Here is a 56,558-nt window from a genome sequence, read left to right as displayed (position 1 = left end):
ATCCTGGCCACAGGCGGCCAACAGGCCGGCGCAGAGCAAGACGCTCATTGTCTTGTGCATCATCTGGTCCTCATATTGTCATGCTTGAATGGATCTCACCCGGCATCACGGCGGGCAAAACGCAGCCATCCGCCGCCTGAGTGCGGTCAAAGCGACCCGAAGAGGGTAGCAGGACGGCCTACGACACCGATATGACTTCGGCACCGTGGATTGGTTTCATCGCGGGTTCAGGGGCGGGCGGGAGGACCAGCTAGTGCAGCCAGTCGTCGATAAACCGCTCGAGGTCGTCGTAGGTGTAATTTTCAAACCAGATATAGCGGAGCCCGATCCGGAAGCGCTCGCCATCATCGTCCCGGCAGGCCACCACCCGACAGCGGGCATCCACATTGGAATAGCGGCCATCCTTCAGAGGCAATTGCATCTGCACCCGCAATTCCTCGCCCCCAAGCTCCCCCCGCAGGACACTGTCAGGCAGGAGCTGCCGGGCGGTTTCATTGTTGCAAAGCAACTGCAGACCGGTCAGGGAAATATCCAGGGCAAGGGCCGGGTGGGCATGATCCCGCCCGTCCAGCACCTTGACCGGGTGCTGGGTGTCGATGCGCCCGAATACCCGGCGATCGTCGCCGCCGTCGGTATCTTCGCTACTGCTGATCTTGCCCATTGCTGCCTCCCATCCCTAATTCGGCCGTGACCCCCCGCCACGAAAACCGCCGCCGGCCGTGCTTCAAATGGCACAGCTCGACAGCCCCTTTTTTTCCAGATACCGCTGATGATACTCCTCCGCGCGGTAAAAGGTCGATGCCGGACTGATCTCGGTCACGATGGGGCGCTGGAAACGCCCGGATGCTTGCAGGGCCTGCTTCGCAGATTCTGCCGCCTGCCGCTGAGCCTCATCGTGATAGAAAATCGCCGATCGATACTGACTGCCTACATCCGGGCCCTGACGATTGAGGCTGGTGGGGTCATGCATCTCCCAGAACACCTCAAGCAGGGCCTGATAAGACACCTTCTCTGAATCATAGACCATCTGGACCACTTCAGCGTGCCCCGTCTCGCCGGAGCAAACGTCTTCGTAGCTGGGATTCTCGAAATCCCCACCCAGATAGCCGACCTGGGTGTCCAGCACCCCGTCAATCTCGCGGAAGCGGGCTTCCACGCCCCAGAAACAGCCGGCACCAAACGTTGCTTTATTCTCGCTCATGGGGAGATTGTCTCCATCCAAGGGCCCCAAAATCAAGGCTGCGGCAGAAAAACCCCGGCCTGGGGAGAGGCCGGATTTGCAGGCCGCGGCACCAATGCGCTTTACTTTCGCCTTTCGACCCGCAAGGGCCCGCAAAATTCCCCAGGGAGAAGTATCCGTGACGCAAGCGTCAGCCCAACCCCGTGCCTGGCTCCATGCCCTCGGCCCCGGTCTGCTGATGGCCGGCGCCGCCGTGGGCGTATCGCATCTGGTGCAGGCAACCCGGGCGGGGGCCGAATACGGCCTGCTGCTCCTGGGCCTGGTCCTTATCACCTGCCTGCTGAAATATCCCTTCCTGGAATTTGGTCCCCGCTATACCGCGGCGACGGGTGAAAGCCTGCTTGCCGCCTATCGCCGCCAGGGCCGCTGGGCTTTGTCCCTCTATGTCCTGATCACTGTGGGTACGATGTTCGTGATTCTGGCCAGCGTGACCCTGGTGACCGCCGGTCTGGCCAGCCGCCTGTTTGCACCCGAACTGGATACTGTGCTGATCTCCGCAATCATCCTGGCGGTATGCGGCCTGGTCCTGCTGCTGGGGCGTTTCCGGGGCCTGGACCTGAGCATGAAACTGATCATGTCCGTGCTGGCTGTCCTGACGCTGGCCGCAGTCAGTCTCGCCCTGCTCAATCCCGGCGAATGGACCGCGGAAACCGCAGCACCGCCGTTGTCCAGCCTCTGGACCGGCGCCGGCATTGCCTTCCTGCTGGCGTTGATGGGATGGATGCCCATCCCTCTGGATGTGGCCGCCTGGCACTCTCTATGGGCCATGGAGCGTAGCCGCAGCACCGGTCAGCGGGTCAGCGTCCGCCACGCCCTGCTGGATTTCAAGATCGGTTATGCCGGCGCCACCCTGCTGGCCGCCTGTTTCCTGGTGCTCGGCGCCCTGGTCATGTTCGGCAGCGGTGAGCGCTTCTCGGACAGTGCCGTGGCCTTCTCCAGCCAGTTCGCCCAACTCTACGGCCAGCTGCTGGGAGACTGGAGTGTGCCGGTGATTCTATTCACGGCTCTGGTGGTAATGTTCAGCACGACCCTGGCGGTCAGCGATGCCTATCCCCGCGTGCTCACCGCCCTGGCGGGTTTTCTGTTGCCGGGCCGGGAGATGAGCCCCGACAGCGGGCCAAGGGTGTATGTTGCCGCTTTTCTGCTGGTCGCCGCCGGCGCCCTGGTGATTATTCGCTACTTTGGTGGCGCCTTCACCACCCTGGTGGATTTCGCCACCACCGTCTCCTTTCTCTCGGCCCCCATTCTCGCCTGGCTCAACCTGCGAGCAGTGACCGGCCCCTGGATGCCGACAGCAGAGCGCCCCGGCCCCGTCCTCCGGGGACTGAGCTGGCTGGGTCTGGCATTCCTGGTGGGTTTTTCGCTGGCCTGGATCGGCTGGCGGCTGAGCGGCTAGCGGCGACTGCGGTCCCGCAGGCGATCCTCATCCAGCAGGCGCATCACACGGGCGAAGGGATTTAGCAGGGAAATGCCGTGCAGACCGAGGCCGAACAGCCAGAACAGCAGCAGCCAGTTGATCCAGGTCTGAGACTCGCCCGCCAGCCACTGGAACAGCAGCAACAGACCGGCGGAGGGCACAAAGATCAGCAGGTGGATCAGAAAATCACGCAGGGCCCGGGCCCGAACTTCCGCCTGCTTGTAGGGATTGTCTTCCACCGCACCCTGTCCTCATATCTCGGGCCACGCTGAGAATCGGTCCCCGGCAGACTGCCGGGGACCCGCACCGGCCGGGCTGATCAGCCGCCGCTCTCAATCAGAGACAGGGCCTCGTCCAAGAGGGCGATGGCCGTGTCGTGATCGCCCTCTTCGTGATGGCGCATGCCCTCGTCCCGCAACGACTCGATTTCCGTCACGGTTTCATCGGAAAGGCCCATCTCCTCCGCCATTTCGAGGGATTCGTTGATCATATCCTCGTAAGCCGGGCAGGTATGAGCCCAGGCCAGTGCCGGCAAAGCCATGAGGACCATGAGGATCAGCATTCGCTTGATCATGGACTACCTCCTTCTTCATCCACGTGGACCCCCTCCACCGGTAACAGCTTCTCACTTCCGCCGTCCGCACTCAAATGCCGACCGAATCACGGCTCGCTTGATGCAGATCAATCTGGTTTCCCTGAACCACGAATAGTATCTTGGGAAAGAGAATTCGAATATGAACCGGACCTCGCTGCTGGGGCAGTGATGGCCCGGGAAACAATGCCGAAGGAGAACCCAGCCATGAAGACCAGTCGCATACTCGCCATCCTCGACCCGTCCCTGGACAAGAACCGGGCGGCACAGCGAGCCCTGGCCATGGCCCGCGACCACGGTGCCAGCCTCACCCTGGCGGTGTTCGAGGACCACCAGACGATTGTGGAATCCGGCTTGATGGGGGATGCCCTGACCCGTCAGGCCATCGATATCTGGGAGCAGGAGACGGCCCAGTGGCTGAACAACCTGGCTGACTCCCTGGGGGAAGATGGCATTGAGATCGAGACCCGTGTGAAGACCGGTCGACCATTGGCGGACAAGGTCCTGGAGACAGTGGCGGAGGGCGACTACGACCTGGTGGTCAAGGACTGCGACGCCGGCTCCCGTCTGTCGCGCGCCTTTTTCACCCCTTTGGACTGGCACCTGTTGCGCCGCTGCCCGGTCCCCCTGATGCTGGTCAAGTCCACCAGCAAGGACAAGCCCGGACGTATCGCCGCTGCGGTGGACCCCTTCCATGAGCGCGGCAAGCCGGCGGAACTGGATGAACGCATTCTGACCACCGCCCAATCCCTGGCCAAGCACTATGAGGCGCGGCTGGATGTCATTCACGCCTGCCAGACCCAGCCCCTGGGGGCCAACTCACCTATTGAAGGTCCTGCGCTGCAATTCGAGAAGGTCCGTGAGGAAATCGCCACTCACCACCGCAATGCCCTGCGGCAACTCACTGACCGCTTCGACGTTGACCCCAGCCACGCCCATTTCATCGATGCCACCGCGCGCCGTGCGATTCCCGATTTCACCCGGGAACAGGGCGTGGATCTGCTGGTGATGGGCACGGTCACCCGTAAGGGCCTGACCCGCCTGATCATGGGCAGTACCGCCGAGGCCATTCTCGGCAACCTGGAATGCGACGTCCTGGCGATCAAGCCGGAGGGCTTTGCCGCCGCGACGAAGTAGGCAGGCCGCCTTCTGCAAGCAAGGGCCGCCGCCACGGCCCTTGCTTTTTTTGTAACGACACCCGCCCTGACCGGGTCTATCCGCCAACGTCCTGGCGGAGAAACCTCGTGACCCCGGTTCAACAGATAGATCCAATTGACTGCAATCACTCGAGAGTACAGAAGCTGCTTGCCCGGCTCGCCCGTGGCGATGACTGCAGGACCCGCGTGGTCAAGCTGAACTGCCCCGAAGGCCTCCCCCTGTTCATCAAGGCCATGCCCATCTGTCGCCTGCGCGACCGAATCAAGCACCGGCTCCGACCACCCCATCATGCTCGGGAGATGGCCCAGAGGCTGCAGGCAGCCGGACTCGACTCGGCGAGTACCGAGTCCTGTGGCATTCTGCGGGCAAGATCTCAGCCACGCCCCCTCGCCTATGTGGTCACCCGTGATGTGGGCGGCGTACGACTGGACCAATGGCTGAAGCAGGTGGGCACGGAAATGCCGCGTTTGAGGTTATTGCTGCATTCCATGGGAAGGGTCTTCGGGCGCCTGCACAAGGCCGGGATTCATCACCAGGACCCGCGCTGCCACAATTTTTTTGTTCACTTCAACCACTATGACCAGACAGAGCCACGGCTCTCGCTGATTGACCTCGAGGGGCTTTATCCCCTGCCGATCATCCCCCGGGCAATGCTGGGCAATCGATTACGGAGTTTCTGGCAGGACATGGACTTCCGCCTGGGGAGTCCCAATTGGCTGCAAATGCCGTCAGCCAGGCGGGCCCTGATTGACGGCCTCGCTGGCCAGGTCCCGGACCTGGGGGCCTGGGCGCAAGAGCAGCCCAGCCTATTCACCCCAAGCCCGAGGCTGAACTAGCGATCCTTGCCAAACACCTTGGGCGCGGCCAATCTTTCACCCACCGTGGCCAGGACCTGATGACAGGAGGCCTCCACCTTGAAACGGAGGAGGTCATCGGCGCGGGTGCGGCCCTGATTGACGGCGACCACGGGCAGGCCTGCCAGGGCCGCTTCCCGGGCGAATCGGAAGCCGGACCATACGGCCAGCGATGAGCCGACTATCAGCAGGGCATCACAATCACCGAGCAAGGCACGAACCCGCTCCACCCGCTGTGCAGGGACGTTCTCGCCGAAGAAGACCACATCCGGCTTGAGAATGCCGCTGCACTCGGGGCAATCAATAAAGTTGAACCCCCGGTGCGCGGCCTCATCCAGTTCCGCATCACCATCCGGGTTGATGCCCTCAACCCGGGCCTGCCAGCCTGGATTACAGGCATTCAGCTCAGATTGCAGTGCATCCCGACCCAGTTTCAGACCGCAGTGCTGGCAGAGGACGCGAGACAGGGTCCCGTGCAGCTCCACCACGTCCGAGGAACCCGCACGCTGATGCAGGCCATCCACGTTCTGGGTCACCAGGCCGCCCAGCAGTCCGGCCGATTGCAGCTCGGCCAGGGCCCGGTGGGCGGGGTTAGGGCGGGCGGCCTGCATGCGCGGCCAGCCCAGATAACTCCTGGCCCAATAGCGACGACGGGTGGACTCGCTGGACATGAAGGCCTGGTACTGGATGGGTTGCCGCCGGGTCCAGCGGCCATGGGCGTCGCGATAGGCGGGAATGCCGGAATCCGTGCTGCACCCGGCCCCACTCAGCACCAGAGTGCGGGGGTGAGCTTCCAGAAAGCGGACCAGGGTCATCACATCGCCCCTATCCACTCTGGCCGCTGGCCAGGATCGAAACTCGGGGATGCGCGGGTTGATGACACTGGCCATGAAGTTTCAGTCCTCGGTCAGGCTGACATAGGCCCGGTAACGATCACGAATATGGCGGACGTAGTGGTAGGGTTCGCGCCCCCGAACATAACCATGCCGGGCCTGCTGGTGATAGCGAGGCTCGGATAACAGCAGCATGGCCTCCTCCACGTTACCGAACCAGCGATCCGGATCCCAGCCCTTGCTGGCCGCCAACCGGCGGGCATCACGAACGTGGCCGATGCCGGCATTATAGGCCGCCAGGCTGAACCAGGTGCGTTCGTCCACGGGCAGGCGATCCGGGAAGCGATCACGCAACCAGTCCATATAGCGGGTACCGGCGTGAACGCTTACCTCGGGATCATCCAGGGGCGACATGCCCAGTTCCCGCCCGGTTCGCGGCATGACCTGCATCAAACCCCTGGCACCGACCCAGGATACCGCCTCGGGATCAAAACGGGATTCCTGATACATCTGGGACAGAATCAGGCGCCAGTCAAAGTCATAGCGCTCAGCGTATTCCCGGACCAGCTCATCCCAGGGCGACAGTTCACCCCCATCCATGGGCCCGATCCGCCCGGCTCGGTGAGCCCGAATCCGGCTGTCATCCTCGAAATAGCGACGATAGAAAATGTTGTAGTGCAAGCCCCGATACTCGGCATCCCAGAAACCATTGATCGCCGCCAACAGCCGGGGGGTGTCCTCGCGAACCGCCCAGCCATGGGCCACTGGCTCGCCCAGTGCCAATACCCCATGAACATCATCACGGGTCGTCATCTTGGATTGCAGGATGTGACTGTCGGCAACGGTCAGGTCGAATTCTCCGGTCGCCACCCGGGCAATGATTTCCTCGGTCTCCATATTGGCCGGGACAGTGGCCAATTCCAGTTCGATACCCTCCTCGACAAGGGCCTGAGCCGTCCCCCAATAGCTGCTGGCGCGGCGCAAATGAAGGGTACGTCCGGCCAGGTCCTCGGGCGAATCCAGAGGTGCCTCGCCCTTGCGAGCGACGACCGTTTCGGTGGCGTAATGGTAGGGGCGGGAAAAACGGATGCCTCTGGCCTCACGCTCATCCGTGCGGGTCAGGAAGGCGGCGATCATGTCGCCACGACCTTCCTTCAACATGGGAATCATGTCCTCGTGATCACGGGCCACGACCATCTGCAGGCGAACACCAAGGGCATCGGCAAAGCGTTTTGCCAATTCGTATTCAAAACCGACCAATTCTCCCCGATAGAGGTAGTAGCTGGCCGCATTGTTGCGCGTGATCACCCTGAGCACGCGACGCTCACGGATGCCCGCCAGATCATCCCGGTGGGCCTCGATCTCCGACCGGGTCAGGCGTTCACGGGTGAGGAAGCGGTTGAGGCTGCGCTCGAGCTCCGGATTGTCCGGACGCACCGCCCAGGCCAGCGGCCGCGAGTCGCCCAGGGGGAACTGGCGGCGCAGCTCCGTCCGATAGTTTTCAACAACGTCCAGCACGTTGCTGTCCTGGATGGCGAAATCAAACGCCCCCTCTGCCAGTTCATCCAATACATCGTCACTGCTGTGGGTGGCAGGCAGGGGGATCAACTCAATACCTTCACGGTCCGCAAGACGTGATTGGGCCACTTCCCAGAAAGCCGTGTCCCGCATCACCCCCACTCGATGCCCGAACAGGGCCTCCACCGAATCCGCTTGCGGGCCATCGGCCCGACCCACCACCAACTCCCGTGTCTGGTCCAGACCGACCGTGAAATTCACCTGATCACGGCGATCAGCGGTGGCAGTCATGTTGGCGGCGATCAGATCACCGCGGCCGTCCAGGAGTGCAGGGATCAAATCACCATAATCATCCAGGGGCACAATCACGGGCTCCAGGCCGCGAGACCGGGCGTAGCGCTCGGCCATCTGGCGTTCCAGATCAAAGGGATATCCGTCCCTGGGGAGATAATCCTCGGCTCGTCGATGGACCAGGATGCGCAATTGGCCGCGACTCTCCAGGGCAGGGAGATCGCCGGTCTCCACATAGCCACCGCCATTGCCTGTGGGCGTGGGCGCCTCGTCCGAGCGCTCGCAGCCAACCACAAGCAAGCCCATGGCGAATACGACTAACCCTCTCAACATGCCATCCCCTCCCTGTGTCTCTCCCTTGTATAGTGGCAGCTAAATATTTTCTGGCAAGGATGATCAGCATGGCCCAGCCCAGGACCCTCACTTCCCCCTCGCCGGCGATGGCGGGTGCCCTGCTGGTAGCCGGTGCCGCCTGCCTCTGGGGAACGGCAGGCGTCGCCTCACGCTGGATCTATGAGTCGGAAACCGCCACCGCCCTTGAGATCGGTTTCTGGCGCATGGGCCTGGCGGCCCCACTGCTCCTGGCGCTGGCAGCGATCATCGCTCCCCGCAGGCCAGTCGAGGGACTGCGTCCCCTGGGCCTGACTCTGCTGATGGGTCTCTGCCTGGCCGGCTTCCAGGCCGGCTATTTTTCCGCCATCGCGGCGACCGGCGTGGCCATGGCAACGCTGCTGGCGATCTGTACCATTCCCATTCTCACCGCCCTGATGGCCTGGCCAGTCTACGGCGAGGCACCGTCCGCGCGAGTGGGCATGGCCCTGCTGGCGGCAGTGATCGGCATGATCCTGGTCGTGAGTGGCAGTGGCGGCCCTGAGCTGCCGGGTGCGGCAGGGCTGCGTCTTGGCCTGCCCATGGCATTGGCAGCGAGTTTCTGCTTCGCGGTACTGACCCTGGCGGGTCGTGGGCTGCCGGCAGAGCAGGACCCACTGTGGACCACTGCCCTGAGCCTGACCGTGGCGGCCGTGGCATTGGCCGTGGTGGTCATGCCGGGGAACTGGGCCTTGCCGCCCAACCAAGGACCCACGTGGCCGGCACTGGCCTGGATTGCCCTGATGCCCACCGCAGTGGCCTACGTCCTGTTCTATGCGGGCCTTCGGCTGGTCAGCTCCGGGACGGCGGGCCTGCTGATTCTGGCAGAGCCGCTGACGGCCAACATTCTGGCCTGGCTGCTCCACGGCGAACGGCTGGGGGGCTGGGGGTGGCTGGGCGCAGCGCTGCTGCTGGCTGCCATGGGGCTGGCGGTCAGTCGCGAGAGACAGGGACGCACCTAGTCCCTTAACGGCTCACTGCGGGGTTCGGACAGGGCGCCAGTGGACCAGACGGGCCGGGCACCGATAAGGTAGACAAGCAACCCGCTCAGCCCAAGACCACCGAAGACCAGATAGGCCTGGGCAATACCTTCCAGCCGGGGTAGAAAGATCAGGGCGACCACACTCAAGGCCACGCCCGACAGCATCAGCGCCAATCCTCGCGCAAACAGCAAATTGGCATCACGATCCCTGTGAAGAGCGCCATCATTAAGCCCTTCTGACATGTTTGCTCCCGTGTATCATGCCGAAACACAGTGCACCTTCCCCCCCCCAGGAAAGCGGTTGCGCCTCCAGGCACCGATCGGGGGAGTTTGCGTTAATGTAACCATAAAGGCAAGTCACTGATTTTATTGGTGACGGGATGACGAGAATCGAGGAGAAAGTCAGTGGATTTCCCCATCGACAGCGTGGAATGGCTTCTGGCCTGCCTGGTTGTGGTGGTAGGCGCCACGGTGCAAGGCAGTATCGGCTTTGGGGTGGCCTTGCTGGGTGCACCGCTGCTGTTCCTGGTCAATCCCCTGCTGGTGCCGGCGCCCGTGATCATTATCGGCATGATCCTGCCGGCACTGATTCTGCTTCGGGACTGGCGGGCGGTGGCAGTGGCAGACGTAGCCTGGACACTTCCCGGCAAGGCGCTGGGAGCGGCGGTGGCAGGGATGATTCTGGGGATTGTCTCTGACCAGCTGTTGGGCCTGCTGTTCGGTGTTCTGGTGCTGTTGGGGGTTGCCCTCAGCCTGGGACGCCCGTGGCCATCGCCCGGTCCGATCCTGCGCTTCAGCGCGGGGGGTGCCGCCGGCTTCATGGCCACGACCACGGCCATCGGCGGCCCACCACTCGCCCTGGCCTTTCAGCAATTCAGTGGCCCCCGTTTGCGGGGCACCCTGTCCGCCTGCTTTCTGCCAGGGGGCATATTCTCCCTGCTTGCCCTGGCCTGGGCCGGACGCTTCGGGGTAGAGGAGATCATTCTGGGCATCAGCCTCTTGCCCGCCGCCCTCATGGGCTTCTGGCTATCTGACCGCGCTGCTCAGTGGCTGGATGGCGGCTGGCTCCGCCCCGCTCTGCTGGCGGTCTCCGCCCTGGCGGCGGTGATGGCCATTGTGCGTGCCCTGCACGCTGACGGCGGCCCATGAGCTCTCAGCCACTTCCCCTGACTGCGCCTCGTAACAGGCGGCGCTCATCCAGGCCGGCAAGCCAGTCGCTGAGCATGGCCGATGCCCGCCGCTGCATCCACGGACTGCAGCGCTGGGTCTGCTCACGCAGACGCTCCACGGATTGCAGGGGATGGGCATCCAGCTGGCTGACATGGGCGACCAACCATTGGTTCATCGCGGTGCAATCCACTTCCGGATGGAACTGCAGCCCCATGACCGCATCGCCCCAGGAGAAAGCCTGAACGTCGCAATCGTCCGTCCAGGCCAGACGCCGGGCGCCCTCGGGCAGGGCCATGGCATCCCGGTGCCAGTGGAGCACCGGCACCTGGTCAAGAAAGCGCAACGGTCCCGCACGACCTTCCTGTGACAGTTGCACCGGCCACCATCCCAGCTCCTCGGCAGCCCCCTCATGGATGCTGGCGCCCAAAGTCCGAGCCAGAAGCTGTGCCCCCAGGCATATGCCCAGTAAGGGCCGACCGCTGGCCAGGCGCTGCTCGATCAGGCGCAGCTCGTCGATCAGAAAGGGGTATCGCCTATCATCCAGGGCACTGGGTGGGCCGCCCAGGACCACCATCAGGTCATCCTCGCCAGCATCCACTGCGGTCAGATCATCGTTGGGCGCATCCAGGTATCGGATGTCATATCCCATGCCGGCAAAAACCAACTCAAGCCCGCCCAGCCCCTTGAAATTGAGCTGGCGTATGGCGAGCACCGTTCGGCTCACTGCATAATCGATCATGCTGACATCCTCGTCATTTTCGGGTAGTACCGCTAGAAGCCACGCCCTTCCACCCTCATGAAGCGCTCCTCATCGAAGCTGCTGTCCCTGCCGAGGGCTTTGTTCCGGTGAGGAAAACGTCCGAAACGATCGATCACCTCCTGATGCTTGCGGGCAAATTCCAGGTAGTACCGATACGATTCCCGATCCGGCTCTGGTACAGATTCCAGCAAGGACTGGAAAAGCTGCACACAGCGGCGTTGCAGCCCGGCATCCTCGGCGTGCTCCAACGGAAGATAGAAGAACACGCGCTGCAAGGGCGCCAATGCCTGGTCTGAACCTCGGTCGAGGCCATTGAGACACAACAATTGCGCTCTCTGGTCGCCTGCGAAGGCCTTTGCCTGATCACGATAAAGGTGGCGGGTGAATTGGTCGAGGAGAAGAATCAGGGCCAGGCGACCGAGGGGGGTATGGGCCCAGGGCTCCAGGCCACCCTCCAATGCCTGATCGGTCAAGCGACCAAAACGTTCACGGATGTATTTATCCGTCGCCGGGTCAGCCTGCCACCACAAGGCATTCCTGGATGGATCTGCTTGCAGGGGCATTTGCCGCCACTCCGGGCCGAACCAGAATGACAATATCTCTGCGGCCTTTTCCGGCACGTCCTGACCCAGCGCCTGCCCCATTTGCGTGACCCCCTCCCCGGCTCCGGCGATTGCGGAATGAGTGCACAACTGCCCTCACTATAGGACAGAAGCGGGGCACTTCCCATTTTTCATACTCATCAACCGGACGCGGATACCCCAGACCCTTCCACGATCAGGCACGCAAGCCGATGCCGCGCTTGAGCAAGTAAAAGGCAAGAATATACAAGACAATCAACATGGCCAGGATGATGACGAAGGCGATATCCAGGCGCACATCACTGACACCAAAGATGCTGTAACGGAAGAGGTTGACCATGTACAGGATGGGATTAAACAGGGAAAGCTCCCGCCAGGGCCCCGGCAATAGCTCCACGGTGTAAAACACCCCGCCCAGATAGGTGAGTGGCGTGAGAATGAAGGTCGGGATGATGGAAATATCATCAAACTTCTTGGCAAACACCGCATTGATCAAGCCGGCAAGGGAAAAGGTCGCCGAGGTAAGGAGCACCACCGCGGCCATCACCAATGGATTGGCAACTTGCAAGGGCACGAAAAGAGAGGCAATCAGGGCCACCAACAGCCCCACCAGAAGGCCACGCCCCATCCCGCCAATGACGTAACCGGCCAGAATCATGGAAGTGGGCAGGGGGGAGACCATCATTTCCTCGATATGCCGACCAAATTTGGCCCCAAAGAATGAGGAGACCACATTGCCGTAACTGTTCTGTATCACTGCCATGATGATCAGACCGGGTGCAATCCAGGCCATGAAATCCAGGCCACCCATTTCACCGACCCGGCGACCAATCAACTGGCCAAAAATGACGAAATAAAGACTCATGGTGATAGCCGGCGGAACCAGGGTCTGTATCCAGATACGCAGGACACGGGTAAGTTCCTTGTGCACGATGGTATAAAGCCCCACCAGATTCTGACGACGCCGGCTCATGACTCACCTCCAGCTCGGTCATTTCGCCCGCCATGCACCATTCGGACAAACAGCTCCTCAAGGCGATTGACCTTGTTACGCATGCTGGCCACCTGGATGCCCGCGTCACTCAATTGCTGGAACAGGGCATTGATGGAACGGTCACGGTGGATCTCAACTTCGATACATGTCTCGTCCACCATATTGAGCTGATAGCCATCCACTTCCGGCACTTCACGCAAGGCTGTTTGCAGGTTAAGAATGAAGGTCTCCGTGCTGAGCTTATCCAGCAAACGTCGGGTACTGGCCTTTTCGATGATCTGACCATGATCAATGATGGCGATATTCCGGCAAAGGTTCTCCGCCTCTTCCAGATAATGGGTCGTGAGGATGATCGTAGTGCCCTGAGCATTGATCTCCCGAAGGAACTCCCACATGGATCGGCGAATTTCAATATCCACCCCGGCAGTGGGCTCGTCCAGAATCAGCAAACGAGGCTCATGAACCAGGGCCCTGGCGATCATCAAGCGGCGCTTCATGCCACCGGACAGGTTCCGGGATGGGCTATCCCGCTTTTCCCAAAGATCAAGCTGCTTGAGGTAACGCTCAGCACGAGGCAATGCCTGGCGTCGGGATATGCCGTAGTAACCGGCCTGGTTCACGACGATGTCGCAGACCTTCTCGAACTGATTGAAATTGACTTCCTGAGGCACCACGCCAATGCAGGCCTTGGCCGCCTCCAACTCCCGGTCCATGTTGTGACCAAAGACCTCAATCTGCCCGCCTGTCTTGTTGACCAGGGAGGTGAGAATACCGATGGCCGTGGTCTTGCCTGCGCCATTGGGGCCGAGCAGGGCGAAGAAGTCCCCCTCCTCCACGTCCAGATCAATACCCTTCAAGGCTTCAACCCCGTTGGGGTAACGCTTGCTGAGCTGGCGAATGGAAAGCGCTTTCATGACGACCCGTCCGGCTGGTTTGCAAAGCGGCTTACTTTAACATGGATCAAGATCGGGCCGGCCGGTGTGGACGGGAAAAGCCGGGGCCCCGCAGGGCCCCGGCCGGCAAACCCTCCTGTCCGAGCGGTCAGGGGGTATTCATGCAGAAGGTATAGGCACCGGACCCGGTCCAGGACTCCAGCCGCCAGACGTAGTAGCCCGAACTGCCATTGTAGCTGATCTGGGCGTTCTCACTGCCGGAGTTGGGCAGAGACTGGGCGACGGTCTGCCAGCCATTCCACCAGCTGTACTGCTGCAGGAAGAGGTCATAAATGGCGTTGCTCGGCGAAGCCAGGATGCCCTGGTGCGTGCCTGCCGAGGCCTGATAGTAGGTGCCATTGGGCTCGAAGGTGCTATCACCGGAGCCACTGAGTGAACCAGTGAATTCCTGGAACCCGGCAGGGCAGGATCCACCATCACCACCACCGCCGTCATCACCGCCGCCGTTGGACAGGCGGCTGTACAGGAGGCGATTGGGCGAGCCGCTGCCAATGCCGGAGAGACGACCCGTGGTGGCATTGCCATACAAGGCGTTGGCGATCTGGGTCGGGCTGGCACCCGGGGCTGCTTGCAGGTAAAGGGCGACCACGCCGGCCACATGGGGGGCGGCCATGGAGGTACCACTGATGGTGTTGGTGGCGCTGTTGGAGGTATGCCAGGGCGCGGTGATATTGGACCCCGGGGCAAAAATATCGACACAGCTTCCCCAGTTGGAGAAGTTGGAACGGCTATCGTTGCTGGTGGTGGAACCCACGGTGATGGCTGAACTTGCGCGGGCCGGCGAGAAATTACAGGCGTTGGCGTTGCTGTTGCCGGCCGCCACCACCATGGTGACCCCCGCATTGGATGCCCCCTGAACGGCATTATCCAGGGCCTGGGAGGCGCCACCCCCGAGGCTCATATTGGCCACCGCTGGTGCATTGTGATTGGCGGCCACCCAGTTGACCGAGTCGATGATGATGGAGTTGGAGGTCTGGCCACTGCAGCCAAAGACCCGGACCGGGTAGAGGCGAACGCCCTTGGCCACCCCGTGGACGCTGCCACCGACAGTGCCGGCCACGTGGGTGCCATGACCATTACAGTCCGAGGTTCCCCGGCCATCATTGATGCCAGTCCAGCCAGGGCCCATGCGACCACTGAATTGGTTGTGACTGGCACGAATACCGGTGTCGATGATGTAGGCGTGCACGCCGGCGCCGGTGTAATCATAGTTGTAGGTATTATTCAGGGGCAGATCGCGCTGGTCGATGCGATCCAGGCCCCAGGTTGCGGGTGACTGACTTTGCTGCAGGTAGACGTGACGGTCTGCCTCGATGAAATCCACCCGTGGATCCCGGGCCAGGTTCGCCAGAGCCTGCTTTTCCGCCCCCTGGCCGCGGGACTGCAAGCCCGGTGTGGCGCGCAGGGAAAAGCCCCGGAGGGCTACATCATAACTGTGCTGGACGTCGAACCCAGCCTGCCTGCCCAGATCACGCGCCAGACTCTCCACGCTTTGAATGCCGGCCATCTCGTCTCGGAGCACGACGATGTATTGACCCGGAATCCGGTCAGGATGGTCGAGGCCATGAATGGGCGCACCGGGCTGAATCCGGTCGATGGCACCACCGACCTGATCAATCATCTGATGGGTTTGTGCGGACAGTCCGCCCGCCGAAAATACCAGGGCGGCTATCGCGGCCGCCATCGAGTTTCGCTTGATCATTACTGAATCCCCTCACATTGTTGAACCAACCCGGCTCACCGTGAACCGGGTGCCATCAAATAAAGTTCACTGGAGGGGATTTCGACGTGACCCAGTTCACATTTTCCGATACAAAAAAGTGCACGTGAGGACTTATGTAACACTTGCCGCCCATATGCCATCGGGGCATCAATCGCCGTACACAAAAAAGCCGCGGCCCCCTGGGGGGCCGCGGCCATAGTCCTGCCTTAATTCGGGATAAACCGCTTAGGGCGTATCCATGCAGAACACATAGTCACCGGAGCCATTCCAGATCTCCAGGCGCCAGACGTAGAAGCCGGAGCTGCCGTCATAGCTGATTTCGGCAGCCTCACTGCCACTGTTGGGCAGGGATTCGGCCACATCACTCCAGCTCCAGCCACTCCAGCGCTGCAGGTAGAGATCAAAGATGGCGTCATCCGGCGAAGTCAGGATGCCGTTATGGGTGCCGGCACCGGCCTGATAGTAGGTACCATCGGGCTCATGGGTGCTGGTGCCACGACCGCCGCTCAGGGAGCCGGTGAATTCCTCGTAGCCACCCGGGCAGGCACCCGGCTCGGAGCCACCGTCGTCGCCGTCGTCTCCGCCGCCGTCATCGGAACCACCATCGTGGTTACCGACCAGGGTGACACCGGAGAAGTCGTTGTAGGCGTGAATCATGACATGCCAGGTGCCGGCGTCGGGATCGCTGAATTCACAGGTCTCGTCATTACCGAACTCATAGGGACGGCAATCCCAGTCATTCAGAGTCGGCTCGGCACCGAAACGGACGTACATGTCCGGCACACCGGAACCCATGATCATGTCGAAGACCAGTTCGCTGGCATCAGCGGGCACTTCCATGGTGAATCGCAGCTCATCGCCCTGGCTGCCGGAGAGGCCGCTCACGGCTTCGCCGTTCTCGAGGACGGAGTCATCGCTGCCACCATCGTCGCCGCCGCCATCATCACCGCCGTCGTCGCCATCATCGCCGTCATCACCGCCACTGCCTTCGGTTACGCGGCTGTAGAGCAGCAGATTGGGCGAACCGTTGACGCCGCTAATGCGGCCTTCGGTGGCTTCACCCACCAGGGCGCTTTCCACCTGGGCCGGGCTGGCACTGGGGTTCTCACCCAGGTACAGCGCGGCAACACCGGCCACGTGCGGGGCGGCCATGGAGGTGCCGCTGATGGTGTTGGTGGCGCTGTTGGAGGTGTGCCAGGCAGCGGTAATGTCGGAGCCCGGTGCGAAGATATCCACGCAGCTTCCCCAGTTGGAGAAGTTGGAACGGCTGTCATTGCTGGTAGTGGAACCCACGGTGAAGGCCTGATCGGCGCGGGCCGGGGAAACATTACAGGCGTTCTGGTTCTCGTTACCGGCGGCTACCACCATGGTCATGCCGGCGCTGGCACCGTTGTTCACGGCATTGTCCAGAGCCTGGGAGGCACCACCGCCGAGGCTGAGGTTGGCCACGGCCGGGCCACTCATGTTGCTGACGGCCCAGTCAATACCGTCCAGGATCGCCTGAGTGGTAGTACCACCGGAGCATCCAAAGACGCGCACGGAATAGAGGTCGGCGTTCTTGGCCACACCATAGGTGCTACCGGCGGCCGAACTGGCAACGTGGGTACCGTGACCGTTACAGTCACCGATGCCGTCGTTATCGACGGTGTTCACGCCACCGGCGACGCGGCCACCGAAATCCTGATGGCTGGTGTTGATACCGGTGTCGATGATGTACACCTCAACGCCACTACCGTCGGCGTCATAGACGTACTGGTTATCGAGAGGCAGATCGCGCTGGTCAATCCGGTCCAGGCCCCAGGTGGCGCCGTCCTGCACGGTCTCCTGCAGCCAGATCTGGCGATCGGCCTCGACGAAGTCCACGCGGGGATCGGCGGCCAGACGCTTCAGCGCCTCGGTGCTTTGAAAGCCACGCTGACCGGTCTCAACCGTGAAGCCCTGAATGGCGGTGCTGAACTCCCGGCCCACGTCAAAGCCCACCTCACTGGCCAGGCTTTGTGCGGTGGCGCCCACGTTCTGAACTCCCGAGACGTCATCGTTGAGTACGACGATGTAGCTGCCGGGAATTCGGTCGGGGTGGTCCAGGCCAAGAATCTTGCCCTTATTCGCACCTGCACTGCCGCCGATGACGCTGCCACCGGCCCAGACATCGATGTTACCGCCGCCGGTATCCGCGCCAGTGGCGGCTACCGAACCTGCGGCCATGGCCAAGGCCATGGAACTGCCAAGTACAAACTTCTTCACATTACCCTCCGGATCTTGCTCCGATCGACCGCCGTCGCGAACGGCCTGGGTGAAAAAAAACGGGTCCGCAGACCCAGAAAAGCGTCCCTTGTTTGCGGCCCCCGACATTGGTGTCCCACCAATGCCCGCGACTTGGTCGGGGCCGACGCAGCGGATTTCTCCGTCCACGATTTCCCGGCACCGCAGTGCCGAGCCACGTCTTCACCCTAGAAGCCAAAGCGCGGGAAAGATGTGACGGAGTTCACAGAATTGGAACTTTTTTGCAACAACCACATGGCGGGAAAGCACGACCAAAGGAGCGTAAGCGATTGTAATAAAAAGCCTTTTTAAAAAACGCAGGTTTCTGCTGTTGTGTATATACAAATGCGACTGATCCAGACAGGGAGCTGGCTTGTAGGATATTTCTGATATTGCTGCAGGACTTTCCGGTATCCGGGCTTACCCCCCTACATTTGTATGGCTCCACCTCCCTATAATCGGGCTTCATCAATGTCTTCTAATGGCCGGTCGGCCTAGGAGGGTCGGGACATGGAGCGTCAGATCACGCGTTGTAACTCCCACCGAAACCCCAGCGATTACCGCTGTATCACCGAGACCGAGGTGCTTTCGGACATTCAGTATTTCCGGGATCAACTGGCAGAACTGCCGGTGGATGCGGACCGCTACACCCAGGCTCGTCGGCACGTGTACATCACCCTGCTACAGCAACGCCGGCAGCTGCTCGCTGCCACGCGGGCAGGGCGACCGGAGGACTGGCCCGCATTCAAGCTCGACTAGGACAGCCCTCACCACCAGCCGATCCGCCGTCTTTCCCATTCGCCCCCCGGGCTCTGGCACATGGCATAGCGAAAGGCGGGTTCCGGCAAGCCCGGGAGCTGGAAGCGGAGGTCGCTGAAAATGGCGCAGCGATCGCCGTCGTGATGCTCCACTGCATGGAGGTAGGGTAGCTGCGCGAAGTGGCGGTAGGGACCAAACTCCGGTCGCCGCCAGGCTTCGACGACGAAGGCCCGTTCTTCCCCCTCCCCAAAGCGGGATACCCGCTCCCACCGCAGAGAGTCCACCGAAGCGAAGGTTTGCCAGTGTACCGCGACGGGGTTTTCTCCCGTGACCTCGCCACCACTCCTGCGAAAAAAGCCCAGATGGGCCAGATAATGGAGCTCGGGGCCTTCAATGATCAGTCGCCAATGAAGTGGGCTGAGGGGCTGGGGCAAGGCGTGGATTCGAGCATTGGGCAAGCCCTTCTCCAACGCCTCGGCTCGGGCATGCTCAAGCGCATTCAGCTTCAGCGCCCCCTGCAGGCCCACCAGTCCGATGCAGGCGAAGAAAAACACCGACGGCAGCCAGGCCGGCCACGGTCGCCAAATCGCCACCAGGCCCAGCAGCAACAGCAAACTGATCCAGGGATCAATGATGAAAGTGGAAGGGAAGGCCAGTGGTACCGAAGACAGAGGAGCAAACAACTGTGTGCCGTAGCTGGTAATGAAGTCACCGGCGATGTGCAGTCCCATGCCGATGAGGAAAATCCGAAAGCCATCCCGCCAATCCCGTTCATGGGGCCAGAAGCGGGCAAGCAGATAGCCCAATAGCAGGGCCCAGAGGGGCCACATCAGCAGGGAATGGGTAATGCCTCGGTGAAGGTTGAGGTAGGTAAGCTCATCCGCAAGCAGCCGCAACACCCAATCCACATCCGGGAACAGGGCAGCCATTGCCCCCAGAAGGAGACGCTCACCCGGCGCAAAGGCTCGGGTACCGGGACGGCGGGGACGCAGGACATGATTGCCGAGGGCGCCACTCAGGGCATGGGTCAGTGGATCCAATGCTGCCTCATCTCACGCATCGCCAGGCCAGAGGCGGCCGAGAGCCACCGCATTGCCAAGACGGGCGCGCAGGAAGTCATGACTGCGCCCGAAACCCTGGCTACGGTCCCCGCACCAGACCGCGAGAGTGGAAAGAAAGACCCCGCTCAAGGCGGTTTCCTCCAGGGCACGACGCATGAAAGTCGCGTCCCGGCGGCAACACTCCCGCATCCATTGCACGCTACGGCTGACTCGCAGCAGCGTTGGGAGCTGGATATGCAGGTGTCCGGGCTCCATTCGCACCGCAAGCATTTCACGAAAACTGCGGGGGTAAGCGGAAGGCAGCGTCAGCCAGGCCAGCACACAAGCCTCGAAATTCTCGGGAAACTCCAACTGTCGGAATGCCTCGGCTTGGCTTTGGGCCAGCATATCGGCATCGGCCCGATCCCAGAACCAATCCACCAGCGCCTCTTTCTCTGTCAACCAGGGATGCAATGCATCCAGGCCGACACCCAGCACAGCGGCGACGTCATACAGGCGGACCGCTTCCCAGTGGCGGTCCGCGGCCAGCGCCAGTGCGGTATCCAGGATACGCTGCCTGTCAAGCTCGGCTGACACCGGAAGACTCCCGGGCGACCGCCGTCGCCCCGTGGTCACAAACGCCCGGAGGCGTCCAGAATCTCCAGACCGCGAGTCAAGCTGTTGCCCAGCTGCTCGTCTTCGGCAAACAGTCCTGCGGTCTTTTCATCGATCTTGAAACGGGCCTCGATGACCAGGGCGTCCCAGTGGCGGGGCGACTCATCGTCCCGTGCCAGCCAGAGCAGAGCCTTGAGCTCTGCCAGGGCATCCTGAGGCAGTGCCCGGAGCTCGGCCGCCAGGCCATCGGCATCTCCAGTCCCTTGCAAATCCACCAGGCGACGAACCCGGTCTGGTGACAGGTGCTTCATTGTTTTTCTCTCCCTGTCCGGCCCCTTGGGGGGCATATGGAGTACTCACCTACCCACAAGCATAGTCGAGCCAGCGAAAACGCAAGCCCTGCCAGCCATTCGACCGGCAGGGCCCGGCGCTCACTGCAGGTAATCGTCGAACCACTCGCGGATATGGTTTAGGCGCTGGATCCGCTGGGACGGCGGGCCCTGGCGACTCAAGCCATGGCTGGCCTCGGGAAAGATCACCATGCGGGCGGGCTTTTGCTGCATCCGCAACTGGGCGTAGAACTGCCGGGTCTGCTCCAGCGGCGTCCGCCAGTCCTCCTCGCTGTGAATCAGCAGAATGGGCGTCTCGACCTGGTCCACGTAAGTAAGCGGCGAACGCTCCAGGTACTGCATCGGATCTTCCCAGGGCGGGGCGGAGAACCAGGCCTCGACAAAAAACAGATTCATGTCCGCGGTGCCGACAAAACTGTGCCAGTTGAGTACGGAACGCTGGGCGGCGGCCGCGGCGAAACGGTCGGTCTGGGTAACCGTCCAGGCGGTGAGCAGACCACCGCCACTGCCACCGGTAACGCCCAGGCGATCGGCGTCCACATAGCCCTGCTCCAGCAACCAGTCCACACCGGCCATGAGGTCCTTGTAGTCATCGCCGGGATACTCGTACTGGATGATATTGCCGAACTCATGGCCGTAGCCCGAGGAGCCCCGGGGGTTGGTGATCAAAACCACATAGCCGGCATCGGCCAGTGTCTGGAATTCATGAAAGAAGGTGGTGCCGTACATGGCGTGGGGGCCGCCATGAACATAGAGAATCGCGGGATATTCCCGGCCCGGGTCGAAGTCATCCGGGCGAATCACCCAGCCCTGGATATCGAGACCGTCAAAGGATTCGTACCAGACCTCTTCATAGCCGGGCAGTTCGCGATCGCCAAGGATAGAGTCATTGAGCCGGGTGAGACGCTGCCAATCTTCCTGCTGGGCGAGGGACCCGGCGTCGGCAAGGTAGACATCGAAAGGCTGACTCGGTGAGGACCACAGCAAACTGATCCGGTCTCCGCCGATGCTGAATTCGGCCAGGTCACCGGCCTGGTAGCTAGTCAACTGCTCTACCGCGTCGCCATCGAGGGAGCGGCGGGCGAGCTGGGTCTGACCGTCCACCGCCGTGGTGAACCAGATGGATTCGCTATCCGGTGCCCATTGCAGGCGGGGCCCACCCCCGGTGGGGGCACTCATGTCACCACTGGTACCATCGGCAACGCCACGGTCGTGATCGCCACTCAGCAGTCGCTCTTCGCCCCCGTCGGCGGGCATGACATAGAGCTCCGTGAGCGTATAGCTGAAGGGCGTATCCCGATACTCGCTGCCGGTAAAGGCAATCCATTCTCCATCCGGCGAGGGCCTTGGCGTGCCCCGGTTGCGACGCCCTTCGGTCAACTGCTCGGGGTCCTGCTCACCATCGACCGCAACCCGGTAGATATGCCGCTCGCGCAGGCGCCAATCGGCGTCCTCCTCGAGCAGGCCGGAAAAGTACAGATAATCGCCATCGCCGGACCAGGCCGGGTTGCCGTGATCATGGTCGCCGTGGGTGATCCGCGTGGCGCGGCGCGGCCAGTCACCATCGTCCTCGGCCGAGACCGTCCAGAGGTGGACGGGGTCTTCGGGCAGATAATCGGCACGACCATCCGCCTGATAACGGAGCCCCTCGATCACGACCGGTTCCGGCGCGGATTCCATCTGCTGGCCCGACTCCAGACCGCGGGCCTCACGCTCGCGCTGCTCGGCTTCGCGAGACTCCTCACGCCGAGCTTCGCGTTCTTCCTCGGTCAGGGCCCTGGACGCAAACGCGATCTTCTCACCATCCGGACTCCACAGCGGGGCGCCGGCACCACCCTCCACCCGGGTCAGCTGGCGGGCCTCCCCCCCCTGCATGTCGATGACCCAGATCTGGCCGTTGTCCCGACGACCGGAGAGAAAGGCGATACGTTCCCCATCCGGTGACCAGCGAGGATTACGGTCGTTGGCCTCGTGGGTGGTAAGGGGACGATGCCGCCCCTGCTCCAGGTGCTTGATCCACAGACTGGTCCGGTAGCGATCCTGCTCCCGATCCACTTCCGTGCGCACATAAATCAGGCGCTCACCATCCGGGGAAAGGCGGGCATCCGCCGCCCAGGACCAATGCCAGAGGCTCTCCGCCTTGAGTGGCTCGGCCTGGGGACTGGCCGCGCAGGCCGACAGCAAAACCGGGGCTAGCAATACAGTGATCAGCGATTTTCGCAGAGACATGTCTTGTCCTTGGTTGAGTGAAACTCAAAGATCTGTCAGGTCCACCGCCTGGTGGTCGACGCGGCAATAGCCCTTGGGCCGGATCGCAACCGCGTTGCGGATTACCGAACAACAGCGGCCGTCCTCCCGAAAGAAACCGTAGCGAAACTCCGGCGTTGCCCGCCCCTGTCTGGCCAGTTGGGCGCGGATGGCGTCTTCCTGTTCGGGGCTCATTTCGAAGCGAAGTTCCAAATTGCTGGAGCCGGCGGTGTGAAAATCAATGTGCATGGATCGCGTCCAGACCGAATAGCCGGGAAAAACCCGCGAACAGGCCAGGGCGGCAATGGGATCGGCAAGCGCCGCCTGCCAACCACCGAACATGGTCCCGCCTGGGTTGCGTGAAAGGGTGTTGAGCGGCAAGCGAATTCGGCAGAAACGCCATTGCTCGCGCATTTCCACTACCTTGATTCGCATCATGAAGAAGGGCGGATAAAGCTCCAGCTTGCGCGTTTCGCTCAAAAACGGAAACCGGGCAATGAATCGCAACAGGCGCATGCAGCACAGACTCCTTCCAGGAAAGTGCGGGTCACCCCTCCCCATCCCGGCTCTGGCGGGCAGTGGTCCGATATCGGACTTTACCCGATACCGTGACCCAGGTGCGAGGTGAGAGCCGCTGGGGCATCATGAGGGCTCAGACCCTAGAGAGAGCGTTTGCCATGCTGCGTGGAGGACAGGCCTGGATTCGGCACTACGGTGACAGCCGGCAACATCCGGTCAACCGCCGAATGCACCTGCTGGGTCTGCCCCTGACGGCCTTCGGGCTACTCACTCTGCTGTGGGCGCTGAATATTCCCGTGGATACCGGCACCGTGCCCCTGCACCTGAATGCCGGCCTGATGGTGGTCATGGCGGCGGTGGTCTATGCCTTCCTGCTGTCCCCCTTTCTGGCCATCCCCTTTTCCCTGGGGGCCTTGCTGGCGATCCTGGCGGTGGATTGGCTGGCCAATCAGGGACTGGCCCTGGCACCGTCCGGCGCCGCCCTGATGCTGGCGGGCTGGCTGCTCCTGGCCCGGGGGCACCGCGCCGAGGGCAACCGGCCCGACTGGTCGGGCTGGATTCAGCACCTGCCGGTGGGCCTGGTCTGGCTGCTGGCGCGGGGCTTCGACCGCTGGCGCTTGCCCTGGTGAAAAGACGGTGCCGGCCCGCGCCCTGAGGAACCTCTGATTAATTCATTCGCACCCGCAGTTGGCGCTGAGAGCGTCTGATTCAAGGCGCATTGCGCAGCACAGTAGCCTCTGCGCTACGGGCAAGCAATGCAACGCTGAAGCAGGCGCTCTCAGCGCTAACCCCTTGTGGGCCAGCGGGATTTTCCCTCTCGACTTCGTTGCTCCTCGCTCATGTAGCACAGCGCTACACTACGCTCGTCGCGCCTCGCGAGAGGGAAAATCCCGCTGGCTGCGGGTGCGAATGAATTAATCAGAGGTTCCCCATGATTACCGGGATGCGGCCTCGCACACGGCTTCGGCCACGGCCTGGTGGACGCTGGGGTCAAGGGAATCCGGCACCAGTTCATCTTCCGGCGCCCGCGCCGACAGGGCCTGGGCGGCAGCGAACAGCATCTCGTCGGTAAAGGCGGTGGCGCCGGCGTCGAGAATGCCACGGAACAGACCGGGAAAGCCCAGGGCATTGTTGATACCCTTGCCGTCGGCGGCATAGGCGGCCCCCCGAGCCAGGGCGACGTTGGGCTCGATTTCCGCATCCGGGTTGGACAGGGCGAAGATGATCTGTCCCTCACGAACCCACTCCGGTCGAATCAGGCCGCGAACCCCGGTACAGGCAATCACCACATCGCTCTGGGCCATCAGTTCCGGCAGCTGTGCGCGACGCCCACCCATGGACTCCAGCCGCTCGAGCGCAGTCTCGTCAAGATCGGCACCCACTACCTGCTCCACGCCATAGGCCTGCAACAGACGGGCAATACCAATCCCGGCCGACCCCAGGCCGATCTGTCCGACAACACAATCGGTCAGCTCCCGACCCACCCGCTTGGCGGCGCTCATCAGTGCGGCCAGTGTCACCACGGCCGTGCCGTGCTGATCATCATGGAGCACCGGCTGGGCCAGCCGTTCACGCAACAGGGCCTCCAGGCGGAAACAGGCCGGGGCGGCAATATCCTCAAGCTGAATCGCGCCAAAGGACGGCGCAATGGCGCTGATCAGATCCGCCATGCGATCGGGATCGCGCTCATCAATGAGGATGGGGACGCCGGATATGCCGGCAAACTTGTCGAACAGCGCCGCCTTGCCTTCCATCACCGGCATGCCTGCCACGGCCCCGATATCACCCAGGCCGAGAATGGCGGTGCCATTGGTGACGATGGCTACCGAATGAGCGATATAGGTGTATTCCCTTGCCAGCCAGGGATTGTCCCGAATGGCCAGGCAGACCCGGGCCACGCCCGGGGTATAGATGTCGCGCAACTCCTGCAGGGTTGCCAGCGGCAGGCGGGACTGCATCCGGATCTTGCCCCCCCGGTGGCGGTTGAAGACCCGGTCTGATTTGCCCAGAAGGCGGGCATTGGGCAGGGCTTCGATCTTCTCGTAGAGCCCGTAATGGACGTCTTCATCCATTTCCAGGGTGATTTCCCAGACCGTCTTGTCCTGCTCCCGGCGTACTGCATTGAGATGTTCCACCACAAGGCCACAATCACCAATCACCTGCAGAATCTTGGCCAGGCTGCCGGGCTTGTGATGGGATTCTACGAGCAGTATCTCAGGTATCTTCATGCGGTCTCTGCAAACGGGGCTATGGTAAACGGGCCGGGATAACCGGGACTGTTTGAAGGGTGGCAATTATAGCCCGTATCTTCAGGTGATTCCGAGCCTTCCTGCAGAGCAATACCGTTTGAATCACAGTCAGCGGCAAGGGTATCGGGCCGGCCGCCGCTTGCCCGGCAGGCATCCCCCTTCAACCACCCGCCTCAAGCGACCACTCGCCGCCAACTCCAGAACAAGAGAGGGCACAAATCCGATATAATGGCGGAATTTCCCGGCCAAAAGGGGATCAGTGGCGGCGCCAGCCGTCGCGGCCGGTCCAATTCCAAACTCACGCCGACGCAACGAATCCGAGGTTACTACCGTGCAAGCACTCAACCCCATGGATCTCTACGACATCCGCTCCGAACTCAGTGACGAAGAACAGATGGTGCAGGACACTGTCGGCCGCTTCGTTGACGAAAAGGTATTGCCGAATATCGGTGAATGGTTTGAGGACGGGTATTTCCCCAGGGAACTGATCCCCGAATTCGCCGAACTCGGCCTGCTGGGCAGCTCCCTGGAGGGCTATGACTGCGCCGGCCTGAACTCGGTCTCCTACGGCCTGATCTGTCAGGAGCTGGAGCGGGGGGATTCCGGTCTGCGCAGCTTCGTCTCGGTGCAATCCAGTCTCTGCATGTTCCCCATCTACGCCTATGGCTCCGAGGAACAGAAGGAGAAATGGCTGCCGCCCATGGCCCGCGGCGAGAAGATCGGCTGCTTCGGCCTCACCGAGCCCCACGGCGGCTCCGACCCCTCCAACATGAAGACCACCGCCAAGAAGAAGGGCGATGACTGGGTCATCAACGGCGCCAAGATGTGGATCACCAACGGCTCCATCGCCGACGTGGCCATTGTCTGGGCCATGACCGAGGACGGGGTTCAGGGCTTTCTGGTCGAGAAAGGCATGAAGGGTTTTGACGCCCCCGAGATCAAGCACAAGATGTCCCTGCGGGCTTCGATTACCTCGTCGCTGTATTTCGACAATGTGGTGGTGCCGGAAGCCAACCGCCTGCCCAAGGTCAAGGGCCTCAAGGGCCCGCTGTCCTGCCTGACCCAGGCCCGTTACGGCATCACCTGGGGCGGCATCGGCGCGGCCCAGGCCTGCCTGCGGGAGCTGCTGGATTACACCGCCGACCGCAAGCTCTTCGGCCGCCCCCTGACCCAGACCCAGACCACCCAGTTGCGCTTGGCGGAGATGTCCCGCCAGATTACCCTGGGCCAGCTGATGTCCCTGCGCCTGGGGCGCATCAAGGATGCCGGCAAGCTCCACCCCAGCCAGGTTTCCCTGGCCAAGTGGAACAACATCCGCATGGCCATGGACGTCGCCCGCGACGCCCGGGATCTGCTCGGCGGCGCCGGCATCACGGTGGAACACTGCCCCATCCGCCACATGCTGAATCTGGAATCCGTCATCACCTATGAGGGCACTGAGACGGTGCATCAGCTGATTATCGGCCGGGAGCTGACTGGGGAAATGGCGTTCTGAGCCGCGAGCTACGAGCTTCGAGCGGCGAGCTGTCAGTGCCGACTCGCCGCTCGTTGCTCGTAGCTCGCCGCCTTCATCCGCAAGCCGCCGCACCTGAATACACATTAAGAGTCAGTCGAAGCAACCATGTCTACCGGCCTCGCCAAAAAAGGAACCCGCGCCATCAACCGGGCGGAGATCGTTGATCAGAACTTTCTCGAGTTTCTCGAGGAATGGGATGAGGTTGTCGACAAGACCGATGACCTGTCAGCCACGGTGGCTGAGCCGGGTCTGAGCGGTAAGGCCTTCATCGAGCTGTTTGAATCGCAGATGCTGTCCCGGCATCTGGATATCGAGGCTCGGGCCATGCGGGGCCGGAACGAGGGTTTCTACACCATTGGCAGCTCCGGCCATGAGGGCAATACCGTGGTGGGGCGGGTGACCCGGCATACGGATCCGGCCTTTCTGCATTACCGCTCGGGCGGTTTCATGATGGAGCGCAGCCGCAAGCTGGAATCCATCGACCCGGCCTACGACACCGCCCTGTCCCTGGCCGCATCCAGTGATGACCCCATCTCCGGTGGCCGCCATAAGGTCTGGGGATCGCTGCCGCTGTGGGTGCCACCGCAGACCTCCACCATCGCCAGTCATCTGCCGAAAGCCGTGGGCGCGGCCATTGCCATTGCCCAGGCCAAGCGACTGACCGGGGAAGTTCCGGTGCCCGAGGAGAGCATCGTGGTCTGCTCCTTCGGGGATGCCTCGGCCAACCATGCCACCGCCCAGGCCGGCTTCAATGCCGCCGGCTGGACCAGCCATCAGAACCTGCCCTGCCCCGTGCTCTTTGTCTGCGAGGACAATGGCATCGGCATTTCCGTGCAGAGCCCGGCCGGCTGGATCGAGGCCAGCTTCAAGGCCCGTCCCGGCATCAAGTATTTCACCGCCGACGGCTTGGACCTGCTGGACACCTGGCGAGCCACCCGCGAGGCCGAGGACTATGTCCGCCGGACCCGCAAGCCCGCCTTCCTGCATCTCAAGCTCAAGCGCCTGCTGGGTCATGCCGGCACGGATGTGGAAACCGATTACCGCTCGCTGGAAGCGGTGGAGTCCACCGAGGCCCAGGATCCCTTGCTGCTCTCCGCCGAGACCGCCCTGGAAGAAGGGCTGATGACGGCGGATGAGATCCGCACTCTGTATGAATCGGTGCGGGAACGGGTTCAGGCGGCTTCGGGCAAGGCGGCTGAACGGCCCAAGCTGGAAACCGCCGAGGCGGTAATGAAACCGCTGGCCCCCTACAGTCCGGAGGCCGTGAATGCCGAGGCCACCCGGGACGATTATCAGGAATCGCGTCATGAAGTCTTTGGCGAGCGCCTGCCCGAAAGCCAGCCGGCCCGGCACCTGTCGATTCAGATCAACCGGGCCATGCATGATCTGATGGCCAAATACCGCGAGATCACGGTATTCGGTGAAGACGTGGCCCAGAAAGGTGGGGTCTATACCGTCACCGCCGGATTGTACCGGCAGTTCAAGGGGCACCGGGTCTTCAATACCCTGCTGGATGAAACCACCATTCTGGGCATGGCCCAGGGCCAGGCCATGATGGGCCTGTTGCCCATGCCGGAGATCCAGTATCTGGCCTACTTCCACAATGCCTGTGACCAGATTCGTGGGGAAGCGGCCTCCCTGCAGTTCTTCTCCAATGATCAGTACCGCAACCCCATGATCATGCGGATCGCCGGGCTGGCCTATCAGAAGGGCTTTGGTGGCCACTTCCACAATGACAACAGCTTCACCGCCCTGCGGGATATTCCGGGCCTGGTCATTGCCTGCCCGTCCCGGGGGGATGATGCCGCCATGATGCTTCGCACCCTGGCGGCTCTGGGCAAGGTGGATGGCCGCATTTCGGCCTTCCTGGAACCCATCGCCCTGTACATGACCAAGGACCTTTATGAGGCCCGGGACGGGGAGTGGCTATTCCCCTATCCGGAACCAAACCGGGCGATTCCGCTGGGCGAGGGCCGGGTCTATGAGCTCAATGCCGAGGATCTCTTGATCATCACCTTTGGCAATGGCGTCCCCATGTCCCTGCGAGCGGCCCGGCAGATCGAGCAGGAGAGCGGCAAGCGGATTCGGGTACTGGACCTGCGCTGGCTCAAGCCCCTGAACCGGGAGTTCATTGCCCAGCATGCCCGCGACATTGGCCGCGTACTGGTAGTGGATGAGAGCCGCCGGACCGGTGGCCTGGCCGAGGAGATCTTCACCGTGATCGAAGAAGAAGCCGGCCATGGTATTCGCAAGGCCCGGGTCTGCGGTGACGACAGCTATATCCCGTTGGGTGATGCTGCCAATCGAGTGCTGATGCAGGAATCTGACGTCCTGGCTGGCGCCAGAGCCCTGCTCGCGGGAGAATAGGCGGGCCCTGGGCGGCCACCGGCCACCATTCACGCGCGGAGAACGAACTCATGCTGGAGATTCGCGAGGAAGAACCCGGAGACGTCAATGCCCTGGACCGGGTCCACCGGGCCGCCTTTCGCCGCGAGGCGGAGGGCGATCTGATTCGCCAGCTGCGGGAAGACTCGCAACTGGCGATCAGCCTGGTGGCCACGGTGAGTGAGCACCCGGTTGGCCACATCGCCTTCTCCCCGGTCACTCCGGCAGGCACCGGTGCGACGCCCCTGGCTCTGGGTCCGGTGGGCGTTGACCCGGAGCACGAACGTCGCGGCATTGCCTCGCGACTGGTTCAGGCCGGTCTGGACAAGGCCCGGGAAATGGGCACGCCCTGGATCGCGGTTCTGGGCGACCCGCAGTTCTATGGACGCTTCGGCTTTGAGCCGGCCTCAACACTGGACCTCAAGGGCGAATTCGGCGACAGCGAGGCTTTCCGCGTACTGATTCTGGATGATGCCGGCAAACCACCGGCTGGCAGCTTGATCCAGTACCACCCTGCCTTCCAGTCACTGGACTGATCCCCTGAGCCGGGCAACGACGTATCAAGGCAGCGGCCAAACCACATCTGCCACTCGTGACAATCGTCACTGGCGGATGCCGTTCGTCCTGCGCAAAATAGGCTTCAGCCTATAACAGCGGGGGAGCAAAGCATGGCGGCGAATCACCAACGTTTTGAAAGTCTGGATGTGCTGCGGGGCATCGCCATCCTGGGCATATTGGTGATGAACATCCAGTCCTTTTCCATGCCCTGGCCCGCCTACGCCAATCCCCATGCCTTTGGTTCCCTGGAGGGAATACACGGCTGGGTTTCCACCGTCAGTCACCTGTTCTTCGACACCAAGTTCTACAGCCTGTTTGCCCTGCTCTTCGGTGCGGGTATCGCACTGATGGCAGAGAAGGCCGTGGCAGCCGCTCGCAGCGGCGCGGCCGTCCATTACCGGCGCATGCTGTTTCTGGCCGTGGTGGGACTGCTCCATGGTTTTCTTCTCTGGTATGGCGATATACTTTTCATGTACGCGGTCTGTGGCAGCTTTGCCTGGCTACTCCGCAATCGTCAGCCACTCACACAGATTCTGATCGGCGCCGGCTTCATTCTCTTCGCCCTGGGCCTGTCCCTGCTGTATGGCTGGAGCATGCAATTCTGGCCAGAAGAAGTATTGGCCGAGATGTCGGCAATCTGGCAAGAAGGCTCGCCGGCGGTACAGGCGGATATTGTGGCCATGAGCGGCCCGTGGTTGCAGCAGTTACCGGCCAGGGCGGAGATCTATCTGCAGGTCATCACCTTTGGACTGATTTTCAATGTCTTCTGGCATGCCACCGGCCTGATGCTGATCGGGATGGCTCTCTACCGTCTCGGAATCGTTACCGCACAACGCTCGACCGCTTTCTATCTCCGGCTTGCCCTGGTCGGACTGATACTGGGGATGACGCTGGTTCTCTACGGCCTGGCATCCATTGAGGCGCGGAACTGGGAATTTCCCTGGACCAAATTCGTGGGCCGTCAGTTCAATGCCACCGCCGCACCCCTGATGGCCCTGGCCTATCTCTCGCTGGTAATGATCATTTGCCAGAAACACTGGCTGCCCCGACTGCGCCAGGCCATGTCAGCGGTGGGTCGGACCGCGTTCAGCAACTATCTGTTGCAGACAGTCCTTTGTACTACGCTCTTCTACGGCCACGGTCTGGGTCTGTTCGGCGAGCTGGAGCGGGGCCAACAGGTTCTGGTGGTGCTGGGCGTCTGGGCGGTGCAGATTCCCCTGTCCCTGTGGTGGTTGCGTCACTTCAGTCAGGGCCCGGTGGAGTGGCTATGGCGCAGCTTCGTCCGGTTGCAGTGGCAGCCCTTGAGGGCCCGGTCCGATTAAGAGAGGACACTTCTATTACCTGTAACCGGTTACATTCCCGGGCTGGCGCCGGTGGCTCTCTACGGGTCGAGTTCCCTTCGGCATCGGTGACGGGTTACGTTCCGGTCCTGGTGCCGCTGGCCTTGCTCAGGGACGTCGTAGACCCATCCCTGGGGACTCTGCACGCGACGTCCTGTCGCTCACAGCCCTGAGCAAGGCCAGCGGCACCAGGGCCTACTCTGGGGGAGTGTCACCTTTGAAATGCCGAAGTCAAATTTTGTTCAGCCCGTGACGGGAGAGGCATTAGCCAGTTCGAAACCACTCTGTCCAAATCCCGAATTCGTTTTCCGCAGGCACAGGGCAGGTGAGAACGAGCCTAAATCACGCTGACACCGAACAGGTAGGGGTGCAGCCACAGCAGGGCCATGTACACCACAAAGGCCACCACCACCGTCAGGAGGTCCCACGGCCAGGGCCGGGGGACCGGGGACTGCCAGTCGCGGCGGCCGCCGCGAAAGAAGATGGCGTAGAGGGCATAGGCGCCGAGCCCGCCAAACAGTAACACCGCTGCCAGGTGCCCGGCCACCAGCAAATGGGCCGCCGACCAGAACACAACGCCCCAGAGCATGGGGTTCTGAACCAGTCGGTGCAGATTATTGGGGACGTACGCCGCACTCACAAAAAACACCGACAGCCCCATGAGCAACGGCGCCAGCTCCCGACCGTAGGTGATCTGCCCCCAGAGGGGAACATATTCCGCCTCGCGCAAACCCACCGCCAGCATGATGACGGCGATGACAATCACCAGAGTAAACAGGGCCAGATAGCGCGCCTCGCTCCCCAAACGCTCCACCAAACCGGCCCGCAGGCCCGGAAAGGCCGGCATCAGATGGATAGCGAGGAACAAGAGGAGACCGATTAGCAGTAAGATCATGGCTGGGTTTCCGTGTTTGGTGATATACCCAAGTGTAGTGCAGTATTGCTGTCCAGTGTTTGCAAGCCCTGAAAGGGAGGGGAATCAATGAAACGCCTGATCTTGCTGGCGGCGCTGGTAGCGCTGCCTTTTGCGGCGCTAGCCGATGACGAGCGACTGCCGCTGGAACATTTTGTGCAACTGCCCGAGTACAACGAAGTCTCTCTGTCGCCGGACGGCCGTCACCTGGCCATCACTGCCCCAGTTGACGACCAGACGGGTGTCGTCATCCTTGATATCAGCGATCCGGAGTCTGTCTCTATCGCGGGTGGTTTCCAGCTTTCCGCAAATGAACACGCAAGCAATGTGGTCTGGGCCAACAATGAGCGGATACTGTTCGGAACCAACCGACAGGAAGGGCGGCTTGCCCAGCCCCGACCCACTGGGCGAATCTATGGCGTCAACGTGGACGGCAGCCGATCACGCATGCTGTATGGCACGGATCCGGGCAGCAGGGTCTTTCGCATGGGAACCGTGCTGTCGACGCTACCTGATGAAGAGCATCGTGTTCTGATTCTGACCCGGGCACATGACTCCGATCGCCCCACCGCCCAACGGCTCCATATCCATACCGGCAGCACGCGGCGGGTTGCCATCAGCCCCATCCCCTTTGGCTCTCTGGTGGCAGACCAACAGGGGCGGGTCAGACTCGCCTTTGGCCCAGACGAAGATGGTCAGGCAACTTTCGCCTACCGAGATGATCATGGTGAGGAATGGCAGGACTTCGATCTGGATTTCGACCAGCGCTGGCTCAACTTCCATGGCTTCGATGGCAGCGGCGAGCACATCTACTTTAGCTCAAGGGAAACCGGGCGCATGGGGCTCTACCGAATCCGGGTGGAAGATCAGTCCGTTGAGACACTGATCGAATCAGACACGGTCGAGATCAACCGCGTGCTCTGGAGCGAGGACCGGAGTCGAGTCATTGGGGCCATCAAGCGGGACGGCAAACCGGAGATGGTATTCATTGACCCGGATCAGCCCACCGCCATCCTTCAGCGACAGATCTCCGCGGCCTTCCCGGATGAATTCTCGCGCATCGTCAGTTTTTCACAAGATACCGACCTGGCTATCGTGGTTGCCGAGTCCGATATCACAGCCGCCGGGTACTACCTCTTCGATACCGATAATCTGGCGGCCAGCTTCCTTCTCAGCAATTTCCGTGAGCTGGATCCCCAGCGCTTGTATCGTACCGAACCCATCCAAGTGGAATCCCGCGATGGCCTGGAACTCCATGGCTATCTCACCACGCCGGCGGGAGAAGGTCCGCACCCTACCGTTGTGGTAGTCCATGGCGGGCCCCATGGCATTCGCGATGAGTGGACTTTCAACCCCGAGATTCAGCTGCTGGCCCACCATGGTTACGCCGTGCTGTCGGTGAATTTCCGTGGCTCCGGCGGCTATGGCCATGAATTCGAAACCATGGGCTATCGCAACTGGGGCACAACCATGCAGGACGATGTCACCGACGCCACCCTGTGGGCGATTGAGGAAGGCCATGCCGACCCGGATCGGGTCTGCATCATGGGCGGCAGCTACGGCGGCTACTCCACACTCATGGGCCTGATCCGGGAACCGGAGCTCTATGCCTGCGGGGTATCGGTAGTGGGTGTCTACGACCTGCCTTTGATGTTTGAGGAAGGGGACGTCACCGAAAGCAGCCAGGGCATTCGCACCCTGGAGCGTTATCTGGGGACGGATGAGGAAGATCTCATCGCCCGCTCTCCTGCCCGCCAGGTGGAGAAGATCGAGGCCCCCCTGTACATCTCCCACGGCGGCCAGGATGTGCGCGCCCACATCAGTCACTACAACTTCCTGAAGGAACAACTGGACGAGGCGGGGATAGAATATGAGAGCCGACTTTTCCCCGAGGAAGGGCATGGATATTACAAGGTCGAGAACCGCAAACTTTATTACGGGGACGTCCTTGATTTCCTCAAGCGTCACATAGGCGAGTAGGGCGTTAGCTGATAAGCGCTTCGGCGGGGCCCATCCAGCGATGGGTCCCGCCTTTTTGATCCTCCGGTCAGCGGCCGCTGAAGTCGTAACGAATGGACAGGCGTCCGTCGGTGGCACTGCCGGCCGTATCCACATCCAGTGCCAGCCTGAAGCCGGCCCCAAGCCACTGGGCAAGCCCTGCCCCGGCAGTAAACTCGTCATGAATGCCGCCAAGCTGACGTCGCCCCAACCTGAAATTGGCCTCCAGCTCACGCCATGGCCGATAGCGCAGCGCCAGACCAATCACGGCGCCCTCATCGACCCGCGATACAAATTCGTGACTGGCATCGGCCGCATCCTGGCGGTAGCGAAGCTGAGTTTCCAGCCTTTCATATCCTCCCAGCAGATTGAGGTCCAGACCCTTGGCCAGGGGCCGGCGATAAGCGAGGTAGATGTAACCACGGTCCAGATCGATTTCGCCCAGGCTGGCGCTGCCCTCTGAACTGGACAACTCGCCGTCAGATTGGGCGAATCCACCCAACATGAACCAGGGGCCATCCAGGCGGGTCATGCCTTCAAAGGCATAGCCACTCCGGTCCTCGCCACCAAGGGAATCCAAAGAAATGGCATCACGGGTTGATGTCTGCTGCCAGAATCCCGCCTTGAAATAATCGTAGACGGGTGATTGCTGCGCACTGGCCGGCATGGCTACGAGCAGCAGGCAATACAAGAGCAAGCGATGACGATGATTGCTCATGACACGGCCTCCCGGCCACCGGCAATGGCATGATGGGTCGTCAAGCCATCCACACGGTCTTGATGTTGACGAACTCCCGGAGGCCGAAAGCGCCAAGCTCCCGGCCATATCCGGATCGCTTGATGCCTCCAAATGGCATGCGCGGATCACTTTTGGTCATGGTATTGATATAGGCCCCGCCACTGGCCAGTCGCCGCGCAAGGTCTTCACCACGCCCCAGTTCGCGGGTCCAGACACTGCCGCCCAGACCATAGGGACTGCCGTTAGCCACCGCCAGAGCCTCCTGATCATTACGGACTCGAATGACGCTGACGACCGGCCCAAAAACCTCTTCCTCCCATACCCGCATACCTGGGGCTACGCCGTCCAGGATCGAGGCGGGATAGAACCAGCCCCGGCCTTCCGGCAATTCGCAACCAAGCAGAGGCCTTGCACCCTTGTCGATGGCATCACACACCTGCTCATGAAGGGTGTCACGTAAATCGCGACGGGCCATTGGCCCCAGGGTGACCTGGGGATCCATGGGGTCGCCCATGGACAGGGCTTCCACCTGCTCACTGAAAGCGGCCAGGAAACGGTCTGCAACAGTCTCCTGAAGGATGAAGCGCTTGGCGGCTATGCAGCTTTGGCCATTGGCCTGGAAACGCGCTTTGACGGCAGCCTCTACCGCCGCGCCCAGGTCGGCATCATCCAGAACGATGAATGGGTCGGAACCTCCCAGCTCCAATACCGTCTTCTTGAGTGCGGCACCAGCCTGGGCGGCCACGATACGTCCGGCTTTCTCGCTGCCGGTGAGTGTGACCGCATGTACCCTCGAATCCTCGATGACCGGTCTGATCTGCTCGGTCTCGATGAAGAGGTTGCGAAACACACCGTCTCCGAATCCGGCTTCCATGAACAGGGCCTCCAGCATGCGTGCGCAGGCCGGGACATTGGGTGCATGCTTGAGCAACACGGTGTTCCCTGCGGTCAGGGCCGGCGTGGCATACCGGATCACCTGCCAGAAGGGGAAATTCCAGGGCATGATGCCCAGCACCGTGCCGAGTGGCTGGTAAGCAATGTAGCTTTTGCGCGCCTCGGTGCTGATCCCCTCGTCAGACAGGAAGCGATGGGCGTTGTCGGCATAGAAATCGCACAGCCAGGCACATTTCTCGATCTCGGCCCTGGCTTCATGCAAACACTTGCCCATCTCCCGGGTGATGCACTCGGCTGCCTCGTCGCGATTGGCTCGCAGTCGGTCACCCAACCGGCCGAGGCGGCGGCAGCGTTCATCCAGCGACATGGCCGCCCAGGCATGGCTGGCCTCGGCAGTCTGTCTCAGTGCCGCCTCCACCGCGCTTCCGTCCATTGGTTCCACCGACTCCAGCACTTCTTCGCTTAGCGGACTGACACTGCGTATGCTCATCCCTCTCTCCTTCTGGATCCCATGCCGAGTGTAACGCCGATCACCGCTCGACACCGAGTGCGCGGCGATCAGAACGGAAAGTCATTCCAGGGTGCCGCCCTCGGCCACTATAATGGTATGGATTCAGGGAGTTCGTTAATGACAAGTCCACTGGGGAAATCCTGGCCACGCAGCTGCTGGCCGATGCTGTTTGTCCTGGCACTGAGCTGCCTGCCCGGCGCCCATGCCAAGGCCTTCGGTGATGCCGCAATTCGGGATTACACCCAGCAGATACTGGCCGGGGAAGAGCTTCCACACCCCGGCCTGTTATTCAGCCATCATCCCGCCATGCCCTGGCTGGAGAAGGCCTGGATGCGGCCGCGGCTGGCGGAACTGGATGATGGGGAGGTGGAACGGTTTATTTCTCGTCACCGTGAGCGCCCCTTTGCCAGTGATTTTCGCCGTGAGTGGTTGCTGGCCCTGGGTCGTGCCGAGCGCTGGCAGGCCTTCCGCCGTCACTACCGGGGTGAACGGGATCAAGCCCTGCAATGCCTGGCCATGCGGGGCCGACTGGCTCGGAGCGATAAGGATCAGGTCCTGGATCAGGCTGCTGCCTTGTGGCTGACCGGTCGGAATCTCCCCGCCGACTGTGACCCCCTGTTCCGCCAAGCTCGGCAGGTGGGCATCATCACTGACTTCATGGTCGCCGAACGTTATCGCCTCGCCCTGCGCAACGACAATCTGGCCCTGGCCGAACGCCTGGCGCCGGATGTGGGCACGGAGGCGGTCCGGCGGGTAACCCGGCTCCGGGCCATCCGCGCACAACCGCGGACGGTCATAACCGCGATTGATCCAGCCAGCGCCCCGGCCCAGGACCGGGAAGACCTGCTTGCCGCGATCAAGCGCCTGGCCCGCCGGGCACCTCGGGAAGCGCGTCAAAGCTGGGAGCAGGCATTGGCCGATGGACTGAAAACCAGTGACCGGGAAGCCTTCCTGCTTACCCGACGCCTGGCACTGGAGGCGGCCCGCCAGCATCTGCCCGAAGCAGAGCAATGGCTCAGTGAGAGCAGCGCCAACGACGGATTCATCCGGGCCTGGCGAATCCGCAATGCGCTGCGCCTGGAGGACTGGGAGGCGGTACTGGCGGCCATCGACAGTCACCCCGACGATGACAGCCGCCAGTGGCAATACTGGCGTGCTCGCGCCCTGGAACAGCTGGGGCGAAACAAAGCGGCGCTGGCCATCTACCAGCGCCTGGGCCGGCAACAGGACTATTACGGTCTGTTGGCATCGAAACGCACGGGTGAGATACCGCGGCCCTCGCTGAGACCCATTGAGGTCAAACCCAGTGAACTGGACAGCCTGAGTGAAACGGCGGAGCTGCAATTGGCGCGGACGCTGCTCACGCTGGACTGGCCGCAGGCTGCACGGCAGGAATGGCGCAATGCCGTGGCTCAACGGGACCGAGAAGGGCGCTGCCAGGCCGCTGTCCTGGCGGCTCAATGGGCCTGGAACTCCGAAGCCGTAATCACCGCTGCCCGAGCCGGCTGCCGCGGTGACATGGTCGTTGACTACCCCCTTGCCTTTGCCGAATGGTTACAGCCCGCAGCGGAAGAACTGTCATTGGATTCCGCCTGGGCCTGGAGCATCATGCGCGCAGAGTCTCTGTTCATGCCGGATGCCCGCTCTCATGTGGGTGCACTGGGGCTAATGCAACTCATGCCCGCGACGGCCCGGGATGTGGCCAGAGAGCTGGATCTCCCGCTCAATGGCACTCAGGATATTCTGCAGCCAGAACAGAATGTGCGCCTGGGGACCGGCTATCTGAGAAAAATGCTGGATCGTTTCGACGACCATCCGCTGGTGGCGACAGCGGCCTACAACGCGGGCCCACACCGTGCTGAAAGTTGGCTACCCGAGAATGGCCATCTCGACGGCGACATCTGGGCAGAAATCATTCCCTTCCAGGAGACCCGACGCTACATTCGACGGGTCATGAGGCACAGCATCGGCTACGATCTGCGTCTGGACAACGGAGAGGGCGCATTGGCGCGACGCCTGAGGCCGGTGGGCCGAACGCTGCCACAGCTGGCCTGCAATGCACTGGAACCAGGGACAACAGAAAACTCAAGCGGTGAAGGCGACAGTAAGGGGCAGGACACCGGGATCTGCTGAACACGCCTGATTCCCGCCCTCGCGGCTGATAGAATAGCCGGTCTTCGAGTACACACGGTCAAGGAGATATTCATGCAGTACCGCAGCGTTTGCGTGCTGGGCGGCACTGGCTTCGTCGGCAGGCATTTGGCCGCAAGGCTGGCCCGGGACGGGGTACAGGTCAAAATCCTGACCCGGCATGCCCAGGGTCATGAGGCGCTGTCGGTGCTGCCCACCGTTCGCCTTGTGACCGCCGACTGCCATGACCCGGCTGTACTGGAGCGTGAATTTCGCGGCATGGACGCGGTCATCAATCTTGTCGGGATTCTCAACGAATCCAAACGGCGAGGGGCGACCTTCCGTCAAGCCCACGTGGAACTGACCCGCAAGGTTCTGGATGCCTGCACGAAGACCGGAGTGAGACGCCTTCTGCATATGAGCAGCCTGGGCGCAGACGCCAGCGGCCCCAGCCAGAATCTGCGCAGCAAAGGGGAGGCCGAAGGCCTGATTCAGGTTCACAGCAATCGTGAACTGGAACCCACCATCTTCCAGCCCTCGGCCATTTTCGGGCCCGAGGACACCCTGTTCAACCGCTTTGCCGGGCTCCTTCGCCTGATGCCGGTAATCCCCCTGGCCTGCCCGGACGCGAGACTCAAGCCGGTTTACGTCGGTGACGTGGTAGAGGCTTTTCTTGCCGCCCTGGGGGATCGTAGCACCATTGGCCAGCGCTACCAGCTCTGCGGGCCGGATGTGATGAGCCTGCGTGAGATTGTCGAGTACACGGCCGCCACCATGGGCAAGCGGCGCTGGATCGTGGGGCTCCCGGATCTGCTCGCCCGTCTGCAGGCCCGGGTCATGGAATGGGTGCCCGGCAAGCCCTTCACCCGCGATAACTATCGGTCGCTGCAGGTGGACAATGTCTGCAATGAGGATGGGCTCGCCCGTCTTGGAATCGAGGCCAGCGGTGTTGATGCCGTGGTGCCAAACTACCTTGGCTCCCAAGGGCTCCGCGCCCGCTTTGCCGATATGCGCCGAGTGGCGAAACGATAATCGCACTGATTGGGCGGCTGAATAAAAGAAAGCCGGCCCCAAGGGCCGGCTAAAGAGAGTGACCACGCTTTCCCCAACGCGCGAGCCCTGGGGCCTGGCCTCCTTATTTTCTTCCCCCCTGAATAAGGTACGGCATCAATCGTCAGGCAAAAAAAGGCCCGGCCAAGGCCGGGCTCAAGGCGACAACCGTTTGTGGACCCCCATCGTCCTTCTTCTTCTCACTCCCCGCTATCCCTGAGCATGGCGGTTGGCGTTACTGTAATCCCAACGGCCGGGCAATTCTGTGAACCAGTTCACAGACTGCACGGATACAAATAGCAGCTTCCTGCCACTCTGATTAATGCAATCACCTTGGAGCATGAAAATTCATCACTCCAGGCGACAGGGGATACCCACACCGCTACACTCCCGATAGGAACCGACTTCTTTTTACAAGGACGAACGCATGTCAGCGCGACAGATTGGACGGGAAGGTCAATTGGCCGAGGAAAGCGGCAATACCCTCAAGAAGGTGGAGTTGACGCTCTCAGTTGGCGCCGTCGTCAACCTGCAACGGGCCAATCGCGATCGCTCCAAACGATGGAACGCTCGCATGATCGGCTACGTGGAAGGAGAGAGCTTCCTGATAACAACCCCCCGGGAGGGTGGCTCTCCAGCCCCCTTCTATCTTGATGACATGCTCACGGTCCGGTATCTCTCCGGCACGGAGATTCACGGTTTCACCACCTGGGTGCGCAAGGTCGCGACTCAGCCATTGCACTATCTGCATCTGGCCTATCCGCGCACAATTGAGCAGGTCACCATCCGCCAGGAAGAACGGGTAAGCATGGACCTGCCGACCCGCTACCGCTGCCTTCGACCCGACGAGGAATCCGGTGAAGGGCGGCTTCTGGATATCAGCGCCGCTGGAGCCTTGCTGGAAGCCGATTCCTGCCTTGGCCAGGTCGGTGAGAAACTGGAACTGGATTTCACTGTTGCCTTCGCAGGAAGTGAGAGCCGAATACAGGTAGAGGCAGAAATCCGGAACTTAAAGCAAGACAGTAGCCGTGAAGATGGCGAGTCCTGTCTCCACGGATTGCAGTTCATGGACCTGGAGGAGCACCATAGGGTTTTCATCAAGGGCTTCGTTTACGAGCAGATCCTTCAGCACCGAAACAATCAGTGAAACTTCCTCCGTCCGAGACGAAGACCTGAATTGCGGTCACCCGCGTGGTGGACCGTGATTGCGATATTCAACTTGCCTGCTAGGCTATACGCATCGGCCCGGTCTTTACCGAATCTGCCACTGCGTAGTGGATTAACAAGCTATCGCCACCGGCCTGGCGGCTAGCCCGAATAATGTTGCAAAGGGAGGAAGCATGAAGGTCCATCCCGTCATATTCTTCACATCCGCTATTCTGGCGGTATTATTCGTACTTTACACGGCCATATTCACCCTGGACGCCAGCGCACGGTTTGGCGCAATCCAGGCCTTCATCGTGGAAAACCTGGGCTGGTTCTACATTCTCAGCGTTTCCATCTTTCTTGCTTTTGTCATCTTTCTCCTGTTCAGCCGCTTCGGCAAAATCACGCTGGGCAAGCCGGGCGATGAACCGGAGTACACACGTTTCTCCTGGTTCGCCATGCTATTCAGCGCCGGCATGGGTATCGGCCTGCTGTTCTTCAGTGTTGCGGAACCGCTTTTCCACTATGCCGCGCCACCCAGCGGCACTGAAGACAGTGTGGAAGCAGCCCGTGAGGCCATGCGCCTGACCTTTTTCCATTGGGGCATGCACGCCTGGGCAATCTATATCGTGATCGGTCTGTCGCTGGCCTACTTCGCCTACCGGCACGATCTGCCACTGACCATCCGCTCTACGCTTTACCCCGTGCTCGGCAAGCGCATTTATGGCCCCATTGGCAATACAGTTGAGATCATTGCCGTCTTCGGCACCTTGTTCGGGATTGCCACATCCCTGGGCATTGGCGTCACTCAGATCAATGCCGGCCTGCACCATCTGGGCTGGATGGATTTCAATGTTACCAATCAGATTATCCTGATTACGGTGATCACCCTTGCCGCAACAGTCTCGGTCTTTACCGGACTGGACAAGGGTATCAAGCGACTCAGTGAAATGAACCTGGTATTGGGTCTTGGGCTGATGCTATTTGTCTTTATCCTTGGCCCCACGACATTCCTGCTGATGTCCTACGTACAAGGGACCGGCCACTACCTGTCCAATCTGGTTGCGATGAGCTTCCAGACTGATGCATACAAGGGCCCGGAATGGCAGTCAGCGTGGACCATGTTCTACTGGGGGTGGTGGATCTCCTGGTCGCCCTTCGTGGGCATGTTCATTGCCAGAATCAGCCGTGGGCGCTCCATCCGGGAATTCGTGGGCGGCGTCCTGCTCGTACCGGCACTGTTCACCTTTGCCTGGCTGACGATCTTTGGAAACACCGCCATCCACATGGAACTGAACAATCTTGCCGAGCTGGCGGGGGCTAGCGCGGAAACGGCGCTGTTCCAATTGCTGGGTGAGTTCCCATTGGCTCAGCTCACCTCAATGGTTGCGGTGATTGTCATCGCCACCTATTTCATCACTTCTTCTGATTCCGGTTCTCTTGTAATTGACACTCTCACATCCGGAGGTGAGTTGAACCCGCCCAAGTGGCAACGAGTATTCTGGGCTCTCCTGGAGGGCGCCATCGCCGCAGTTCTGCTCCTGGCCGGTGCTCAGGCAATTACCAATGGCAATGGCAACAATGAGGACCTGGATGCGACAAGCGGCCTCGAGGCGCTTCAGGCCGCCGCCATCACAACGGCCCTGCCCTTCTGCCTGATCATGCTCGTCATCTGCTGGAGTCTTTATCGTGGTCTGTCCCGTGACAGAGGCGCTCAGAATCACAGTCGCTGAAAAGACCATACAGACAGGAGCAAAGCCATGAGTAACTGGCGAGAGAAACTGCGAAGCATGGTAGAGGAGTCCTCTCAGTCGCGTTCAGAGCAGTTGGCTGCCCAGGAGCGAGTGGAAAAACGCCGCGAGGAGATTCGGCAGTTCATCCAGGACCCGGTGTTACCTGCCTTCGAGGACATCAAGGAAGAGCTGGAGAAATACGGTCGCGTAGTGGAGATCACGCCCGGCAAGTACAAGGCGCGATTGGTTGTCTATCTGAATGATGCCGAGGAATTTTCCTATGTAATCCGAGGGGATGCGGCCCATCATATGTCCTTCGCCTGGCCGGTCATCCGGCCAGGCGAGGAAGACAATGAAGTAGCGCGGGCAGAAATTCAGCGCCCGGGCGGACTGAAACGGGCGTTCCGACTGGAAGAGTTCACCCGAGAGGGGATCATCGAGGATTTCCTGGCGGGATACAAGAACTGGGTACAGTAAAACCGCTAAAGCATGAATAACAACGAGGCAGCGAGGTACCGCCATGAACAGGACGAAGTCGCATCTTCTGTTCCCACTCTGTGGCCTGTGGATCTTCGCCGTTGCCGCCCTTGCGGAGCCAGATTATAGCGATCCTCGCCAAACGGGTGAGGCGATAGAAGGCTTGAAGGAAAGGGTCGGAGAGCTTGAGAGCACCCATGGTGACTTCACCCTGGGTGGCGCAGCCTGGTTGAATTTCGAGTACAGCAGTTTCAATGACCAACAGAAAGATCGCCTCGGTGACTTCCGTTTCGACCTTATTCGAATCGAAGCCAGGGGTAGCTCGGGGCCATGGGAGATCAGCGCCCAATATCGATGGTATGAGTACATGGACGTCATCCATCATGCCTGGATCGGCTATGAGCTGGAGAGCGGGGCACAGATCCAGACCGGGATCAGCCAGGTCCCTTTTGGCCTGCAGCCTTTCGCCTCACACAGCTACTGGTTTGGCGTCCCCTACTACCTGGGTTTTGAGGATGACTATCAGGCCGGCATCAAATACGTGAACCAGACAGGGGACTGGGATATTCAGGCGGCCTATTACCCCAATCCTGCCCTGGCCACACCGTCTTCCAATGATCGTTATGCCTGGAACATCGTGACCAATACCGACCTCGCCGCCGGCGCCGACTTTGAGGGTGACTTTTCCCCTTTTGAGGAACAGGCCAACCGCCAGAATGACCAGCTTAATCTGCGTCTTGCCCGTGAAGTCGGGAGTGACAGCAGCTTCCCGACGGAGCTTGGACTGTCCACGCAATACGGGCGGCTTTACAACGAGATCACCGAAGACCACGGTGATCACTGGGCCCTGGCCCTTCACTCAAGATCGCGATTTGGGGCAGACGACGCCTGGGGCCTGGAACTGGAATGGATCAGCTACGGCTTCAACCCCGAGAATCCGGATGGAACCAGCGACGATGCGGTTCTATTCGGCGCTTTTCTCTTCGACAGCCTGGCCGCCGCCGAAGGTGATATCTACGTTGCCAACCTAACCAGGGAATTCAACGTGGATTGGGGGCCAGTCAGCCACCTGACCTGCTACCTCAATTACAGCGTCCTGGACAAGGCACCCTCGGGGTGGGCCGATTCCAAGCTGCACACCACAGGCTGCTCCATCACAGCGGGTCCGACCTTCACCTTTGTGGATATCATTCGCGGCAAGAACCATAACTTCATGGGGGTGGATCCGGTGACGGCCTTTGCCCAGGGGGACCCCAACGCAGACTGGGAAACCCGATTCAATATCAATATCGGGATCTATTGGTGACCCACCGCGGGGTCCGGGACGCTAAACCAGGGGGCTTTTCTGCCGCTATAGTATCAAGGGCCCTTGAGCGAAACCGGAACCTGACATGAACGAAGCTGGCGGCGTCCTTGAGTTTTTCCTGCCCGTGGGCAGGCGCCTGAGTGCGGAACAACGGACCCAGGCGCTCAACCTGACGGGAATCAGTCTGGCCCTCGGCGTTGCCGGCCTGTTCTTCACCCTGCGCTATTATCTGCTGGGCATGCCGCTGGGCAGCCTGGGGGTGCTGATCGCCAGCCTCATCGCACTTTGCTGCCCGCTGGTACTCAAGCTCAGCGGCAGCATTGCCGCCGCTCGCTTATTGGCGCTGGGCACCCTCAATGCCCTGCTGTTCTGGCTCTGTTTCGTCGCCGCCGGCGTCATGTCCTCTCCCGTGTTCTGGTTCGCCGTGGTCCCGGTTGCCGCCATTTTCACCGGTGGTTGGCGCCACGGCTACCTGTGGACGCCCATTGCGGCGGCCACGGTCATTCTCCTGCATCTGGGGGAACAGGGTGGCTGGCTGCTGCCGCTGGATCATCTGCCTGAAGAAGCCGTTCGACCCATGCAGATCAGCTCCTCCCTGGTCCTGCTGGTCGTGATGGCCATTCTGGCGCTTTTGTTCGAACGGGCTCGACGACGGGGTGTCGCCGAGCTGGAGCAAGTAAGCGCGGATCTGGCCTCGGCCGGATCGCATATGGCGGATCGCAGCCGCAGTATCGGGACCGAGGCCTCGGCAGTCGCCGAATTGCTCTCGGAGCAGGAGGAGAATCGGCGAAAGATCGAGTCACTGCTGGCGGAGCTGACGGACGTCGCCGAAAGGGCCTTCGGGGAAGCGCAGCAAATGGCTCAGGGTGCGGCTCGGGCCGAAACCCGGGCCGGGGACGGGGGCAGGCTCGCCCATGCCACCGTGGAAGAGCTGGAAGCGCTCAATCGTACGGTCCGGGAATCCGGTGAGGAACTCCGGAAATTGGCCAGCGGAACCCGCAGCCTGATGAAGGTGGTGGAGCTGATCGACAATATCGCAAGACAGACCCATCGCCTGGCCTTGAATGCCTCCATCGAAGCCGCGCGGGCGGGAGCTGAAGGTCGCAGTTTTGGTGTGGTGGCAGAAGAGGTCCGGGCCCTGGCCGAACGCAGTCAGGAGGCCGCTCACGAGATTGGTGATCGAATCGACCGCCTGGTTCACGGGGTCGAGGACGGCTCGTCGGGGATGCAGCGAGCAGCCGAGGTGATGGAAAGCAGCCGACATCAGGCCAGTGAGGCCGATCTTGCCCTGGGAGAGATCGTCGAGACGGCGCGACAACTGGCCGAACAAAGTCGAAATGTGGCAGAGGCAACGGAAAGACAGCGCGCAGCGGAACGCTCCCTGCGGGCCTGGTTCCAACAGCTGGGGGAGCGCCTGGAGCATATCTCGGCCTCCTCTGGGCGGATCGACCAGGCGGCCAATGAAGTAGGTGCCGCCCTGGATACCCTGGAGCGGGGTTTGGGCCGAAAACAATCAGATGCTGGGGAGAAACGATGAGCAGAGTCATCATCACAGGCGGCAACCGGGGCATTGGCCTGGAGCTTGCCCGTGGTTTTCACGTGCGGGGAGATGAAGTCGTAGTAGGCTGCCGCAGGGCCAGTGCGGCGCTTTCAGACCTTGGCGTCGAGTTCCATGAAGGCCTGGATGTGGCAGATCCGGCATCAATTGACCGCTTCAGTGAAGCACTGGGTGACCGGCCCGTGGACGTCCTCGTGAATAATGCGGGCGTTCTCAGTGTCCAGCGTCTCGGGGAGATAGAAGGGCAATCCATAGAAGACATCCTGACCCAGTTCAAAGTGAATGCCCTGGGGCCCCTATTACTCACACAGGCATTGCTGCCGCGAATGCATCCTGGAAGTCGCCTGGCAATCATCACCAGCCGAATGGGGTCCATTGCGGACAATACCTCAGGCGGCAGCTACGGCTATCGGATGTCAAAGGTTGCGGTGAACATGGCCGGCGTGTCCCTGGCACATGATCTGGCGGAACGGGGTATCGCCGTGGGTCTGCTGCATCCCGGTTTCGTACGCACCGAAATGACAGCAAGACAGGGTAACGTGGATGCGCCCCAGGCAGCTGCGCAGCTGCTTGAAAGGATTGACGAAATCAGGCCTGAGACCAGTGGCAGTTTCCGGCATGCCAATGGGGACCCCCTGCCCTGGTGAGAACAGGGCACTACCCAGCCGCCTTCATGGCACAATAGCACCTCCCAAGCTGATGACAATCACGAGGTTTTGTCTTGAGCAAGAAATACAATGAGGAGAATCCCCTGGTCTACTGCGGACCGTCTCCCATCCATGGCAAGGGCCTGTTTGCCAGGAAACAGATTGCCAAGGGCACCCATATCGGCAGCTACGAAGGACCCGAAACACAGAAGGACGGCATGCACGTGCTCTGGGTCTATGATGAGAATGACGAGAACCCGGTTGGCCGAAATGGCAAGAATGTCCTGCGCTTCTGCAACCATAGCAGTCGGCCCAATGCGGAATTCGACGGCTTTGAACTCTACGCCATTCGAAGAATCCGAAAAGACGAAGAGATCACATTCCACTATGGTGAAGACTGGGACGACGACGAATAGGAGCCTGCTTCATGCGTATTCTCGGCATTGCCGGCAGCCTTAGAAAGGCCTCATTGAACCGTCAGCTGCTGTCCGCTCTGGCTTCGCTGGCCCCGGAGGGCTGCGAAGTGGAACAGCGTGATATCAGCGGTATACCGGTTTACGACCAGGACCTGGAGGATGAGGGAATGCCGACAGCGGTTGAGTCGCTGAAGGAGGCCTGCGCCCAGTCCGACGGCTTGCTGCTGGTCAGTCCCGAATACAATCAGGGCGTGCCCGGGCCGCTGAAGAATGCCATCGACTGGATGAGCCGGCCGCCCGCTGATATCGGACGGGTGTTTCGGGGCCGGCCGGTGGCCATTACCGGCGCCACCCCTGGGCCCAACGGGACGCGTGCCGCCCAGTACGCCTGGCTTCCCACGTTTCGCGGGCTCGGCCTGCAACTCTGGTTCGGCGGTCAATTGTATGTTCCTGGCGCCACCAATGCCCTCGGCGACTCGGGTCGTTTCAATGATGAGAAGCTGGAGGAGCGGGCGCGGCAGTTCATGAGTGGTTTCGCCGATTTCATCCGGGTCCAATCCGTGGGACAGGTCCAATGACTGAGGCGATCCAGGGCCGGACTGTGGGTCTTGCTCTGGCAGCCGCAATCATGCTCGTGACTCTACTACCGGCGAAAACGGCCGACGCCAATGAGATCGGCATCGCCGCCTGGCAGTACACGCAGACCGTGGAAGGGCGGACCGCCATTCTGACCGGTGCCAATGCCCGCTGGCTCTCCCGCCCCGGCCACCCTCTCGGAAACGGCTGGCGCCTTCAGCATGGCTTTGAATTAGGACTTGGCAGAGCGCAGATTGATAACCGTGAACAAAGCTTTCTCTTGCTTGGCGGGCATGGTCGCCTAATCTACCCGGATGACGGCGTCGGCTTTTATGCTCAGGCCGGGGTGGGCACGCTGATTTTCCAGTCCGAGGAGCAGCGACCAGAGCAACCGGAGGCGTTCCGACGCCTGACGGAGAATGACACCTCCGTTCACATCGAAGTAGGCCTGCAGTCCCACCGGAGGGGTGGCTTCCAGATCGGCTATCGGCACGAACGCTATCTGGATTCCGGCATGGAGTTCACCGGCTTCATCATAGGCATGGGGTTCTGAAAATGAAAAGGCCTGTGCCGGAAACCGGCACAGGCCTCGGGCCTGCTTTCACTGGCTGATGAGTTCAGACCAGCTTCTTGCCTTCCAGGAAAGTGCGGGCATCTTCACACATCTGGCGATATTCGGCCTCGAAAAAGAACTCCTTCTCACCGAAGGCCGGCTCGAGCTGATCCAGCCAGGTGGCTTCCGGGTCGTATTTGGCGAAGAAGGGGCGATTGACCCAGTTGGGATTGCGGCCCTGAATGAAGCGGAGCACGATCACCTTCTCCCCCTTCACCTCGCTGACACCCTGGATTTCCACCTTGCCGGGTCCGGCGCTCATGGAAGGCCCACGAGCAGTGCGGCCCAGACCGGATACTTTCTGCATGGCTTGCTGGTAGATCTCCCAGGCGCGCACCAGGGGCACTTCGAAATACGCCTTGGCGCCCGTATCCCGCTCCACGAACATGTAGTAGGGAATCATGCCCAGGCTGACCTGCTCATTCCACATCCGGGTCCAGACTTCCGGGTCGTCGTTGATATTGCGCAACAGGGGCCCCTGACAGCGGATTTCGGCGCCCGTGTCCCGCACCCGGCGGATGGCTTCGCGAGCCACGTCGGTCTGCAATTCCTGCCAGTGGTTGTAATGAGCCATGACCGCCACATGCTTGCCGGCCGCGACCAGCTCCCGGAACAGATCCAGGACATCATCGGCATCCTTGTCGGTGACGAAACGATAGGGCCAGAAGCTCAGCGCCTTGGTACCAATCCGGATGGTCTGGATGTGCGAGAAGGACTCGCCCGTCAGAGGCTCCAGGTATTCCCGGAGTTTGCGGGTCTTCATGATCATCGGATCGCCGCCGGTCATGAGCAGATCACTCACCTGCTTGTTGGACAGCAGGTAGCTCTGCATGCGCGCGGCATCATCCGCGGCGATCTTGAATTCCTGATCACCCACGAACTGGGCCCAGCGGAAGCAGAAGGTGCAATAGGAATGACAGGTCTGGCCGTTGGACGGGAAGAACAGCACGGTCTCGTTGTACTTGTGCTGCAGTCCGTCGATGACCTCGCCGTCATCGTCCGTGGGCAGATTCATTTCCTTCTGGCCGGCGGGATGGGGGTTCAGACGCTCACGGAGTTCCCGCGCCTTCTCCTTGATGGCCTTCTTGTCCGCGCCCTCGCGGTGCAGGGCAGCCATTTCCTCGTACATCTCGGGCGGCAGCATGTCCCGCTGGGGAAAGGTGAGCTGATAGAGGGGATCGGCCGGGACATTGCCCCAGTCGATGACGTCATTGATCATGTACTCATTGACGCGGAACGGCAGCACGCTGGAAACCACCTTCATTTCGAAGACGGTCTGATCGTCCAGCCGGGACAGATGCTCGATCTTGTCCAGATTCTTGTCGGTAAATACCTTGAAGCGGCGGGGCTCTATATCGGAACCCTCCAGCTCGCGGGCCGCCTGCACTTCCTCGATCCTGGTCACCTTGGACATGGTCACCCCCATTTCAGTCTGGTCTGGCGGGGTGTTCCAACCCCAGAAACAACACCGCGGACCGGTGGCCCGCGGAAAAAGACGGGATATCCTAACAGCCCCGAGGGGGCCTCGGCTAATCCCGATTCACCATAACTTGGACCGGGAACAGGCGCCCCGGTTCATAGAATATTTCCGTTTTCACGTAAAATCAGCCACTTAGGCAGCACTGATTATCGGCCGAGGTCCTGAAATTGGCGGCGCAGGTCCTCACGGCCATCCGTGACAATGGCCTCCAGGGCCGCAACCCGCTCTTCCAGGCGCCTGACGTCATCGCGCAGTTTGGTATCCCCTTTGCTTAATTCAGACGGTCCAGCAAGCCCTCAAGGGCCAATCGAAAGCGGTGGCGCTTGAGGCGCAAGGAACGACGGATATCCAGCAATGCCACCGCGGTGGCGGCAACCCCGGCGACACCGAGAAGCAACCAGGCCCAGAGGGCGCTACCCAGAACCCCCCACAGCAGGAAAAGGCCGACGCCGATGCCGGCCGCCCACCAGCCGATCCATTCGTTGCGCTTTTCCCGAAGATCCGCGCTCAGACGGACAATGACATTGTCCCGATCCCAGTTGGCGACGTTCAAGGACACGTGTTCGGCTTCCACCAGCTTGAACTGGCGACCACCGAAATCCACCAGGCGCTCAACCACGTCACCCAGATCCCCGGAAGGCTCCCAGACGGAGAGCCCGGCGGTACGGCGCACCGGCTGCAGGGACTGCTCCTGCTCCAGCAGGCTTTCAATCCGCGCCTGCACAGACTCTCGCTCACCGGGCAGGCGTCGGCTGACACTGGCCACCGGGCTGCTGAATATCCTGCTCATCAATGGATCTTCATCCAGGACCTCACCGAGCAGGTCCTGGGACCGGACCTCCACCAATGCCTCGCGTACGTGCTCGACGCTGATGCCCACATCGGCGGCAATCCTGAGCACATCCTGCTCGCTGAAGGCGGCCGGCTCGGCACCGCCGGATTGGCTCTGCAGTTCCGCCGCACGGCGGACAACCTGCTCCAGCTCATCCGCTGAATAACGGGCCCGGGATGACTCCTCACTCGGGGCAGCCGCGTCGCGTTCCGCTGATTTCATGCTGCTTCTCCTGTCACGCGTATCCGAATTGGCTCAGCGCCGGTTCAGATCACGAAACTCTCGATCCAGATCATAGCGTCCGGAGGTGACATGGCGCTCCATGCGTTGCAGCCGCCGCTCAAGGTCGCGGAACCGGGCGCGGACGCGGTGCAGAGTCTCCGGCGGTGATTGGCGAAGTTGGCGCCATGCCCGCTCCTCCTCCGCGCTCTGGTAGAGCGCCCGCGGTCGCCGTGGCAACAACAGGGCCAGAGCAATGTAGGCGATGATCACAAAAGGCATGAAAAAGAGCAGGGCGACGATGGTCAGAAAGCGGACACCGGCCACGCTGATGCTGAGATAATCGGCGATGCCGGCGCAAACCCCGGCAATCCAGCCCCGCTCGGGATCACGATAGAGTCGCGCCGGGGCCGAGCGTTCGCCGTGTAAGTCGCTGATACGTGTCATCTTTGCTTCCTCCTATTCCAGGCCATCACGGGCGGCGGTGCGCCAGAAATCCCGTTCTTCCCTGCCGCCGCGCCAGATCAGCCCCCGGCGGGGCAGCAGCAGGGCGGCGGTCAGATAGGCGATCACGGTCGGCCAGGTGAACAGCACCAGGCCGATCAGAAACAACACCCGCACGCCCCAGGGATTGACGCCGATGCGCCCCGCCAAGCCGGCGCAGACACCAAAGATCACCGCCCATTCGGGATCCCGATACAGACCCAGAGGGGCCTGGCTTCGATACGGCTTGCTCATGACCTCCTCCCTCGCGGTGGTTCGCGATCATCAATGATTTCCTCCAGGGTATGGAGGCGCTCTTCCATGCGATCAGCCAGCTCCCACAATTCCACCAAGCTGCGCTCGTCCTCTCCGGACAGCCCGCGGGTCTGCTTCCAGCGGGTGATGTAATGCAGCAGCAGCCACAGTGGCAGTACGATCACCATGAAGATGATCAGCAGTGCGACGATATGCTCTGACATGGTCCCGGACTCCCTTCGCTGGTGGCTTAGCGCTCTGACTGTTCCCGCAGGCGGGCCTTGAGCTCGGCGAGCTCGCTCTCCACGTCCTCGGCCGCCTCCAGGTCCCGGAAGGCCTGGCGGACCCCGTCACCGCCACGACCCAGGTCCATGGCCTCGGCTTCGCCCTCCAGGTGGTCCAGGCGCTGCTCATAGCCTTCGAAACGGGACAGGGCTTCATCCAGGCGGCTGTCATGCACACGCTGGCGGACCTTCAGCTGGCTGGAGGCGGTCTGACGCCGCTGAATCAGGCTCTTCTGTCGGCTACGTGCGTCATTGAGCTTGTTCTGCAGGCGGCTGATGTCCTCGTTGAGCTTGTCCAGGCTCTCGCCCAGCACCTTGTCCTCGGCCTCCAGATGCGCCACCTGTTCGGCGGCCTGCTGTTTTTCCACCAGCGCGGCGCGGGCCAAGTCTTCCCGGTCCTTGTTGATGGCCAGCTCGGCCTTTTCGGCCCATTCGTCCACCTCCGCCTGCCACTGGGCGATGCGGCGCTGAACCGACTTGCGGTCGGCGATGGTGCGAGCGGCGGTGGAACGAACCTCCACCAGGGTGTCCTCCATCTCCTGGATGATCAGTCGGACCATCTTTTCCGGGTCCTCGGCCTTGTCCAGCAGGGCATGGAGGTTTGAATTCACGATGTCACTGAAACGCGTAAAAATGCCCATGTCTTGCTCCTGTGTGTTCTGATGCCTCGCCCTTCTCTGTTGCAGCCGGCGTGCCAACTTCCTAACGCATTGAAATTAAAGCATATTGCTTCGTTGCCACAGAACCAGAGTGGTGTACAATACCAAGAATCTGGCCCTCTACACCGCATATGGTGGTCAAATGAACCAAGCTGGTGGTCACGGCACCCCGCTCGGGGAATCGCGGGTCTTTCTCGAGACGCTGGAACATGCCTCACGGGCGGCGCGGCTGGACAAGCCCGTGCTGGTGATCGGGGAAAGGGGCAGCGGCAAGGAGTTGATCGCCGAGCGCCTGCACTTTCTCTCAGCCCGCTGGGACGGACCATTGCTGCGGCTCAATTGCGCCACCCTGAGCGAGTCGCTGCTGGAGACCGAGCTGTTCGGTCACGAGGCGGGCGCCTTTACCGGGGCGAACCGGCGCCATGCCGGTCGCTTTGAACGGGCTGACGGGGGCACTCTGTTCCTGGACGAACTGGCCACTATCTCCCAGCGCATGCAGGAGCAACTCCTGCGCGCGGTGGAGTACGGTGAGTTCGAGCGGGTGGGCGGCAGTGAGATGCAACAGGCAGACGTCAGGGTGATCGCCGCCACCAATGCCGACCTGCCCGCCATGGCCCGGCGGGGCGAGTTCCGCCCGGACCTGCTGGATCGGCTGGCCTTCGACGTGATCCGCGTCCCGCCGCTGCGGGAACGTCCGGAAGATATACCCCTGCTGGCCGAGCATTTCGCCATGGGCATGACCCGGGAGCTGGGACGGCCGTTTTTTCCCGGCTTCGCCCAATCCGCCCGGGAGGCGCTGCTGGCCCACCGCTGGCCCGGCAATGTCAGGGAGCTGAAGAACGCCGTGGAACGCTCACTGTACCGTCATCCAGACCCGGAAGAGCCGGTTGAGGAGATCGTCCTCCATCCCTTTGGATCCCCCTGGGGCGAGGCGGGAACGATCAGCGATGCAAACCCTGAACCGCCGACAGCCGCCCCCCGGGACGCCGAACACCCGACCACCCTGCCCGATAATCTGGATCAGGCGCTGGCCGAACAGGAACGGGAATGGATCCGCCAGGCCCTGTCCGCCTGCCAGGGCAGCCAGGCAGCGGCCGCCCGCCGACTGGGGCTGAGCTATGACCAGCTCCGGGCCCGACTGCGCAAGCACGATATTCGCCCCTGACCGCGGGATCAGAATCCGTAGACGACGTTGAATTGGAAGGAATCGATGTTGTCACGGGCAATGATTTCGCCCCGCAACTGCAATTGCTGATTGGCCTGCCAGGCGCCGCCAACCCCAACCATCAAGCCATCATCGTCGCCGAAATCGAGACCTGCCCGGCCGAGCAGGGACCAGTATCCGGTAAGCGGGAGCTGGGCGACTGCAGTGGCCCACAAGCCCTGAGCAGAGGGGCGGCGGCGGCCGTCACTGATGAAATCGCTGTCCATGTAGCCCACCTCAGCGAGCAGATTGGCATCGCCGAGGATCGGACCGAAGTCATAGCCGCCAAAGAACTGGGCACCGATGGCATTACGGCTGCCGGAGACGGAATTGCTGCTGACGCCGCCACCGAAGTGAAATCCGTCCAGGTCCTCATTGGCCTGGACGGGGGCAGCGAGCAGCACGGCTGTGAACAAGACCAACGGGCGGATCAGGCCGGCAGATCGGATCGACATGGCAGTATTCCTTCAGTCCTGAGGGAGGATAAGCAAGATATTCCAGAAGACAACAATCAAACGACAATCGTTCCCGTGTTCTCGGGTCAATTCCAGACACAAAAAAACCCCGGCAAGTGCCGGGGTTTTCCAGTCTCCGGCCAATGCCGGCAAGCCGTCAGACCTGATCGATTTAGAAGTCGTAGGTCACGTTGAATTGGAGGGAATCAATGTTGTCACGGATGACATATTCGCCACGCAGCTGGATTTCCGGATTGAGATTCCAGCCGCCGCCGAAGCCGATCATCAGACCGTCATCATCACCCAGGTCAAGCCCGGCGCGACCGAGCAGGGAAAAGTCGGGATTCACCGCATAATCGAATACAGCAGTACCCCAGATGCCGTCGGCTGACATGGTGAAGGTATTACCGAAAAAGTCCGTGCCGCCTTCAAAATCGCCTGAGGTCCAGTACCCACCCTCGATAAGCAGATCAAGACCTTCAACATCGAAAACATCGCCGAGATTGTAACCGGCAAAAATCTGAAAACCGGTTGCATCATCCAGACCACTGACGCTGTTTTGGTTAATACCGCCACCGACGTACATACGGTCAGCATCAAAGCCCTCTGCTGCCACGGAAGCAGAGAAGGTCAGAGCGAGCAAACTACCAACTACGAGAAATTGCTTTTTCATGATTGGGAACTCCTGAGAAAGCATTGTTGATTAAAATGGTTATAAAAATCTGCCTGGTGCGTCACAGGACAGGACACATCACTTGTCAAAACCGCCCGTCCGCAATGAGAATGGTCACTTACGCGGCGAAAATTAGCAAATCTGGCCGGCCGCGACTGCCCCCTGAATGGGGCCCCCCACCACCCCTTGCTCGGATTTCAGTATCGACGGGAGAACTTGATGCAGACATTCCGCCTCCACCGCCGATCCAATGGCCGCGATCAGCTGGAAGTCCCCCTCCGTGGCCGTGCGCTGCTGGCTCACCCCATGTACAACAAGGGGACCGCCTTCAGCGCGGAGGAGCGGCGGACTTTCGGCCTTGAAGGGATGCTGCCCGACCGAACATCGAGCCAGGAGGTCCAGAAGAAGCGGACCTACCAGGCCATCGTGCGCAAGGATGATGCCATTGAACGCTATATCGGCCTGGCAGCGCTCCAGGACCGCAACGAAGCGCTGTTCTACCAACTGCTGGAGGAACACCTGGACGAGTTCCTGCCCATCGTCTACACCCCCACGGTGGGCCAGGCCTGCAAGAAATACAGCCATATCTTTCGGCGCGGACGGGGCTTGTGGATTACCCCCCGGGACAAGGGGCGGGTGAACGAGATACTGGGAAATGCGCCCTATGAAGATGTTCGCCTCATCGTGGTCACGGACAACGAGCGCATTCTCGGTCTGGGCGACCTGGGCGCCGGCGGCATCGGCATCCCCATCGGCAAACTGGCCCTCTACACCGTGGCGGCGGGCATTCATCCCAGCCAGTGCCTGCCCATCAGCCTGGATGTGGGCACGGACAACGAAGAGCTGCTCAATGACGAGCTGTATGTTGGCATCCGCGAGCGCCGCCTGCGCGGCGAGGCCTACGACGCGCTGGTGGAAGAATTCGTTGGGGCAGTGAAGAAACGTTTTCCCAAAGCGCTCCTGCAATGGGAAGACTTCAAGAAGGCCAATGCCTTCCGACTGCTGGACCGCTACGCCGATCGGCTGCTTTCCTTCAATGATGATATCCAGGGTACCGCCGCAGTGACCCTCGCCGGGGTCATGGCGGGCTGCCGAATCGTGGGCCAGCGACCTGCCGAGCAGCGGGTACTGATCCTGGGAGCCGGCGCCGCGGGCATCGGCATTGCCCGCCAGCTACGGGAATGGCTGCGGCGGGATGGTGTGGCGGGTGAGGACCTGACCCGCGCCATCGCGGTCCTGGACAGCCGCGGGCTGCTGATTGACGACGGCAACCTCAGTGATGAATACAAGCAGGAATTTGCCTGGCAGCCCGAGGACGGCCAGGCAGTAGGCATAGACCCAAACGGGGCGCGCGACCTGGAGACGGTGATTCGGGCGGTCAAGCCCACCGTCCTGCTGGGCACTTCGGGTCAGCCGGGGATATTCACCGAGCGCGTGATCCAGGCCATGCAGGCCGGCACGGAGCGGCCGATCATCCTGCCCATTTCCAATCCCACCGCCAATACCGAGGCCCGCCCCGAGGACCTGATCCGCTGGACGAAAGGCCGCGCCCTGGTGGCCACCGGCAGCCCCTTCGATCCCGTGGAGCACGCCGGCAAGATCCACGAAATTGCCCAGGGCAACAATGTCTATATCTTTCCCGGGGTTGGCCTGGGTGCCCTGGCCGTGCAGGCCGACCGCATCACCGATCGCCTGTTCACGGTCGCCGCCGACGCCCTGGCCGAATGCATCTCCGAAGACGACCTGGCCGCCGGCCGCCTCTACCCGCCCATGAAAGGCCTGCGCGAAATCACCCGCCACATCGCCCTCACCGTGGCCCAGGCCTGCGTTGAGGACGGCCTGGCAGAACCGGCAGAAGAATTGGAAGCTGCCGTCGACAGCCTGATGTGGAAACCCGAATACCCGGAGTATGTTCCTGCGTAGCGGCGAGCTTATGGACCCTGCCATACCGCTGTAGGAGCGGATTCATCCGCGAAAGGCTTCAGACCGAACGCCCGATCGCGGATGAATCCGCTCCCACGGCCTAGAGCGA

Annotated in this window: 56 protein-coding genes (1 of these 56 only partly in view); 25 read left to right on the top strand and 31 right to left on the bottom strand. The window is 61.4% G+C overall.

All coding sequences use genetic code 11. The features are described 5' to 3' along the window. The 3 genes from VCB98_RS04865 to msrA form a co-directional block, all read right to left on the bottom strand. On the bottom strand, window positions 1–63 hold the beginning of the coding sequence (locus VCB98_RS04865) for a M13 family metallopeptidase (RefSeq protein WP_346050780.1). It extends 1,989 nt beyond the left edge of the window; the window shows 63 of its 2,052 coding nt (coding positions 1–63); the start codon lies at window positions 61–63; its stop codon lies beyond the left edge, outside the window. 187 nt (window positions 64–250) lie between these two features. Further along, window positions 251–661: a PilZ domain-containing protein gene (locus VCB98_RS04860; RefSeq protein WP_346050779.1), complete on the bottom strand. Its 411-nt coding sequence runs from the start codon at window positions 659–661 to the stop codon at window positions 251–253. A 63-nt stretch (window positions 662–724) separates the two neighbouring features. Beyond that, window positions 725–1,201: a peptide-methionine (S)-S-oxide reductase MsrA gene (gene msrA, locus VCB98_RS04855; protein ID WP_346050778.1), complete on the bottom strand. Its 477-nt coding sequence runs from the start codon at window positions 1,199–1,201 to the stop codon at window positions 725–727. A gap of 217 nt (window positions 1,202–1,418) precedes the next feature. Here msrA and VCB98_RS04850 point away from each other — a divergent pair, with 217 nt between their 5' ends. After that, window positions 1,419–2,636, top strand: coding sequence for an NRAMP family divalent metal transporter (locus tag VCB98_RS04850; RefSeq protein ID WP_346050797.1), 1,218 nt, complete (start codon window positions 1,419–1,421; stop codon window positions 2,634–2,636). On the opposite strand, the gene VCB98_RS04845 is transcribed toward VCB98_RS04850, so the two are convergent. Both VCB98_RS04845 and VCB98_RS04840 read right to left on the bottom strand, forming a co-directional pair. Then, the gene (locus VCB98_RS04845) at window positions 2,633–2,896 is read right to left on the bottom strand and encodes a 2TM domain-containing protein (RefSeq protein ID WP_346050777.1); all 264 of its coding nucleotides are present in this window, start codon (window positions 2,894–2,896) and stop codon (window positions 2,633–2,635) included. The two genes, VCB98_RS04850 and VCB98_RS04845, sit on opposite strands and share 4 nt — an antisense overlap. Before the next feature lie 80 nt (window positions 2,897–2,976). Beyond that, window positions 2,977–3,231 (bottom strand): PA2433 domain-containing protein, encoded by a 255-nt coding sequence (locus VCB98_RS04840; RefSeq protein ID WP_346050776.1) that lies wholly within the window; start codon window positions 3,229–3,231, stop codon window positions 2,977–2,979. Window positions 3,232–3,456: 225 nt separating this feature from the next. On the opposite strand from VCB98_RS04840, the gene VCB98_RS04835 reads away from it, so the two are divergent. Further along, complete coding sequence (locus tag VCB98_RS04835; protein ID WP_346050775.1) at window positions 3,457–4,386, top strand: universal stress protein; 930 nt, start codon at window positions 3,457–3,459, stop codon at window positions 4,384–4,386. A 206-nt stretch (window positions 4,387–4,592) separates the two neighbouring features. Further along, window positions 4,593–5,243, top strand: coding sequence for a lipopolysaccharide kinase InaA family protein (locus tag VCB98_RS04830; protein ID WP_346050774.1), 651 nt, complete (start codon window positions 4,593–4,595; stop codon window positions 5,241–5,243). Here the strand turns inward: VCB98_RS04830 and VCB98_RS04825 are convergent. Continuing rightward, on the bottom strand, window positions 5,240–6,151 hold the full coding sequence (locus VCB98_RS04825; protein WP_346050773.1) for an NAD-dependent protein deacetylase: 912 nt from the start codon (window positions 6,149–6,151) through the stop codon (window positions 5,240–5,242). The two genes, VCB98_RS04830 and VCB98_RS04825, sit on opposite strands and share 4 nt — an antisense overlap. A 6-nt stretch (window positions 6,152–6,157) precedes the next feature. Further along, window positions 6,158–8,236, bottom strand: a complete 2,079-nt coding sequence (locus VCB98_RS04820) for an MltF family protein (protein ID WP_346050772.1) — start codon at window positions 8,234–8,236, stop codon at window positions 6,158–6,160. Between the two features lie 68 nt (window positions 8,237–8,304). Here VCB98_RS04820 and VCB98_RS04815 point away from each other — a divergent pair, with 68 nt between their 5' ends. Further along, complete coding sequence (locus tag VCB98_RS04815; protein ID WP_346050771.1) at window positions 8,305–9,234, top strand: DMT family transporter; 930 nt, start codon at window positions 8,305–8,307, stop codon at window positions 9,232–9,234. Here the strand turns inward: VCB98_RS04815 and VCB98_RS04810 are convergent. Then, window positions 9,231–9,497, bottom strand: coding sequence for a hypothetical protein (locus VCB98_RS04810; protein WP_346050770.1), 267 nt, complete (start codon window positions 9,495–9,497; stop codon window positions 9,231–9,233). The genes VCB98_RS04815 and VCB98_RS04810 overlap by 4 nt on opposite strands. A gap of 162 nt (window positions 9,498–9,659) precedes the next feature. Here VCB98_RS04810 and VCB98_RS04805 point away from each other — a divergent pair, with 162 nt between their 5' ends. Then, the gene (locus VCB98_RS04805; RefSeq protein WP_346050769.1) at window positions 9,660–10,403 is read left to right on the top strand and encodes a sulfite exporter TauE/SafE family protein; all 744 of its coding nucleotides are present in this window, start codon (window positions 9,660–9,662) and stop codon (window positions 10,401–10,403) included. A 4-nt stretch (window positions 10,404–10,407) separates the two neighbouring features. Here VCB98_RS04805 and VCB98_RS04800 read toward each other — a convergent pair whose 3' ends face one another. The 6 genes from VCB98_RS04800 to VCB98_RS04775 all read right to left on the bottom strand — a co-directional run bounded on the left by VCB98_RS04800 (window position 10,408) and on the right by VCB98_RS04775 (window position 17,679). Continuing rightward, window positions 10,408–11,163, bottom strand: a complete 756-nt coding sequence (locus VCB98_RS04800) for a glutamine amidotransferase (RefSeq protein WP_346050768.1) — start codon at window positions 11,161–11,163, stop codon at window positions 10,408–10,410. Between the two features lie 32 nt (window positions 11,164–11,195). Continuing rightward, the gene (locus VCB98_RS04795; protein WP_346050767.1) at window positions 11,196–11,828 is read right to left on the bottom strand and encodes a DUF924 family protein; all 633 of its coding nucleotides are present in this window, start codon (window positions 11,826–11,828) and stop codon (window positions 11,196–11,198) included. A 133-nt stretch (window positions 11,829–11,961) separates the two neighbouring features. Next, on the bottom strand, window positions 11,962–12,738 hold the full coding sequence (locus VCB98_RS04790; RefSeq protein ID WP_346050766.1) for an ABC transporter permease: 777 nt from the start codon (window positions 12,736–12,738) through the stop codon (window positions 11,962–11,964). After that, complete coding sequence (locus VCB98_RS04785) at window positions 12,735–13,673, bottom strand: ABC transporter ATP-binding protein (RefSeq protein ID WP_346050765.1); 939 nt, start codon at window positions 13,671–13,673, stop codon at window positions 12,735–12,737. The genes VCB98_RS04790 and VCB98_RS04785 overlap by 4 nt, the downstream gene beginning before the upstream one ends. Before the next feature lie 127 nt (window positions 13,674–13,800). Further along, window positions 13,801–15,414, bottom strand: a complete 1,614-nt coding sequence (locus VCB98_RS04780) for a S8 family peptidase (protein ID WP_346050764.1) — start codon at window positions 15,412–15,414, stop codon at window positions 13,801–13,803. 246 nt (window positions 15,415–15,660) lie between these two features. Beyond that, window positions 15,661–17,679, bottom strand: coding sequence for a S8 family serine peptidase (locus VCB98_RS04775; protein WP_346050763.1), 2,019 nt, complete (start codon window positions 17,677–17,679; stop codon window positions 15,661–15,663). Between the two features lie 528 nt (window positions 17,680–18,207). Between VCB98_RS04775 and VCB98_RS04770 the strand changes: the two genes are divergently transcribed. Next, window positions 18,208–18,456 (top strand): hypothetical protein, encoded by a 249-nt coding sequence (locus tag VCB98_RS04770; RefSeq protein ID WP_346050762.1) that lies wholly within the window; start codon window positions 18,208–18,210, stop codon window positions 18,454–18,456. 8 nt (window positions 18,457–18,464) lie between these two features. Here VCB98_RS04770 and VCB98_RS04765 read toward each other — a convergent pair whose 3' ends face one another. The 5 genes from VCB98_RS04765 to VCB98_RS04745 all read right to left on the bottom strand — a co-directional run bounded on the left by VCB98_RS04765 (window position 18,465) and on the right by VCB98_RS04745 (window position 23,224). Then, a complete protein-coding gene (locus VCB98_RS04765; RefSeq protein WP_346050761.1) occupies window positions 18,465–19,496 on the bottom strand; it encodes a metal-dependent hydrolase in 1,032 nt (343 codons plus the stop codon). A 12-nt stretch (window positions 19,497–19,508) separates the two neighbouring features. Then, entirely contained in the window at window positions 19,509–20,093 is a 585-nt protein-coding gene (locus VCB98_RS04760) for a TetR/AcrR family transcriptional regulator (RefSeq protein WP_346050760.1), read from the bottom strand. A gap of 35 nt (window positions 20,094–20,128) precedes the next feature. Continuing rightward, window positions 20,129–20,422 (bottom strand): DUF3775 domain-containing protein, encoded by a 294-nt coding sequence (locus VCB98_RS04755; protein ID WP_346050759.1) that lies wholly within the window; start codon window positions 20,420–20,422, stop codon window positions 20,129–20,131. A gap of 120 nt (window positions 20,423–20,542) precedes the next feature. Beyond that, the gene (locus tag VCB98_RS04750) at window positions 20,543–22,690 is read right to left on the bottom strand and encodes a S9 family peptidase (protein WP_346050758.1); all 2,148 of its coding nucleotides are present in this window, start codon (window positions 22,688–22,690) and stop codon (window positions 20,543–20,545) included. A 24-nt stretch (window positions 22,691–22,714) separates the two neighbouring features. Beyond that, window positions 22,715–23,224 (bottom strand): PaaI family thioesterase, encoded by a 510-nt coding sequence (locus VCB98_RS04745; protein WP_346050757.1) that lies wholly within the window; start codon window positions 23,222–23,224, stop codon window positions 22,715–22,717. Window positions 23,225–23,385: 161 nt separating this feature from the next. On the opposite strand from VCB98_RS04745, the gene VCB98_RS04740 reads away from it, so the two are divergent. Then, a complete protein-coding gene (locus VCB98_RS04740; RefSeq protein WP_346050756.1) occupies window positions 23,386–23,856 on the top strand; it encodes an Mpo1-like protein in 471 nt (156 codons plus the stop codon). A 306-nt stretch (window positions 23,857–24,162) separates the two neighbouring features. On the opposite strand, the gene VCB98_RS04735 is transcribed toward VCB98_RS04740, so the two are convergent. Then, window positions 24,163–25,455: a malic enzyme-like NAD(P)-binding protein gene (locus tag VCB98_RS04735; protein WP_346050755.1), complete on the bottom strand. Its 1,293-nt coding sequence runs from the start codon at window positions 25,453–25,455 to the stop codon at window positions 24,163–24,165. 370 nt (window positions 25,456–25,825) lie between these two features. On the opposite strand from VCB98_RS04735, the gene VCB98_RS04730 reads away from it, so the two are divergent. The 4 genes from VCB98_RS04730 to VCB98_RS04715 all read left to right on the top strand — a co-directional run bounded on the left by VCB98_RS04730 (window position 25,826) and on the right by VCB98_RS04715 (window position 31,257). Then, window positions 25,826–26,971: an acyl-CoA dehydrogenase family protein gene (locus tag VCB98_RS04730; RefSeq protein WP_346050796.1), complete on the top strand. Its 1,146-nt coding sequence runs from the start codon at window positions 25,826–25,828 to the stop codon at window positions 26,969–26,971. 126 nt (window positions 26,972–27,097) lie between these two features. Next, window positions 27,098–29,359, top strand: coding sequence for a thiamine pyrophosphate-dependent enzyme (locus tag VCB98_RS04725; protein ID WP_346050754.1), 2,262 nt, complete (start codon window positions 27,098–27,100; stop codon window positions 29,357–29,359). 50 nt (window positions 29,360–29,409) lie between these two features. Further along, window positions 29,410–29,913: a GNAT family N-acetyltransferase gene (locus tag VCB98_RS04720; RefSeq protein WP_346050753.1), complete on the top strand. Its 504-nt coding sequence runs from the start codon at window positions 29,410–29,412 to the stop codon at window positions 29,911–29,913. Window positions 29,914–30,045: 132 nt separating this feature from the next. Next, entirely contained in the window at window positions 30,046–31,257 is a 1,212-nt protein-coding gene (locus VCB98_RS04715; RefSeq protein ID WP_346050752.1) for a DUF418 domain-containing protein, read from the top strand. A gap of 355 nt (window positions 31,258–31,612) precedes the next feature. Here the strand turns inward: VCB98_RS04715 and VCB98_RS04710 are convergent, their stop codons facing one another. Beyond that, complete coding sequence (locus VCB98_RS04710; RefSeq protein WP_346050751.1) at window positions 31,613–32,170, bottom strand: NnrU family protein; 558 nt, start codon at window positions 32,168–32,170, stop codon at window positions 31,613–31,615. 87 nt (window positions 32,171–32,257) lie between these two features. On the opposite strand from VCB98_RS04710, the gene VCB98_RS04705 reads away from it, so the two are divergent. Next, window positions 32,258–34,168: a S9 family peptidase gene (locus VCB98_RS04705; protein ID WP_346050750.1), complete on the top strand. Its 1,911-nt coding sequence runs from the start codon at window positions 32,258–32,260 to the stop codon at window positions 34,166–34,168. A 67-nt stretch (window positions 34,169–34,235) separates the two neighbouring features. Here VCB98_RS04705 and VCB98_RS04700 read toward each other — a convergent pair whose 3' ends face one another. Together VCB98_RS04700 and VCB98_RS04695 are read right to left on the bottom strand one after the other, a co-directional pair. Continuing rightward, a complete protein-coding gene (locus VCB98_RS04700) occupies window positions 34,236–34,904 on the bottom strand; it encodes an outer membrane beta-barrel protein (RefSeq protein WP_346050749.1) in 669 nt (222 codons plus the stop codon). 40 nt (window positions 34,905–34,944) lie between these two features. After that, the gene (locus tag VCB98_RS04695; protein WP_346050748.1) at window positions 34,945–36,309 is read right to left on the bottom strand and encodes an NAD-dependent succinate-semialdehyde dehydrogenase; all 1,365 of its coding nucleotides are present in this window, start codon (window positions 36,307–36,309) and stop codon (window positions 34,945–34,947) included. 138 nt (window positions 36,310–36,447) lie between these two features. Here VCB98_RS04695 and VCB98_RS04690 point away from each other — a divergent pair, with 138 nt between their 5' ends. From VCB98_RS04690 to VCB98_RS04640, 11 genes are all read left to right on the top strand, one after another. Then, the gene (locus VCB98_RS04690; protein WP_346050747.1) at window positions 36,448–38,463 is read left to right on the top strand and encodes a lytic transglycosylase domain-containing protein; all 2,016 of its coding nucleotides are present in this window, start codon (window positions 36,448–36,450) and stop codon (window positions 38,461–38,463) included. A gap of 72 nt (window positions 38,464–38,535) precedes the next feature. After that, a complete protein-coding gene (locus VCB98_RS04685) occupies window positions 38,536–39,492 on the top strand; it encodes a complex I NDUFA9 subunit family protein (RefSeq protein ID WP_346050746.1) in 957 nt (318 codons plus the stop codon). 445 nt (window positions 39,493–39,937) lie between these two features. Then, window positions 39,938–40,657 carry a flagellar brake protein gene (locus VCB98_RS04680; protein ID WP_346050745.1) on the top strand — a complete coding sequence of 240 codons (720 nt, stop codon included), beginning with the start codon at window positions 39,938–39,940 and terminating at the stop codon, window positions 40,655–40,657. Window positions 40,658–40,850: 193 nt separating this feature from the next. Further along, a complete protein-coding gene (locus VCB98_RS04675; RefSeq protein WP_346050744.1) occupies window positions 40,851–42,389 on the top strand; it encodes a BCCT family transporter in 1,539 nt (512 codons plus the stop codon). A gap of 27 nt (window positions 42,390–42,416) precedes the next feature. After that, window positions 42,417–42,866, top strand: coding sequence for a hypothetical protein (locus VCB98_RS04670; RefSeq protein ID WP_346050743.1), 450 nt, complete (start codon window positions 42,417–42,419; stop codon window positions 42,864–42,866). A 43-nt stretch (window positions 42,867–42,909) separates the two neighbouring features. Then, window positions 42,910–44,172, top strand: coding sequence for a hypothetical protein (locus tag VCB98_RS04665; RefSeq protein WP_346050742.1), 1,263 nt, complete (start codon window positions 42,910–42,912; stop codon window positions 44,170–44,172). A gap of 85 nt (window positions 44,173–44,257) precedes the next feature. Next, window positions 44,258–45,709, top strand: a complete 1,452-nt coding sequence (locus VCB98_RS04660) for a methyl-accepting chemotaxis protein (protein ID WP_346050741.1) — start codon at window positions 44,258–44,260, stop codon at window positions 45,707–45,709. Then, entirely contained in the window at window positions 45,706–46,377 is a 672-nt protein-coding gene (locus tag VCB98_RS04655) for an SDR family oxidoreductase (RefSeq protein ID WP_346050740.1), read from the top strand. The genes VCB98_RS04660 and VCB98_RS04655 overlap by 4 nt, the downstream gene beginning before the upstream one ends. 74 nt (window positions 46,378–46,451) lie before the next feature. Continuing rightward, entirely contained in the window at window positions 46,452–46,793 is a 342-nt protein-coding gene (locus tag VCB98_RS04650; protein WP_346050739.1) for an SET domain-containing protein, read from the top strand. 11 nt (window positions 46,794–46,804) lie between these two features. Then, window positions 46,805–47,371: an NADPH-dependent FMN reductase gene (locus VCB98_RS04645; protein WP_346050738.1), complete on the top strand. Its 567-nt coding sequence runs from the start codon at window positions 46,805–46,807 to the stop codon at window positions 47,369–47,371. Then, window positions 47,368–47,922, top strand: a complete 555-nt coding sequence (locus VCB98_RS04640; RefSeq protein ID WP_346050737.1) for a hypothetical protein — start codon at window positions 47,368–47,370, stop codon at window positions 47,920–47,922. Before VCB98_RS04645 ends, VCB98_RS04640 begins: the two co-directional genes overlap by 4 nt. 64 nt (window positions 47,923–47,986) lie before the next feature. On the opposite strand, the gene VCB98_RS04635 is transcribed toward VCB98_RS04640, so the two are convergent. From VCB98_RS04635 to pspA, 6 genes are all read right to left on the bottom strand, one after another. Continuing rightward, on the bottom strand, window positions 47,987–49,396 hold the full coding sequence (locus VCB98_RS04635) for a KamA family radical SAM protein (protein WP_346050736.1): 1,410 nt from the start codon (window positions 49,394–49,396) through the stop codon (window positions 47,987–47,989). Between the two features lie 337 nt (window positions 49,397–49,733). Next, a complete protein-coding gene (locus VCB98_RS04630) occupies window positions 49,734–50,516 on the bottom strand; it encodes a hypothetical protein (protein WP_346050735.1) in 783 nt (260 codons plus the stop codon). A 33-nt stretch (window positions 50,517–50,549) separates the two neighbouring features. Then, the gene (gene pspC, locus VCB98_RS04625) at window positions 50,550–50,960 is read right to left on the bottom strand and encodes an envelope stress response membrane protein PspC (protein WP_346050734.1); all 411 of its coding nucleotides are present in this window, start codon (window positions 50,958–50,960) and stop codon (window positions 50,550–50,552) included. A gap of 12 nt (window positions 50,961–50,972) precedes the next feature. Next, a complete protein-coding gene (locus tag VCB98_RS04620) occupies window positions 50,973–51,251 on the bottom strand; it encodes a PspC domain-containing protein (protein ID WP_346050733.1) in 279 nt (92 codons plus the stop codon). Beyond that, the gene (gene pspB / locus VCB98_RS04615; RefSeq protein ID WP_346050732.1) at window positions 51,248–51,475 is read right to left on the bottom strand and encodes an envelope stress response membrane protein PspB; all 228 of its coding nucleotides are present in this window, start codon (window positions 51,473–51,475) and stop codon (window positions 51,248–51,250) included. Before pspB ends, VCB98_RS04620 begins: the two co-directional genes overlap by 4 nt. Window positions 51,476–51,501: 26 nt before the next feature. After that, window positions 51,502–52,176, bottom strand: coding sequence for a phage shock protein PspA (pspA, locus tag VCB98_RS04610; RefSeq protein ID WP_346050731.1), 675 nt, complete (start codon window positions 52,174–52,176; stop codon window positions 51,502–51,504). A gap of 160 nt (window positions 52,177–52,336) precedes the next feature. Here pspA and pspF point away from each other — a divergent pair, with 160 nt between their 5' ends. Beyond that, window positions 52,337–53,359: a phage shock protein operon transcriptional activator gene (gene pspF / locus VCB98_RS04605; RefSeq protein WP_346050730.1), complete on the top strand. Its 1,023-nt coding sequence runs from the start codon at window positions 52,337–52,339 to the stop codon at window positions 53,357–53,359. 8 nt (window positions 53,360–53,367) lie between these two features. Here pspF and VCB98_RS04600 read toward each other — a convergent pair whose 3' ends face one another. After that, complete coding sequence (locus VCB98_RS04600; protein ID WP_346050729.1) at window positions 53,368–53,853, bottom strand: outer membrane beta-barrel protein; 486 nt, start codon at window positions 53,851–53,853, stop codon at window positions 53,368–53,370. Window positions 53,854–54,025: 172 nt separating this feature from the next. Next, complete coding sequence (locus tag VCB98_RS04595) at window positions 54,026–54,526, bottom strand: outer membrane beta-barrel protein (RefSeq protein WP_346050728.1); 501 nt, start codon at window positions 54,524–54,526, stop codon at window positions 54,026–54,028. Window positions 54,527–54,745: 219 nt separating this feature from the next. On the opposite strand from VCB98_RS04595, the gene VCB98_RS04590 reads away from it, so the two are divergent. Further along, window positions 54,746–56,449, top strand: coding sequence for an NAD-dependent malic enzyme (locus VCB98_RS04590; protein WP_346050727.1), 1,704 nt, complete (start codon window positions 54,746–54,748; stop codon window positions 56,447–56,449). Window positions 56,450–56,558 lie beyond the last annotated feature (109 nt).

Source organism: Natronospira elongata (genome assembly GCF_034931365.1).
Taxonomy (GTDB): domain Bacteria; phylum Pseudomonadota; class Gammaproteobacteria; order Natronospirales; family Natronospiraceae; genus Natronospira; species Natronospira elongata.
Note: the sequence above shows the minus strand (reverse complement) of the source record. Positions and strands in the feature narration are given on the sequence as shown.

Bases quoted from the DNA above. Each gene is read 5' to 3' on its own strand.
- VCB98_RS04860 (WP_346050779.1), bottom strand. From the start codon at position 661: ATGGGCAAGATCAGCAGTAGCGAAGATACCGACGGCGGCGACGATCGC.
- msrA (WP_346050778.1), bottom strand. From the start codon at position 1,201: ATGAGCGAGAATAAAGCAACGTTTGGTGCCGGCTGTTTCTGGGGCGTG.
- VCB98_RS04850 (WP_346050797.1), top strand. From the start codon at position 1,419: ATGGCCGGCGCCGCCGTGGGCGTATCGCATCTGGTGCAGGCAACCCGG.
- VCB98_RS04840 (WP_346050776.1), bottom strand. From the start codon at position 3,231: ATGATCAAGCGAATGCTGATCCTCATGGTCCTCATGGCTTTGCCGGCA.
- VCB98_RS04835 (WP_346050775.1), top strand. From the start codon at position 3,457: ATGAAGACCAGTCGCATACTCGCCATCCTCGACCCGTCCCTGGACAAG.
- VCB98_RS04825 (WP_346050773.1), bottom strand. From the start codon at position 6,151: ATGGCCAGTGTCATCAACCCGCGCATCCCCGAGTTTCGATCCTGGCCA.
- VCB98_RS04820 (WP_346050772.1), bottom strand. From the start codon at position 8,236: ATGTTGAGAGGGTTAGTCGTATTCGCCATGGGCTTGCTTGTGGTTGGC.
- VCB98_RS04815 (WP_346050771.1), top strand. From the start codon at position 8,305: ATGGCCCAGCCCAGGACCCTCACTTCCCCCTCGCCGGCGATGGCGGGT.
- VCB98_RS04810 (WP_346050770.1), bottom strand. From the start codon at position 9,497: ATGTCAGAAGGGCTTAATGATGGCGCTCTTCACAGGGATCGTGATGCC.
- VCB98_RS04800 (WP_346050768.1), bottom strand. From the start codon at position 11,163: ATGATCGATTATGCAGTGAGCCGAACGGTGCTCGCCATACGCCAGCTC.
- VCB98_RS04795 (WP_346050767.1), bottom strand. From the start codon at position 11,828: ATGGGGCAGGCGCTGGGTCAGGACGTGCCGGAAAAGGCCGCAGAGATA.
- VCB98_RS04790 (WP_346050766.1), bottom strand. From the start codon at position 12,738: ATGAGCCGGCGTCGTCAGAATCTGGTGGGGCTTTATACCATCGTGCAC.
- VCB98_RS04785 (WP_346050765.1), bottom strand. From the start codon at position 13,673: ATGAAAGCGCTTTCCATTCGCCAGCTCAGCAAGCGTTACCCCAACGGG.
- VCB98_RS04780 (WP_346050764.1), bottom strand. From the start codon at position 15,414: ATGATCAAGCGAAACTCGATGGCGGCCGCGATAGCCGCCCTGGTATTT.
- VCB98_RS04770 (WP_346050762.1), top strand. From the start codon at position 18,208: ATGGAGCGTCAGATCACGCGTTGTAACTCCCACCGAAACCCCAGCGAT.
- VCB98_RS04755 (WP_346050759.1), bottom strand. From the start codon at position 20,422: ATGAAGCACCTGTCACCAGACCGGGTTCGTCGCCTGGTGGATTTGCAA.
- VCB98_RS04750 (WP_346050758.1), bottom strand. From the start codon at position 22,690: ATGTCTCTGCGAAAATCGCTGATCACTGTATTGCTAGCCCCGGTTTTG.
- VCB98_RS04745 (WP_346050757.1), bottom strand. From the start codon at position 23,224: ATGCGCCTGTTGCGATTCATTGCCCGGTTTCCGTTTTTGAGCGAAACG.
- VCB98_RS04740 (WP_346050756.1), top strand. From the start codon at position 23,386: ATGCTGCGTGGAGGACAGGCCTGGATTCGGCACTACGGTGACAGCCGG.
- VCB98_RS04735 (WP_346050755.1), bottom strand. From the start codon at position 25,455: ATGAAGATACCTGAGATACTGCTCGTAGAATCCCATCACAAGCCCGGC.
- VCB98_RS04730 (WP_346050796.1), top strand. From the start codon at position 25,826: ATGGATCTCTACGACATCCGCTCCGAACTCAGTGACGAAGAACAGATG.
- VCB98_RS04725 (WP_346050754.1), top strand. From the start codon at position 27,098: ATGTCTACCGGCCTCGCCAAAAAAGGAACCCGCGCCATCAACCGGGCG.
- VCB98_RS04720 (WP_346050753.1), top strand. From the start codon at position 29,410: ATGCTGGAGATTCGCGAGGAAGAACCCGGAGACGTCAATGCCCTGGAC.
- VCB98_RS04715 (WP_346050752.1), top strand. From the start codon at position 30,046: ATGGCGGCGAATCACCAACGTTTTGAAAGTCTGGATGTGCTGCGGGGC.
- VCB98_RS04710 (WP_346050751.1), bottom strand. From the start codon at position 32,170: ATGATCTTACTGCTAATCGGTCTCCTCTTGTTCCTCGCTATCCATCTG.
- VCB98_RS04705 (WP_346050750.1), top strand. From the start codon at position 32,258: ATGAAACGCCTGATCTTGCTGGCGGCGCTGGTAGCGCTGCCTTTTGCG.
- VCB98_RS04700 (WP_346050749.1), bottom strand. From the start codon at position 34,904: ATGAGCAATCATCGTCATCGCTTGCTCTTGTATTGCCTGCTGCTCGTA.
- VCB98_RS04695 (WP_346050748.1), bottom strand. From the start codon at position 36,309: ATGAGCATACGCAGTGTCAGTCCGCTAAGCGAAGAAGTGCTGGAGTCG.
- VCB98_RS04690 (WP_346050747.1), top strand. From the start codon at position 36,448: ATGACAAGTCCACTGGGGAAATCCTGGCCACGCAGCTGCTGGCCGATG.
- VCB98_RS04685 (WP_346050746.1), top strand. From the start codon at position 38,536: ATGCAGTACCGCAGCGTTTGCGTGCTGGGCGGCACTGGCTTCGTCGGC.
- VCB98_RS04680 (WP_346050745.1), top strand. From the start codon at position 39,938: ATGTCAGCGCGACAGATTGGACGGGAAGGTCAATTGGCCGAGGAAAGC.
- VCB98_RS04675 (WP_346050744.1), top strand. From the start codon at position 40,851: ATGAAGGTCCATCCCGTCATATTCTTCACATCCGCTATTCTGGCGGTA.
- VCB98_RS04670 (WP_346050743.1), top strand. From the start codon at position 42,417: ATGAGTAACTGGCGAGAGAAACTGCGAAGCATGGTAGAGGAGTCCTCT.
- VCB98_RS04665 (WP_346050742.1), top strand. From the start codon at position 42,910: ATGAACAGGACGAAGTCGCATCTTCTGTTCCCACTCTGTGGCCTGTGG.
- VCB98_RS04660 (WP_346050741.1), top strand. From the start codon at position 44,258: ATGAACGAAGCTGGCGGCGTCCTTGAGTTTTTCCTGCCCGTGGGCAGG.
- VCB98_RS04655 (WP_346050740.1), top strand. From the start codon at position 45,706: ATGAGCAGAGTCATCATCACAGGCGGCAACCGGGGCATTGGCCTGGAG.
- VCB98_RS04645 (WP_346050738.1), top strand. From the start codon at position 46,805: ATGCGTATTCTCGGCATTGCCGGCAGCCTTAGAAAGGCCTCATTGAAC.
- VCB98_RS04640 (WP_346050737.1), top strand. From the start codon at position 47,368: ATGACTGAGGCGATCCAGGGCCGGACTGTGGGTCTTGCTCTGGCAGCC.
- VCB98_RS04635 (WP_346050736.1), bottom strand. From the start codon at position 49,396: ATGTCCAAGGTGACCAGGATCGAGGAAGTGCAGGCGGCCCGCGAGCTG.
- VCB98_RS04630 (WP_346050735.1), bottom strand. From the start codon at position 50,516: ATGAAATCAGCGGAACGCGACGCGGCTGCCCCGAGTGAGGAGTCATCC.
- pspC (WP_346050734.1), bottom strand. From the start codon at position 50,960: ATGACACGTATCAGCGACTTACACGGCGAACGCTCGGCCCCGGCGCGA.
- VCB98_RS04620 (WP_346050733.1), bottom strand. From the start codon at position 51,251: ATGAGCAAGCCGTATCGAAGCCAGGCCCCTCTGGGTCTGTATCGGGAT.
- pspB (WP_346050732.1), bottom strand. From the start codon at position 51,475: ATGTCAGAGCATATCGTCGCACTGCTGATCATCTTCATGGTGATCGTA.
- pspA (WP_346050731.1), bottom strand. From the start codon at position 52,176: ATGGGCATTTTTACGCGTTTCAGTGACATCGTGAATTCAAACCTCCAT.
- pspF (WP_346050730.1), top strand. From the start codon at position 52,337: ATGAACCAAGCTGGTGGTCACGGCACCCCGCTCGGGGAATCGCGGGTC.
- VCB98_RS04600 (WP_346050729.1), bottom strand. From the start codon at position 53,853: ATGTCGATCCGATCTGCCGGCCTGATCCGCCCGTTGGTCTTGTTCACA.
- VCB98_RS04595 (WP_346050728.1), bottom strand. From the start codon at position 54,526: ATGAAAAAGCAATTTCTCGTAGTTGGTAGTTTGCTCGCTCTGACCTTC.
- VCB98_RS04590 (WP_346050727.1), top strand. From the start codon at position 54,746: ATGCAGACATTCCGCCTCCACCGCCGATCCAATGGCCGCGATCAGCTG.